General features: G+C 34.2%; 58 protein-coding genes and 2 tRNA genes (1 of these 60 running past the window's edge). 29 read left to right on the forward strand and 31 right to left on the reverse strand.

Annotation, left to right across the window (positions count from 1 at the left end; all coding sequences use genetic code 11):
* Positions 1 to 252 precede the first annotated feature (252 nt).
* The 6 genes from thrS (at position 253) to ACFQ1K_RS06860 (ending at position 6,326) form a co-directional block, all read left to right on the forward strand.
* Positions 253 to 2,196, forward strand: a complete 1,944-nt coding sequence (gene thrS, locus ACFQ1K_RS06835; RefSeq protein ID WP_320555476.1) for a threonine--tRNA ligase — start codon at positions 253 to 255, stop codon at positions 2,194 to 2,196.
* A gap of 29 nt (positions 2,197 to 2,225) precedes the next feature.
* Positions 2,226 to 2,771 carry a translation initiation factor IF-3 gene (gene infC, locus ACFQ1K_RS06840; protein WP_320555639.1) on the forward strand — a complete coding sequence of 182 codons (546 nt, stop codon included), beginning with the start codon at positions 2,226 to 2,228 and terminating at the stop codon, positions 2,769 to 2,771.
* A gap of 70 nt (positions 2,772 to 2,841) precedes the next feature.
* Complete coding sequence (rpmI, locus tag ACFQ1K_RS06845; protein ID WP_224527853.1) at positions 2,842 to 3,039, forward strand: 50S ribosomal protein L35; 198 nt, start codon at positions 2,842 to 2,844, stop codon at positions 3,037 to 3,039.
* A 105-nt stretch (positions 3,040 to 3,144) separates the two neighbouring features.
* Complete coding sequence (gene rplT, locus ACFQ1K_RS06850) at positions 3,145 to 3,489, forward strand: 50S ribosomal protein L20 (RefSeq protein ID WP_073081329.1); 345 nt, start codon at positions 3,145 to 3,147, stop codon at positions 3,487 to 3,489.
* Between the two features lie 95 nt (positions 3,490 to 3,584).
* Entirely contained in the window at positions 3,585 to 4,898 is a 1,314-nt protein-coding gene (locus tag ACFQ1K_RS06855) for a CoF synthetase (protein WP_320555477.1), read from the forward strand.
* 264 nt (positions 4,899 to 5,162) lie between these two features.
* Positions 5,163 to 6,326, forward strand: coding sequence for a hypothetical protein (locus tag ACFQ1K_RS06860; protein WP_320555478.1), 1,164 nt, complete (start codon positions 5,163 to 5,165; stop codon positions 6,324 to 6,326).
* A gap of 65 nt (positions 6,327 to 6,391) precedes the next feature.
* Here the strand turns inward: ACFQ1K_RS06860 and ACFQ1K_RS06865 are convergent, their stop codons facing one another.
* The 10 genes from ACFQ1K_RS06865 to tgt form a co-directional block, all read right to left on the reverse strand.
* Positions 6,392 to 6,814: a secondary thiamine-phosphate synthase enzyme YjbQ gene (locus ACFQ1K_RS06865; RefSeq protein WP_320555479.1), complete on the reverse strand. Its 423-nt coding sequence runs from the start codon at positions 6,812 to 6,814 to the stop codon at positions 6,392 to 6,394.
* A 221-nt stretch (positions 6,815 to 7,035) separates the two neighbouring features.
* Positions 7,036 to 8,220: an asparagine synthetase B gene (locus ACFQ1K_RS06870; RefSeq protein WP_386134044.1), complete on the reverse strand. Its 1,185-nt coding sequence runs from the start codon at positions 8,218 to 8,220 to the stop codon at positions 7,036 to 7,038.
* A 146-nt stretch (positions 8,221 to 8,366) separates the two neighbouring features.
* Complete coding sequence (locus ACFQ1K_RS06875; RefSeq protein ID WP_320555481.1) at positions 8,367 to 9,122, reverse strand: sulfotransferase-like domain-containing protein; 756 nt, start codon at positions 9,120 to 9,122, stop codon at positions 8,367 to 8,369.
* A complete protein-coding gene (locus tag ACFQ1K_RS06880; protein ID WP_320555482.1) occupies positions 9,079 to 10,002 on the reverse strand; it encodes an aminotransferase class IV in 924 nt (307 codons plus the stop codon). Before ACFQ1K_RS06880 ends, ACFQ1K_RS06875 begins: the two co-directional genes overlap by 44 nt.
* A gap of 54 nt (positions 10,003 to 10,056) precedes the next feature.
* Complete coding sequence (locus tag ACFQ1K_RS06885) at positions 10,057 to 11,097, reverse strand: AI-2E family transporter (protein WP_320555483.1); 1,041 nt, start codon at positions 11,095 to 11,097, stop codon at positions 10,057 to 10,059.
* A gap of 72 nt (positions 11,098 to 11,169) precedes the next feature.
* The gene (dnaB, locus tag ACFQ1K_RS06890) at positions 11,170 to 12,699 is read right to left on the reverse strand and encodes a replicative DNA helicase (RefSeq protein WP_320555484.1); all 1,530 of its coding nucleotides are present in this window, start codon (positions 12,697 to 12,699) and stop codon (positions 11,170 to 11,172) included.
* 169 nt (positions 12,700 to 12,868) lie between these two features.
* Entirely contained in the window at positions 12,869 to 13,822 is a 954-nt protein-coding gene (locus tag ACFQ1K_RS06895; RefSeq protein WP_320555485.1) for an acetyl-CoA carboxylase carboxyltransferase subunit alpha, read from the reverse strand.
* A gap of 137 nt (positions 13,823 to 13,959) precedes the next feature.
* Entirely contained in the window at positions 13,960 to 14,868 is a 909-nt protein-coding gene (locus ACFQ1K_RS06900) for a DMT family transporter (RefSeq protein ID WP_320555486.1), read from the reverse strand.
* On the reverse strand, positions 14,855 to 15,931 hold the full coding sequence (locus tag ACFQ1K_RS06905) for an LptF/LptG family permease (RefSeq protein WP_320555487.1): 1,077 nt from the start codon (positions 15,929 to 15,931) through the stop codon (positions 14,855 to 14,857). Before ACFQ1K_RS06905 ends, ACFQ1K_RS06900 begins: the two co-directional genes overlap by 14 nt.
* A 3-nt stretch (positions 15,932 to 15,934) precedes the next feature.
* Positions 15,935 to 17,065, reverse strand: a complete 1,131-nt coding sequence (gene tgt, locus ACFQ1K_RS06910; protein ID WP_320555488.1) for a tRNA guanosine(34) transglycosylase Tgt — start codon at positions 17,063 to 17,065, stop codon at positions 15,935 to 15,937.
* 166 nt (positions 17,066 to 17,231) lie between these two features.
* Here tgt and ACFQ1K_RS06915 point away from each other — a divergent pair, with 166 nt between their 5' ends.
* From ACFQ1K_RS06915 to ACFQ1K_RS06925, 3 genes are all read left to right on the forward strand, one after another.
* A complete protein-coding gene (locus tag ACFQ1K_RS06915) occupies positions 17,232 to 18,077 on the forward strand; it encodes a transketolase (protein WP_320555489.1) in 846 nt (281 codons plus the stop codon).
* Between the two features lie 19 nt (positions 18,078 to 18,096).
* Positions 18,097 to 19,050: a transketolase family protein gene (locus tag ACFQ1K_RS06920; RefSeq protein ID WP_320555490.1), complete on the forward strand. Its 954-nt coding sequence runs from the start codon at positions 18,097 to 18,099 to the stop codon at positions 19,048 to 19,050.
* A gap of 63 nt (positions 19,051 to 19,113) precedes the next feature.
* Positions 19,114 to 19,704, forward strand: coding sequence for an outer membrane beta-barrel protein (locus ACFQ1K_RS06925; RefSeq protein WP_449361583.1), 591 nt, complete (start codon positions 19,114 to 19,116; stop codon positions 19,702 to 19,704).
* Positions 19,705 to 19,779: 75 nt separating this feature from the next.
* Here ACFQ1K_RS06925 and ACFQ1K_RS06930 read toward each other — a convergent pair whose 3' ends face one another.
* Positions 19,780 to 20,817 (reverse strand): FKBP-type peptidyl-prolyl cis-trans isomerase, encoded by a 1,038-nt coding sequence (locus ACFQ1K_RS06930; protein ID WP_320555492.1) that lies wholly within the window; start codon positions 20,815 to 20,817, stop codon positions 19,780 to 19,782.
* 137 nt (positions 20,818 to 20,954) lie between these two features.
* Between ACFQ1K_RS06930 and ACFQ1K_RS06935 the strand changes: the two genes are divergently transcribed.
* The 3 genes from ACFQ1K_RS06935 to ACFQ1K_RS06945 are packed head-to-tail and all read left to right on the forward strand — an operon-like array spanning position 20,955 to position 22,438.
* Complete coding sequence (locus ACFQ1K_RS06935) at positions 20,955 to 21,323, forward strand: RNA-binding S4 domain-containing protein (protein ID WP_320555493.1); 369 nt, start codon at positions 20,955 to 20,957, stop codon at positions 21,321 to 21,323.
* Positions 21,310 to 21,897, forward strand: a complete 588-nt coding sequence (locus tag ACFQ1K_RS06940; RefSeq protein WP_320555494.1) for a methyltransferase domain-containing protein — start codon at positions 21,310 to 21,312, stop codon at positions 21,895 to 21,897. The genes ACFQ1K_RS06935 and ACFQ1K_RS06940 overlap by 14 nt, the downstream gene beginning before the upstream one ends.
* Positions 21,898 to 21,934: 37 nt before the next feature.
* Positions 21,935 to 22,438: a phosphoribosyltransferase family protein gene (locus ACFQ1K_RS06945; protein WP_320555495.1), complete on the forward strand. Its 504-nt coding sequence runs from the start codon at positions 21,935 to 21,937 to the stop codon at positions 22,436 to 22,438.
* Here the strand turns inward: ACFQ1K_RS06945 and ACFQ1K_RS06950 are convergent.
* Positions 22,430 to 22,951 carry a shikimate kinase gene (locus ACFQ1K_RS06950; RefSeq protein ID WP_320555496.1) on the reverse strand — a complete coding sequence of 174 codons (522 nt, stop codon included), beginning with the start codon at positions 22,949 to 22,951 and terminating at the stop codon, positions 22,430 to 22,432. The genes ACFQ1K_RS06945 and ACFQ1K_RS06950 overlap by 9 nt on opposite strands.
* A 129-nt stretch (positions 22,952 to 23,080) precedes the next feature.
* Between ACFQ1K_RS06950 and ACFQ1K_RS06955 the strand changes: the two genes are divergently transcribed.
* From ACFQ1K_RS06955 to ACFQ1K_RS06990, 8 genes are all read left to right on the forward strand, one after another.
* A tRNA-Lys gene (locus tag ACFQ1K_RS06955) sits at positions 23,081 to 23,153 on the forward strand.
* A 52-nt stretch (positions 23,154 to 23,205) separates the two neighbouring features.
* Positions 23,206 to 23,290: transfer RNA gene (locus ACFQ1K_RS06960), tRNA-Leu, on the forward strand.
* A 131-nt stretch (positions 23,291 to 23,421) separates the two neighbouring features.
* Positions 23,422 to 24,327 (forward strand): MerR family transcriptional regulator, encoded by a 906-nt coding sequence (locus tag ACFQ1K_RS06965; RefSeq protein WP_320555497.1) that lies wholly within the window; start codon positions 23,422 to 23,424, stop codon positions 24,325 to 24,327.
* A complete protein-coding gene (locus tag ACFQ1K_RS06970) occupies positions 24,327 to 25,787 on the forward strand; it encodes a phytoene desaturase family protein (RefSeq protein WP_320555640.1) in 1,461 nt (486 codons plus the stop codon). Before ACFQ1K_RS06965 ends, ACFQ1K_RS06970 begins: the two co-directional genes overlap by 1 nt.
* A gap of 25 nt (positions 25,788 to 25,812) precedes the next feature.
* Positions 25,813 to 26,652 (forward strand): phytoene/squalene synthase family protein, encoded by an 840-nt coding sequence (locus ACFQ1K_RS06975; RefSeq protein WP_320555498.1) that lies wholly within the window; start codon positions 25,813 to 25,815, stop codon positions 26,650 to 26,652.
* 18 nt (positions 26,653 to 26,670) lie between these two features.
* Positions 26,671 to 27,117 (forward strand): beta-carotene hydroxylase, encoded by a 447-nt coding sequence (locus ACFQ1K_RS06980; protein WP_320555499.1) that lies wholly within the window; start codon positions 26,671 to 26,673, stop codon positions 27,115 to 27,117.
* A 6-nt stretch (positions 27,118 to 27,123) separates the two neighbouring features.
* Positions 27,124 to 28,593 (forward strand): 1-hydroxycarotenoid 3,4-desaturase CrtD, encoded by a 1,470-nt coding sequence (gene crtD, locus ACFQ1K_RS06985; RefSeq protein WP_320555500.1) that lies wholly within the window; start codon positions 27,124 to 27,126, stop codon positions 28,591 to 28,593.
* Complete coding sequence (locus ACFQ1K_RS06990) at positions 28,594 to 29,235, forward strand: carotenoid biosynthesis protein (protein ID WP_320555501.1); 642 nt, start codon at positions 28,594 to 28,596, stop codon at positions 29,233 to 29,235.
* On the opposite strand, the gene ACFQ1K_RS06995 is transcribed toward ACFQ1K_RS06990, so the two are convergent.
* The 8 genes from ACFQ1K_RS06995 to ACFQ1K_RS07030 form a co-directional block, all read right to left on the reverse strand.
* A complete protein-coding gene (locus tag ACFQ1K_RS06995; RefSeq protein ID WP_320555502.1) occupies positions 29,232 to 29,930 on the reverse strand; it encodes a DUF3291 domain-containing protein in 699 nt (232 codons plus the stop codon). The genes ACFQ1K_RS06990 and ACFQ1K_RS06995 overlap by 4 nt on opposite strands.
* 146 nt (positions 29,931 to 30,076) lie before the next feature.
* Entirely contained in the window at positions 30,077 to 30,640 is a 564-nt protein-coding gene (locus ACFQ1K_RS07000; RefSeq protein WP_320555503.1) for a TlpA family protein disulfide reductase, read from the reverse strand.
* Between the two features lie 10 nt (positions 30,641 to 30,650).
* Positions 30,651 to 31,322, reverse strand: coding sequence for a Crp/Fnr family transcriptional regulator (locus ACFQ1K_RS07005; protein WP_320555504.1), 672 nt, complete (start codon positions 31,320 to 31,322; stop codon positions 30,651 to 30,653).
* A gap of 123 nt (positions 31,323 to 31,445) precedes the next feature.
* A complete protein-coding gene (locus tag ACFQ1K_RS07010) occupies positions 31,446 to 33,716 on the reverse strand; it encodes an aconitate hydratase (protein WP_320555505.1) in 2,271 nt (756 codons plus the stop codon).
* Positions 33,717 to 33,961: 245 nt separating this feature from the next.
* A complete protein-coding gene (locus ACFQ1K_RS07015; protein WP_320555506.1) occupies positions 33,962 to 34,915 on the reverse strand; it encodes an AAA family ATPase in 954 nt (317 codons plus the stop codon).
* A 3-nt stretch (positions 34,916 to 34,918) separates the two neighbouring features.
* Complete coding sequence (locus ACFQ1K_RS07020; RefSeq protein WP_386134007.1) at positions 34,919 to 36,376, reverse strand: peptidylprolyl isomerase; 1,458 nt, start codon at positions 36,374 to 36,376, stop codon at positions 34,919 to 34,921.
* Positions 36,324 to 37,175 carry a peptidyl-prolyl cis-trans isomerase gene (locus ACFQ1K_RS07025; protein WP_320555508.1) on the reverse strand — a complete coding sequence of 284 codons (852 nt, stop codon included), beginning with the start codon at positions 37,173 to 37,175 and terminating at the stop codon, positions 36,324 to 36,326. Before ACFQ1K_RS07025 ends, ACFQ1K_RS07020 begins: the two co-directional genes overlap by 53 nt.
* A gap of 6 nt (positions 37,176 to 37,181) precedes the next feature.
* A complete protein-coding gene (locus tag ACFQ1K_RS07030) occupies positions 37,182 to 39,128 on the reverse strand; it encodes a peptidylprolyl isomerase (protein ID WP_320555509.1) in 1,947 nt (648 codons plus the stop codon).
* 236 nt (positions 39,129 to 39,364) lie between these two features.
* On the opposite strand from ACFQ1K_RS07030, the gene ACFQ1K_RS07035 reads away from it, so the two are divergent.
* Both ACFQ1K_RS07035 and ACFQ1K_RS07040 read left to right on the forward strand, forming a co-directional pair.
* Positions 39,365 to 39,820, forward strand: a complete 456-nt coding sequence (locus tag ACFQ1K_RS07035) for an SRPBCC family protein (RefSeq protein ID WP_320555510.1) — start codon at positions 39,365 to 39,367, stop codon at positions 39,818 to 39,820.
* Positions 39,813 to 40,052 (forward strand): hypothetical protein, encoded by a 240-nt coding sequence (locus ACFQ1K_RS07040; protein WP_320555511.1) that lies wholly within the window; start codon positions 39,813 to 39,815, stop codon positions 40,050 to 40,052. Before ACFQ1K_RS07035 ends, ACFQ1K_RS07040 begins: the two co-directional genes overlap by 8 nt.
* Here the strand turns inward: ACFQ1K_RS07040 and ACFQ1K_RS07045 are convergent.
* The 3 genes from ACFQ1K_RS07045 to ACFQ1K_RS07055 form a co-directional block, all read right to left on the reverse strand.
* The gene (locus ACFQ1K_RS07045) at positions 40,049 to 41,188 is read right to left on the reverse strand and encodes a lycopene cyclase family protein (RefSeq protein WP_320555512.1); all 1,140 of its coding nucleotides are present in this window, start codon (positions 41,186 to 41,188) and stop codon (positions 40,049 to 40,051) included. The two genes, ACFQ1K_RS07040 and ACFQ1K_RS07045, sit on opposite strands and share 4 nt — an antisense overlap.
* A 66-nt stretch (positions 41,189 to 41,254) precedes the next feature.
* Positions 41,255 to 41,950 (reverse strand): tetratricopeptide repeat protein, encoded by a 696-nt coding sequence (locus ACFQ1K_RS07050; RefSeq protein WP_320555513.1) that lies wholly within the window; start codon positions 41,948 to 41,950, stop codon positions 41,255 to 41,257.
* Between the two features lie 116 nt (positions 41,951 to 42,066).
* Complete coding sequence (locus tag ACFQ1K_RS07055) at positions 42,067 to 42,999, reverse strand: peptidylprolyl isomerase (RefSeq protein ID WP_320555514.1); 933 nt, start codon at positions 42,997 to 42,999, stop codon at positions 42,067 to 42,069.
* Between the two features lie 107 nt (positions 43,000 to 43,106).
* Between ACFQ1K_RS07055 and ACFQ1K_RS07060 the strand changes: the two genes are divergently transcribed.
* The gene (locus tag ACFQ1K_RS07060) at positions 43,107 to 43,529 is read left to right on the forward strand and encodes a hypothetical protein (protein WP_320555515.1); all 423 of its coding nucleotides are present in this window, start codon (positions 43,107 to 43,109) and stop codon (positions 43,527 to 43,529) included.
* A 48-nt stretch (positions 43,530 to 43,577) separates the two neighbouring features.
* Here the strand turns inward: ACFQ1K_RS07060 and ACFQ1K_RS07065 are convergent, their stop codons facing one another.
* The 3 genes from ACFQ1K_RS07065 to recQ form a co-directional block, all read right to left on the reverse strand.
* Positions 43,578 to 43,982 carry a putative quinol monooxygenase gene (locus tag ACFQ1K_RS07065; RefSeq protein WP_320555516.1) on the reverse strand — a complete coding sequence of 135 codons (405 nt, stop codon included), beginning with the start codon at positions 43,980 to 43,982 and terminating at the stop codon, positions 43,578 to 43,580.
* 150 nt (positions 43,983 to 44,132) lie between these two features.
* Positions 44,133 to 45,311, reverse strand: coding sequence for an aspartyl protease family protein (locus tag ACFQ1K_RS07070; RefSeq protein ID WP_320555517.1), 1,179 nt, complete (start codon positions 45,309 to 45,311; stop codon positions 44,133 to 44,135).
* A gap of 188 nt (positions 45,312 to 45,499) precedes the next feature.
* Positions 45,500 to 47,701, reverse strand: coding sequence for a DNA helicase RecQ (recQ, locus tag ACFQ1K_RS07075; protein WP_320555518.1), 2,202 nt, complete (start codon positions 47,699 to 47,701; stop codon positions 45,500 to 45,502).
* Between the two features lie 87 nt (positions 47,702 to 47,788).
* On the opposite strand from recQ, the gene ACFQ1K_RS07080 reads away from it, so the two are divergent.
* The 4 genes from ACFQ1K_RS07080 (at position 47,789) to lptB (ending at position 50,732) form a co-directional block, all read left to right on the forward strand.
* Positions 47,789 to 48,754 (forward strand): KpsF/GutQ family sugar-phosphate isomerase, encoded by a 966-nt coding sequence (locus ACFQ1K_RS07080; protein WP_320555519.1) that lies wholly within the window; start codon positions 47,789 to 47,791, stop codon positions 48,752 to 48,754.
* Positions 48,754 to 49,578: a twin-arginine translocase subunit TatC gene (gene tatC, locus ACFQ1K_RS07085; RefSeq protein ID WP_320555520.1), complete on the forward strand. Its 825-nt coding sequence runs from the start codon at positions 48,754 to 48,756 to the stop codon at positions 49,576 to 49,578. The genes ACFQ1K_RS07080 and tatC overlap by 1 nt, the downstream gene beginning before the upstream one ends.
* Positions 49,571 to 49,918, forward strand: coding sequence for a carboxymuconolactone decarboxylase family protein (locus ACFQ1K_RS07090; RefSeq protein ID WP_320555521.1), 348 nt, complete (start codon positions 49,571 to 49,573; stop codon positions 49,916 to 49,918). The genes tatC and ACFQ1K_RS07090 overlap by 8 nt, the downstream gene beginning before the upstream one ends.
* 73 nt (positions 49,919 to 49,991) lie before the next feature.
* The gene (gene lptB / locus ACFQ1K_RS07095) at positions 49,992 to 50,732 is read left to right on the forward strand and encodes an LPS export ABC transporter ATP-binding protein (protein WP_320555522.1); all 741 of its coding nucleotides are present in this window, start codon (positions 49,992 to 49,994) and stop codon (positions 50,730 to 50,732) included.
* A 309-nt stretch (positions 50,733 to 51,041) separates the two neighbouring features.
* Here lptB and ACFQ1K_RS07100 read toward each other — a convergent pair whose 3' ends face one another.
* Positions 51,042 to 51,845, reverse strand: coding sequence for a TerC family protein (locus tag ACFQ1K_RS07100; protein WP_320555523.1), 804 nt, complete (start codon positions 51,843 to 51,845; stop codon positions 51,042 to 51,044).
* A gap of 18 nt (positions 51,846 to 51,863) precedes the next feature.
* Positions 51,864 to 52,622, reverse strand: coding sequence for a CDP-alcohol phosphatidyltransferase family protein (locus ACFQ1K_RS07105; protein WP_320555524.1), 759 nt, complete (start codon positions 52,620 to 52,622; stop codon positions 51,864 to 51,866).
* A gap of 142 nt (positions 52,623 to 52,764) precedes the next feature.
* On the opposite strand from ACFQ1K_RS07105, the gene ACFQ1K_RS07110 reads away from it, so the two are divergent.
* Together ACFQ1K_RS07110 and ACFQ1K_RS07115 are read left to right on the forward strand one after the other, a co-directional pair.
* Positions 52,765 to 53,835, forward strand: coding sequence for a putative type IX sorting system protein PorV2 (locus ACFQ1K_RS07110; protein WP_320555525.1), 1,071 nt, complete (start codon positions 52,765 to 52,767; stop codon positions 53,833 to 53,835).
* A gap of 13 nt (positions 53,836 to 53,848) precedes the next feature.
* On the forward strand, positions 53,849 to 55,009 hold the full coding sequence (locus ACFQ1K_RS07115; protein ID WP_320555526.1) for a lipoprotein N-acyltransferase Lnb domain-containing protein: 1,161 nt from the start codon (positions 53,849 to 53,851) through the stop codon (positions 55,007 to 55,009).
* Positions 55,010 to 55,012: 3 nt separating this feature from the next.
* On the opposite strand, the gene ACFQ1K_RS07120 is transcribed toward ACFQ1K_RS07115, so the two are convergent.
* The 3 genes in view from ACFQ1K_RS07120 to ACFQ1K_RS07130 are tightly spaced (at most 54 nt apart) and all read right to left on the reverse strand, a layout consistent with a single transcriptional unit that may run on beyond the window.
* Positions 55,013 to 56,407, reverse strand: a complete 1,395-nt coding sequence (locus tag ACFQ1K_RS07120; protein ID WP_320555527.1) for a sugar transferase — start codon at positions 56,405 to 56,407, stop codon at positions 55,013 to 55,015.
* A gap of 54 nt (positions 56,408 to 56,461) precedes the next feature.
* Complete coding sequence (locus tag ACFQ1K_RS07125; protein WP_386134014.1) at positions 56,462 to 57,469, reverse strand: glycosyltransferase family 4 protein; 1,008 nt, start codon at positions 57,467 to 57,469, stop codon at positions 56,462 to 56,464.
* A protein-coding gene (locus tag ACFQ1K_RS07130) for an O-antigen ligase family protein (RefSeq protein WP_320555529.1) crosses the window boundary here: on the reverse strand, positions 57,423 to 57,671 show its final stretch. The gene runs 1,107 nt beyond the window's last position; 249 of the gene's 1,356 nt are visible here — the last part of the coding sequence; its start codon lies beyond the right edge, outside the window; the stop codon is at positions 57,423 to 57,425. Before ACFQ1K_RS07130 ends, ACFQ1K_RS07125 begins: the two co-directional genes overlap by 47 nt.

The raw sequence follows: 57,671 nt of genomic DNA on the forward strand, positions 1-57,671 counted from the left end.
ATAATTTTATTTTTTACAGATCCAATATCACGGTATGAACTTCCCCCTCTCGAGGCATAGGCCTCCCGTTTAGGGGCTGCAAATATAAAACCCTTTTAATTACTACCAAATACTTTTAAAGGTTTTATTTAGGGAATGTTTTAGCAGTCTAAATTCCAACACATTACATGAAGTTAAATTTTATTAAATGCTTCACTTTGTCCTTAATATATATACGTATATCTTTGTGGGCTAAATTTATATAAACGACTAATGATTAAAATTACTCTACCTGATGGTTCCGTTAGATCTTTTAATAAAGATGTAACTCCTTATGAAGTGGCTGTAGATATTAGCGAAGGTTTTGCGCGTAATGTTATTTCAGCAAAATTCAATGATACTATTATTGAAACCACCACTCCATTAACCACAGATGGCAGTCTTACATTATATACATGGAGAGATGATGAGGGCAAGAAAGCTTTTTGGCATTCTACTGCTCATGTATTAGCTCAGGCTTTAGAAGAACTTTACCCTAATGTTAAGCTTTGGGTAGGACCAGCAATTGAAAATGGTTTTTATTACGATGTAGATTTAGGTGATAATTCCATTTCTGAGAAAGACTTCAAAACAATTGAAGATAAAATGATGGAAATTGCTCGCGGTAAACATGATTTTATAATGCGAAATGTTTCTAAGTCGGAAGCTCTTTCATATTATAAAGGGAAAAATGAATATAAAGTAGATTTAATTGAGAATCTTGAAGATGGAACAATAAGTTTTTGTGATCATTCTACATTTACGGATTTATGTCGTGGAGGCCACATTCCTAATACGAGTATAATTAAGGCTGTTAAAATACTTAGTGTAGCGGGGGCTTATTATAAAGGTGATGAAAACGAAAAACAACTCACAAGGGTATATGGTATTTCATTTCCTAAACAAAAGGAATTAACGGAATATTTACACTTATTGGAAGAAGCCAAAAAAAGAGACCACAGAAAGCTTGGGAAAGAACTAGAGCTGTTTACTTTTTCTCAAAAAGTTGGACAAGGATTACCGTTATGGTTACCCAAAGGTGCGGCCTTAAGAGAACGGCTTGAGAACTTTCTAAAAGTGGCACAAAAAAAGGCTGGATATGAAATGGTTGTCACTCCTCATATTGGCAATAAGGATTTATACATTACATCGGGACACTTTGCTAAATACGGTGAAGATAGTTTTCAACCTATAAATACACCTGCAGAAGGGGAAGAATTTTTGTTAAAACCAATGAACTGTCCTCATCACTGTGAAATATATAATAACAAGCCGTATTCCTATAAGGAGTTACCAAAACGTTTTGCAGAATTTGGAACGGTATACAGGTATGAACAAAGTGGTGAATTACATGGATTAACTCGTGTTAGAGGTTTTACCCAAGATGATGCTCATATATTTTGCACTCCAGACCAAATTGACACTGAGTTTAAAGAGGTTATTGATCTTGTGCTATATGTTTTTGGTTCTTTAGGTTTTGAAGACTTTACAGCTCAGGTATCTTTAAGAGATCCTGAAAAACCTGAAAAATACATTGGTAGTGACGATAATTGGGAAAAAGCAGAAAAAGCAATACTTAATGCCGCAAAAGACAAAGGTCTCAACTATGTTGTTGAAACTGGAGAGGCAGCGTTTTATGGTCCCAAATTAGACTTTATGGTTAAAGATGCTCTTGGCCGCCAATGGCAACTTGGTACCATTCAAGTAGACTATAATCTTCCCGAGCGTTTTAACTTAACTTATAAGGGAAGTGATAACGAACTACATAGGCCCGTAATGATTCATAGAGCTCCATTTGGTAGTATGGAGCGCTTTGTGGCGATTCTACTCGAGCACACTGGTGGAAATTTCCCACTTTGGCTTATGCCAGAGCAAGTTATTGTGCTCTCTGTGAGTGAGAAATATGAAAAATACGCCGAAAAAGTTTTAAATTTGTTAGAAAATAACGAAATTCGCGCCCTCGTTGATAACAGAAACGAAACTGTAGGGAAAAAAATTAGAGAAGCAGAAATGCAAAAATATCCTTATATTATCGTTGTTGGGGAGCAAGAAGAAAAAGACAATACCATTACTGTAAGACAGCATGGTGGTGAAGACTTAGGAACAGTTAGTGTGAGTGATTTTTCTGAAATGATCAATAAAAAAGTAAAAGAAAGTTTAAAAACTTTTAATAAATAAAGTTTAATTAAAAAGAATAAGCCATAGCAATACGTAGAAACAGAAGGAGTTATAATAGACGAGAAGCCCAAGAGGACAAGCATCGTATAAATTCTAAAATTAGAACTGAAGAAGTTCGAGTAGTAGGTGAAAATGTCGAAGTTGGCATTTACCCAATTAAAAAAGCATTATCCATGGCTGACGAACAAGGATTAGATCTTGTAGAGATTTCGCCAAATGCTAATCCTCCTGTTTGTAAGATTATGGATTATAAAAAGTTTCTTTACGAGCAAAAGAAACGTGAAAAAGCTCTAAAAGCAAAAGCGTCTAAAGTTGTCGTAAAAGAAATTAGATTTGGTCCTCAAACTGATGACCATGATTATGAATTTAAAAAGAAACATGCTATCAAGTTCCTAAAGGATGGAGCAAAACTTAAGGCATTTGTGTTTTTTAAAGGACGATCAATAGTTTTTAAAGAACAAGGGCAAATCTTATTATTAAGATTGGCTCAAGATCTTGAGGAGTATGGCAAAGTAGAACAAATGCCAAAACTTGAAGGTAAGCGAATGATTATGTTCATTGCTCCTAAAAAATAAAATAAATTACGCTATGGTTTAAGATTATAGCGCATAAGATAAGCGAAACGTAAATTAAATCTAGGACAAAATGCCTAAAATGAAAACAAAATCGAGTGCTAAGAAACGTTTCAAACTAACTGGCACTGGTAAGATTAAAAGAAAGCACGCTTTTAAAAGTCATATTTTGACTAAAAAATCAAAAAAGCGTAAACTCGCCTTGACTCATGATACTACCGTACATAAGTCAGATGAGGAAAATGTAAAATTAATGTTGCGTTTAAAGTAATATTAAATTTTACCGGTTAAAATTAATTATAAACCCTGGAGTTAGGCAAAATTATTTAGCAAGTACCAAGATTTGGTCGCCTACTACAAAAAAACAATTTAAGAAATGCCAAGATCAGTAAATTCAGTTGCGAAGAGAGCCAGAAGAAAAAAGGTTCTTAAGCAAGCAAAAGGATACTGGGGAAGACGTAAAAACGTCTGGACAGTAGCAAAAAATGCGGTTGACAAAGCGATGCAATATTCGTATAGAGACCGTAGAAACAAAAAAAGAACATTCCGCGCGTTATGGATTATGCGTATTAACGCAGGTGCAAGACAACACGGGATGAGCTATTCTAAGTTTATGGGCAAACTCAAAGCTAACAATATTGAATTGAACCGCAAGGTTCTTGCAGATTTAGCAATGAATCATCCAGAAGCTTTTGAAGCTATAGTAAACAAAGTTAAATAGGGCTTTTAGCCAAATTAATAACAACATTTCGCTTAGAAAATCCGGTTTTTAACCGGATTTTTTTTTGCTAATAGATTAATTTAATAACTTTAATTATGAGTTATCTAAATCGGTTGAGATATACGTCCTTTTGGGCCTTGGATGCTTTGAAAGGAGGTCCTGTAAGAAAAAATCTTAAGGACGTAAAGACAATTCTAGAAAATCCCTTTGATGATAAATCACGTTATATCAGAGAAAGATATTTGGATCGCCTTTTGAGCCATGCTTATCAAACGACCCCTTTTTATAAGGCTCAAAAAAAATCTCATAATATTGAACAATTCCCTGTAATTGATAAGAATACTATAATTCAAAATTTCTCATTATTTCAATCTCAAAATTATTTAAATCTAAAAAACTATGAAGTTTCTACTAGTGGCTCCACAGGTGTTCCCTTTAATGTGTTCCATAACAAACATAAGCGCTTAAGGAATACGGCTGATGTCCTTTATTTCAGCAATCTGACTGGTTATTTAGTAGGCGATAGTTTATTATTTCTGGAATCATGGAGGCTAATGCCCAAGGCTAACGCAATTTCTTCATTTCTAAAAAATATCGACTATATAGATGTTTCTAAGTTTAATATAGGACAAGTCAACACTTTAATAGGTAAATTATACAAGGGTAATACCTCTAAAGTTTTGGTTGGTCTACCTTCAGCTTTTGAGACCATTCGGGAATATTTCAGGAATAATCACATAAATAAAGAGAAATTATTTAACATAAAATCAATCATAACCGTTTCGGAGTATTTAGATAAAAATTTAAAACATTGGCTAGAAGATTTCTTTGAAACTAATGTTGTTTCGAGATATTCTAATGAAGAAATGGGAATATTGGCACAACAAGGAATTAATACGCAGGAAGACCTATTTGACTTTAATTGGGCTAGCTACCATCTAGAAATTTTGAAATTTGATTGTGATGAACCAGCTGAGCATGGAGAAATTGGTCGAATAGTTATAACTGATCTGTTTAATTATTGTATGCCCTTAATCCGCTATGACACAGGTGATGTTGGTGCATTTGATAATACAAAACATTACAAAAATTATAAATTGAAAAAAATCTATGGAAGAAAAATGGACCAAGTGTATGATACAAAGGGTGCTATCGTTTCACCTCACCTTATTCATACGATCTTCTATCCTTTTTTTAAAAATATTAGACAATATCAATTTGTGCAAACAGGCAAAAAAGACTTTTTAATAAAGCTCAATGTTTATGATAAATTTCAAAAGGAAGATGAGTTAATCCAAATTGTAAAATCTCAATTTGGTCAAAACTCAAATATCAAAATAAAATACGTTAACGAAATACCTCTTTTAGCATCAGGTAAAAGAAAAAAAGTTATGAATACCTATAAGTAAATATATGTGAATCAAATCAATAAGCTAATTTTGTTAATTGAAAATAATATTTGAAATTCAAATAATAATCTTAATAAAAAAGATATGGTTTCATAGCTAAATAAAATAAAAGTTGTTGATAGTAAAGACAATTCATATTTTGAGGTTATTAAACGAATAATTATATCATTACCACGATATAAATATTGATATAGTAAAGTATTCCTTAATTTAGAGATTAATTGATTAATAGCATATGAAACTAATTCATTTAAATCAATTAATATGAAAATTTTTAAATTAAAGAGTTTATTCTACTTGCTTTTGATTTTTGGTCTTGTGTTAAATTACAACTGCAGTAATGAATCAATGGACTCAGAAAGTATTTCAGAAAGGAAAGGAAAAAAACCTATTAAAAAAGGTAATCAAAATCTTTTTGTCATTTCACAAGACTGTGCAGTATCGCAGTCTACCAATTTGTACGCGGGTCAAAATATGTTAGTGGGAGAAGTTACCGTAGAAGTCGTTGAAGATAACTACCTAATTACCTATGGTGTATTTAGTGCTCAATATTGTTTAACTGAAACGCATCTTTCTGTTGTTGAGACGCCGTCTGATTTCCCGATAAATGGAGGTGGAAATCCAAAAATCGGTCAATTTGAATATTCTGATTCACATGACTGTGTTTCATCAGTATCTTATACTGTGCCCGTTTCTAAAGGTACTTATATTGCAGCTCATGCCGTGGTGAATTGTGTTGAAGACAACAGTGCTTCGAATGACTTTGGGTTTAATCTACCTGGTGAAGTTAGTTTTTGTGTAACCAATAAGGCGCCAAATACAGAAAACTCTTATTTTGAAATTACCGTTGCTGAGGGCAATAGTTTAAGTGGTGTCAATCTCGAAGCATGGTGCGTAGACTACGAGTCCAGTCTAAATAATGGGCAATGTGTTGACATAGCACAAGTATACTCAACCTACGATGACATCCCAAATGAAGCGTTCGTAAATAATGGTCCATTTGATGTTCAAGGTATAAACGATGAAATCAATTTTATCCTAAATTATAGTTTTGTTGGTCAGCAATACTTAGAAACAAATGAAACTTATATTATGGGTGATGTTCAGTTGGCTATTTGGAGTTTAATTGAAGGTAATACTGCCGAACAATTATACAATTGGATGACACAACCACAAATATTAGGAGACATAAGCTTGGATCGTGTTGCAGAAATTATAAGCATCGCAACACAAAATGATGGTTATGTACCAAGTTGTGGAGAATACGTTGCTATAATTTTAATTCCTCAAGATGGGAAACAGCCTGTTATAATCCCTAAAGAAGTAATTTGTAACGAAGGTGACTGCGATGAGACTGCTTGGGCAGACGGATGTGATTTCCCTGGAAATAGTTGGGCGACTTACTTCCATTATCAAAGCGCTAATTAAAAATTGATACTAATATTATAAAAAAGCCAATCTATAACGATTGGCTTTTTTTATTTATCTTTTGGTTATTGTCCTATAAGATTTATCACAAGGTTTCTTCCTGAAGCATTATTTCTATGCTCACACAAATAAATACCTTGCCAAATACCTAAATTTAATTTACCATTTGTAATTGGAATTACTACTGAAGCACCCATGAGCGATGCCTTTATATGAGCTGGCATATCATCAGATCCTTCATAGTTATGCTTATAATAAGGTTGGTTTTCTGGAACCATAATGTTCATATGACTTTCAAAATCTAGTCTCACAGTAGGGTCTGCGTTTTCATTAATTGTTAAGCTCGCAGAAGTATGCTTAATAAATACTTGTAATTGACCAACACCTATAGATTTAATTTCTGGTATTGATTCAATAATCACATTAGTTATGAGGTGAAAACCACGTTTATATGGTTTTAATTTTATTTCCTTCTGAAAAAACTTCATAGAATATTAAAGATATAAATCTTCCAAAACTTAAACGATGACAAACTTAAAAGCATTCAAGTTAAACAGTTCGATACCATTTTTTTATCAAAAAAAAGAAAAACTACATCTAAAGTGTTTGAATGATTTATTATCAAATTTTTGTTTTATATAGAATATCTTATTTCCTTCCTTTCATTAAATTTATTTTTGATACTTTAAGATTCAGGAAAATATTCTAATTATGTTTTCTGTTTTTTCTTTTTTGCCGCTGGAAACAAAACATTATTTAATATCAGTCGATACCCTGGTGAGGTAGGATGCAAATCGAGTTCTGTTTTAGGGTCACCTACTCTATGCGTATAGTCTTCCGGATCGTGACCTCCATAAAACGTAAAGAACCCTTTACCTTTAATCCCGTGAATATATTTGGCCTCGCCATTTGTCCTATTCTCTCCCATTACCAAAACATTAGATTTTATTTGATCTCTTGTAAAAGAGGTCGTTTGTCCCATGAATCCCTTAACTAAAAATGTATGGTTTTGGGTTAACATGGTTGGTATAGGGTCCCATTTGGCGGAATATTCCATTAAAGAAAAATAATCGGTTTTAAATGGTATCTGACGCTTTTGCGTCATATCTATAGAAGAAAACTCATAAACATTAGGACTTCGTTCTAGAATAAAGTCTTTGAAGGCAAAAGTTTTTGAATAATCAATTTTATTTTGATATCCAGGATCACTGCCATCACCATCAAACATAGGCTCACATATGTCTACTCCCTCTGCTGACAAAGCAATATCAAAACTGTCTGTTGCAGAGCACATGGCAAACATAAAACCTCCACCTACAACATAATCTCTAATTTTTAATGCTACTGCTAATTTTGCTTCAGAAACTTTATCGTAACCCAACTTTTGAGCTAAGTCTTCAGCAGCTTTCTTTTCCTCAATATACCATGCTGCAGAACGATAGGTTCTGTAAAATTTCCCATATTGTCCAGTAAAGTCCTCGTGATGCAAATGCAACCAATCGTACAGCAGTAGCTCATCATTTAAAACCTCTTCATCATAAATGGTTTCGTATGGAATTTCCGCATATGTTAATACCATCGTAACCGCGTCATCCCAAGGTTGCTTACCATAAGGCGTATAAACAGCTATTTTTGGTGCTTTTTCTAAAACCACAGCTTCCTGATTTACAGCTGGACTACTAATTTCCTTAAGTATTTCCGCTGCTTTAGAGTCTGAAATGACTTCGAAAGAAACCCCTCTAATTTGGCACTCACGCTGAATAATTTCGGCATCTGGCAATAAGAAGGAGCCCCCTCTGTAATTTAATAACCAATTTACTTTTAGTTCGCGCTCTAAAGTCCAGTAGGTCACACCATAAGCTTTTAAATGATTTTCTTGAGATTCTGCATCCATTGGAATTAAAATGTAAGATGCGTAGCCATTAAAACCAAAACAAAGGATAAATAATATGAGGACTAATTTTTTCAAATTCATAGATTTAGATCGAAATATAACCAAATTTTAGTCTTTTTTTGTTCATTTTATCATTCTTTTAAGAGCTAAATAGCATAATCCATTAAGGTATTATAATAGGGCAAACAGTCTTCCAATAGTGGAATTAAATGTTTTGGAAATGGGTCTGTTTTCGGTTTGTATGTTTGGAAACCACTAGATTGATGAACACTGTGATACCAATACTTTGCCCAAATACCGTCTTCTACTCTTTGTTGTGGTTTCCAAGACAGCATATTTTCGTCAAATGCAATACCGGCAAACCTACATAAATCGGTTAAGCAATGTCTAGGATTTTCTAGTACCCTTCTTGCTTCCATAACTATAAATGGAATGGAGTTGCCTTTAAAATAGCTCATCAATTCTAAATGAAGCGCATAACCAACATCATCTATAGTTGGATTTGGAATGACCTTATAAAAGGACGATAACATATCTCTCGGGTCTCTTGTAAGAATAACATTGACGGTGTTCTTCATAAAACCTTTATCCAATCCTAAAAGATGGTGTGTCATATGTTTAAAAAACAAAACCGGTTTTTCGGAATTAGACAGCATCATTGCCACTACTGTATCACCGTCATTTTCCATAGCTTCAATTATGTCCTCTGCACCTGGATGGTATTGACGTGCTTGAGGGTGATGTCTCAAATAATAGGCATACAATGGTTCATCAAATACTTTGGTATCCTTTCGCTGTGCAAAAGAGTACATCAAAGCTGTTGATATATTTCTTGGTCCAGACCATAAACAGATTCGTTTAACCCCTTCCATCATTAATGGTTTTACGGATAAGGTCTTCATACAGATTAGATAATCTTTTGGTCAAAGCACCATAGGCACCTTTTCCTATTATTTTTCCATCTATTTTGGTAACTGGTGTTAAGCCACCAAATGTTCCTGTTACAAAGGCTTCATCAGCTCCATAAACATCAAACAATGAAAAGTCTTTTTCTAAACAATCAATGTTGTTATCATTACAAATTTGAATAACCTTAGACCTTGTGATTCCATTCATACAATACTTGCCTGTCGAAGTCCAAACCTGATTATCTCTAATTATAAAGAAGTTTGTTGCATTACATGTAGCGACAAATCCATTCACATCTAACATAAGCGCTTCATCTGCACCAGCTTCAATAGCTTGAATCAAGGCCTGTACCTCATGTAACTTACTATGACAATTCAATCGTGGATCTAAATAATCTGGAGAGCCTCTTCTGACAGTACTTGTAAATAGGGTTATTCCGTTATCTTTTGAGTCTTTCGAAGCTGTTTTATACTCAGGAATAATAACAATATTCGGACCTGTAATTGTCAATCTTGGGTCTTGTGATGGAGTTTTTTTTATTCCTCTAGTAATCATTACCCTTACATGGACTCCATCAGTCATTTGATTAGCCTTTAAGGTATCCCAGATTTTATCTTCTAATTCCTTTTTAGAGAATGGCAATGCCATTCCAACGACTTTAGCAGATTGCCAAAGGCGATTCAAATGATCTTCTAAAAAGACCAAAACCCCATCATGAAGTCGTAATGCTTCCCAAACTCCATCACCTACCAAATAACCACTATCAAAAACAGATATTTTTGCTTCGGACCTATGGCAAAGTTCATCATTAATTGAAATAAGTATATCTTTATTTCTTGAGTCTTCTATAGCATTGTGTGTTCCATGAACCATAGTTGTGTTTTAAGTAGAAAGATACTTAAAATATATTTCTGAAAAGTGAAAGTCTTAGAGCTTTTCTATTTTGGTTTCTTTACCAGACAACAAACTAGCAATAATCTTAGTGCTTGGGAATTGTTCTAAAATAATCTTTATAAAGACTGTTATTGGGATTGCCATGATTAAACCTGGAATACCCCATAAAAAACCCCAAAACATAAGCATAACCAAAACCGCAATGATATTTATAGAGAAAGATTTACCCATAAAAATTGGCTCCAAAATAGCACCAAAAACTACCTGAACCAGTGTTATGGACAGAATAAAAAAGAATAAAGTACTTGTCGGATCTAACTCGACAAAGGCAAATATTGAAAGTAAAATGACTGAAACAAATGAACCAACCATTTGTACAAAATTGATAGCAAAAGCAAACAAACCCCAAAATATAGGAAAACTGACATCAAAGAACACACACATTAGACCAGTGAACAAACCCGTTAAAGCACTTACTAGAAACTTGACCTTTATAAATTTTATAAGGTCTTTCTCTATTTTCATAAACGTCTTAACAGAGGTATGCTTTTGCTTCAAAATTGTGGTATTCAACAGATTATGAACATTTATTGATTCTGCTAACCAAAGGACCACAAAAAAAGCAGTCATTAATAAAGTGGTCAAAAACGTTCTTAAAAATCCAAAGGTTGAACCAATATTTTCCTTTTCAAAAAATTGAGCTAGAATATTCTGTTCCTTTTCAAATACAATTCCAAAACTATCTGAAAGGTAAACCTTTAAATCAGCCAATTTTTCTTCTGCTTTAGGAAAGAATTCAGACTTTGTTGCTAGAATTTCCTTGCTAGATAACTGAATTAATTCAACACCTAGATAAACACTTGCAGACACCAAAAGCAAGACTACTAGAATACTCAGAAATTTTGGAACTTTTTTTCGTCCAAGTTCACGCATTAGTGGTAAAAACAATAATGCAATAAACATTGAAAAAATCAACGGAATAAAAATAAAAGAGAGGACTTTTAATAAATAAAATATTAAGGGTATAACAACGATTAATAACAGAATATTAGTCGTACGTCTTTGGTCTAACATGAGGCAATTTCTTCTTAAAAAACGAGTCGTAAAGATACGTCAAAAAAGAGGCTCTTAAATTATAAATTGCTGTTAAAAAGGTACACCATCATCATCAGGACCGTCAAAGGCATCTGAAGCAGAAGGGAAACTATCTGGCTTAAAGGTATCATCGTTGGCAGCCGCATTCAATTTAGACTGAAACTCAAGAGGCATATCAAAATCATCTAAATTATCAAACTTCCCTAGATGACCTATAAACTTCAATCTAATATTGTCCAAACCACCATTCCTGTGCTTAGCTACTATAAACTCGCCTTGACCCTCAGTTGGTGAACGTTCTTCATCATCCCACTCGTCTATTTTATAATATTCTGGTCTGTAGATAAAAGAAACTATATCTGCATCTTGTTCAATAGCTCCCGATTCACGTAAATCTGACAATAACGGTCGTTTACTACCACCACGTGTTTCAACAGCACGAGATAATTGGGACAACGCGATTACTGGTACATCCAATTCTTTAGCAAGCGCTTTAAGGTTACGGGATATCATAGAAATTTCCTGCTCACGGTTTCCACCTTTTTGACTTCCACCAGCAGTCATCAATTGTAAATAATCAATCATAATGACCTTAATATCATATTGTGATTTTAATCTCCTGGCTTTAGCGCGTAAATCAAAAATGGAAAGCGAAGGAGTATCATCAATAAACAATGGAGCCTTTTCTAAGGTCTTTACCTTCACATTAAGCTGCTCCCACTCATGCTTTTCTAATTTTCCCGTTCTTAATTTTTCTGAAGACAATCCGGTTTCACTAGAAATTAATCGTGTAATTAACTGAACTGAAGACATCTCTAACGAAAAAAAGGCTACTGCTTGATTGAAATCTACAGTAATATTTCTTGCCATTGTTAATGTCAATGCCGTTTTTCCCATACCAGGTCTTGCGGCCACAATAATTAAATCACTGGGTTGCCAACCAGAAGTTAATTTATCTAATTTTTCAAAGCCTGTAGGTATACCGCTTAAGCCTTCTTTATTTGATATTTCTTCAATTTTCTTTTTAGCCTGTATAACAAGACTTTGTGCTGTTTCCGTTGATTTTTTTACATTGCCTTGGGTAACTTCGTAAAGCTTAGCTTCAGCATTGTCTAAAAGATCAAAAACATCTTGGGTTTCATCGTAAGCGTTTTCAATAATTTCGTTTGAAATCTTAATTAAGCTCCGCTGTATATACTTTTGAAGAATGATACGTGCATGGAACTCAATATGTGCAGAAGATGATACACGTTGTGTTAAGGAAATGAGGTAAAAATCACCACCAACCAAATCTAATTTTTCATCTTTCTTAAGCTGAGCAGAAACGGTTAATAAGTCTATCGGCTCACTATTTTCAAATAATTTGAAAATAGCTTCAAATATATATTTATGCGCATCTTTATAGAATGCATCAGGACTTAAAATATCAATAACCTCATCGACACCTTTTTTGTCAATCATCATCGCTCCAAGCACAACTTCCTCTAAATCAATAGCTTGAGGGGGTATTTTACCTTTCTCTAAACTAATAACAGTGCCTTTATCGACTTTATAACCTTGTATTGGGTTGGGTTGTTTCATAAGTAACAAATGTAATTAAATAGTATCGATGAACTGCATATAAGGTAATTTTCAATCTCAACAGGTCTTCAACAATCTAACTGTTAATAACTTAAATATATTGTTAATAGCGACAAAAAAAACCGAAGTATAAACTTCAGTTTTTTATAGTAGCTTATGTTTGTTGGAATTAGTCCTTGTAGACTCCCATTTCTTCGTATTTAGTCATACGATTTTTGACCAATTCTTTTGGTGATAAGTTTTTTAGCTCTTCATAAGATTTTACAATTGCATCTCTTACAGCCAAAAATGTTTTTTCTCTATCTGTATGTGCTCCACCAAGAGGTTCCTTTATGATTTGATCTACAAGCTTCATTCGCTTCATGTCCTTGGCCGTTAATCTTAACGCCTCGGCAGCCTGTTCTTTGTATTCCCAACTTCTCCATAGAATAGATGAGCAAGATTCTGGAGAAATCACTGAGTACCATGTATTTTCTAACATCATTACTTTATCCCCTACACCTATACCTAAGGCACCGCCAGAAGCACCCTCACCTATAATAATCGTTATTATCGGCACTTTTAAACGCGACATTTCTAAAATGTTTCTAGCTATAGCCTCACCTTGACCTCTTTCTTCAGCTTCAAGACCTGGATATGCACCTGGAGTATCAATTAAAGTTACGACAGGAATTCCAAACTTCTCCGCAGATTTCATAAGACGCAACGCCTTACGGTAGCCTTCCGGATTAGACATTCCGAAATTTCTATATTGTCTGGTTTTGGTATTATAGCCTTTTTGTTGGCCAATGAACATATAGCTTTGATCACCAATCTTTCCTAAACCACCTATCATCGCTTTATCATCTTTTACATTTCTGTCTCCATGTAATTCTAAAAACGAATCACCGCAAAGTGCTCTTATATGGTCTAAAGTATATGGCCTATTTGGATGACGGGATAATTGTACGCGTTGCCATGCCGTAAGGTTCTTGTAGATTTCTTTTTTTGTTTCAGCTAGCTTTTTTTCAATCTGCTTACATGTTTCCGTAACGTCTACATCGCTCTCCTCACCAATAATTTGACACTTTTCTAGCTGCTCTTCTAATTCTTTTATGGGTAATTCAAACTCTAAATATTCCATACAATTTGAAGTTAATGTTTTAGTTAGTTAAGTTTACAAACCTACGTATTCTTATTTATTTTTAATAGAAAAATTTACGAAAGTAGGTTCTCATTGGGTTATCTTCTAAAGTAAAATCATACCATCAGTATACAAACTCAGTTGTTAGCCAATAACTTTTTTCGCCTTTTAGCTTTCCTGTTTTTTAAAATGGCGTCCAGGAGCACCATAACTATAATCAATACAGCACCGATGTAAAATTGCGATGACATTTTTTCAGTTTCAGGAAAAAGGAATAACGCTAAAATAATCCCGTAAATCGGCTCTAAATTGTAAGTTAAAATTACCGTAAATGGGCTGATGTATCTCATAACCTCTACAGCACCTATAAATGCATATGCAGTACAAACCGAAGCTAGAATGAATATAAAAACCCAATCCAATTTTGAAAGTGTAAAGAATTCTTCGTTAAAATGAATTCCTGAAAAATGTATGAATAAACTTAGAAATATAACTCCACTGATGAATTCGTAAAATGATATGACTGTTGCATTATACCGCTCAATAAACCGGCCGTTAATTACGGCAAATAAGGTTGAAAAAAGAGCAGAAAGCAAACCGAGTACTATACCATTGAGATAGTTAAGTTCACTACTAGTTATTAAAAATACTCCTAGTATAACTACTAAGCCAAAAAATATTTCATAAGGTAAAATACGCCTTTTAAAAAAAATAGGTTCTATAAAGGAAGCGAAAAAAGCACCTGAGGAAAACATTGCTAAGGCTATTGAAATATTTGATTGCTTTATAGACTCAAAAAAAGTGATCCAATGCAGTGCAATGATTATACCTGCTGCAGAAAATTGAACAATTGCTTTTTTGCTTACCCTAATATTAAGCTTTATTAGTTTTATGTAAATAAACATAAGTACGGCCGCAATGGCCATTCTATACCAAACAATAGCTGTAGCACCTGCCGATATTTCCTTGCCAAGTATGGCTGTAAAACCAGCTATAAATACTAAAAAATGTAAATGAAGATAATCCTTAAATCTAGCGTTTGGCATTTTGTAAAAGGTATATAGCTAAAATACCAAATATTATATTAGGAAACCATACCGCTATTATGGGTGAAAAATTAGACTGTTCTGCCATTACACCAAATATTTTATCAAAAAAGACATAGATCATTGCTATGGCAATTCCAAATGCAAGATTGACACCCATACCACCTCTTCGTTTTACTGAGGATACTGCGACCGCAATTATAGTTAGTATAAAAATTGAAACCGGCAAACTCCATTTTTTAAGTTTTACTACTTCGTATCTCCCAATATTTGGTGAACCTCTTCTTTTCTCTGCCTCGATAAACTTAAGTAATTCACCATAAGATTTTGTTTCAGCGACATATTCTACAGGTGTTAAGTCTTCAATTTCGAAACGGAAAATAGTATCCTTTCTGCGCTCCTTCACAACGGTTTCAATACCATTCTCAAAAGATCGTTTTATATAAGATGTTAATCTATAGCTGCTATCTTTTTCGATATATCTAATATTATCTGCAAAGATTTTATATTTCAATTCATTACCTTCAAAATGCTCATAGGTAAAATTCTGACCAACTTTTCTTTCAGGAATAAAGCTACTTACATAGATGTAATCATTGTCATTTATTTGCTGATATACATCTCTTGTTTTTTGTATCTTTTTGTTCTTTTTGAGGTATTCGTATTTAAATTCGTTAAACCCTTGGCTAGCAATTGGCGCTAAATACATTCCTAAAACCAATGCTATAATTGCAACAATAGTCGCCCCAATAAGATAAGGTCTTAAAAATCTTGAAAATGATACACCAGAACTTAAAAATGCCACAATCTCGGTATTATTGGCCAGCTTGGATGTAAACCATATGACCGACAAAAACAAGAATAGTGGAAATAATAGATTTGCAAAATATACCGTAAAATCCAAGTAGTATGCCGTTACTTCTCCAAAAGGGGCTTTATTTTCTATAATCTTACCAACCTTTTCAGCAAGATCTACCGTAATACCAATTGGTATAAATAGTAGCAACATCATTAAAAATGTAAGCAAATAACGTTTGAGTATGTACCAATCTAAGATTTTCACCTACTATAGTCTATTGTCCATTTGTTTAACCATTTTTTCTTTCCAAGTTCTAAAATCCCCTTCAATAATATGCTTTCTTGCTTCTCTTACCAACCATAAATAAAACCCTAAATTGTGAATCGTAGCAATTTGTTTTCCTAATAATTCATTTACAGTAAATAAATGTTTTAAATAGGCTTTGCTATAATCCGTATCAACAAAGGTGATGCCCATTTCGTCAATTGGAGAAAAATCATCCGCCCATTTTTTGTTCTTTATATTTATTGTCCCATGGGCAGTAAAGAGCATACCGTTCCTTGCATTTCTGGTAGGCATAACACAATCGAACATATCTACACCTAACGCAATATTCTCTAAAATATTTACGGGCGTCCCTACTCCCATTAAATATCTAGGTTTGTCTTCAGGTAAAATATCACAAACGACTTCTGTCATAGCATACATTTCCTCAGCTGGTTCACCAACGGACAAACCACCTATGGCATTACCTTTTGCACCTGCATTTGCAATATATTCGGCAGACTGCATTCTTAAATCCTTATATGTACTTCCTTGAACAATTGGAAAAAAAGTTTGGTCGTAACCATATTTTAATGGCACTTTTTCTAGATGGGCCATACAACGATCTAGCCAACGATGTGTCATATACATTGACCGCTTTGCATAATTATAATCGCATGGATATGGAGTGCACTCATCAAAGGCCATAATAATATCAGCTCCAATACTTCGTTGAACCTCCATTACATTTTCGGGTGTGAATACATGGTAACTACCATCTATGTGGGATCTAAATTTCACACCTTCCTCTTTTATTTTTCTATTTGCAGACAAAGAATAAACTTGATATCCTCCAGAATCTGTTAAAATACTTCGATCCCAGTTCATAAACTTATGCAATCCGCCTGCTTGCTCTAAAATTGGAGTTTGAGGTCGTAGATAGAGATGATAGGTGTTTCCCAAAATGATATCTGGATTAATATCATTTTTTAATTCACGCTGATGAACACCTTTGACTGTGGCAACAGTACCAACAGGCATAAAAATGGGAGTTTCAATAGTGCCATGGTCAGTCGTTATAAGGCCTGCTCTAGCTTTGGTTTCTTTATCTTTTGCTAAGCGTTTAAATTTCATAAAAGTAAGTCTGGAGGCAAATATAATTAACTCAAGGGCATTGACATCTTAATTAAATTCAAAAATTGTTAGCAATTCACTAAAATCGTTAATAAGTGAATGTAATCGGTTTTTGAATACGACCACCAAAAAGCTATTTTTGCATCATTAATTTAAGCTATTTAACATGTCTAATATTAAAAAATTAGAAGATTTAACCACTCAAGTTCGCAGAGACATATTGCGCATGGTTCATAAAGTTAATTCTGGACATCCTGGAGGATCACTAGGTTGTGCAGAATTTTTTGTTTGTCTATACAATGAAATAATGGAAACCAAGGATGGTTTTGATATGGACGGTATTGGAGAGGATTTATTCTTCTTATCAAACGGTCATATCTCACCCGTTTATTATAGTGTTCTCGCTAGAGCTGGTTATTTTCCAGTTGAAGAGCTTAATACCTTTAGGTTAATCAACTCAAGATTACAAGGCCATCCAACCACTCACGAAGGCTTACCAGGTGTAAGAATAGCGTCTGGTTCGCTAGGACAAGGTATGTCTGTAGCTATTGGCGCAGCCCAAACAAAGAAACTGAATAATGATAGCCACCTCATTTACAGTCTTCATGGTGATGGCGAGTTACAAGAAGGGCAAAACTGGGAAGCCATTATGTATGCTGCCGGAAACAATGTAGACAATCTAATAGCAACTGTAGATTTGAATGGTCAGCAAATTGATGGTTCTACTGATAACGTTTTACCAATGGGTAATCTCAGGGCAAAATTTGAAGCTTTTGGTTGGTTAGTTGTTGATATTGACAATGGAAATAATATTGAAGCTATTATAAAGGGAATGGCAGAAGCCAAAGGTCTTACTGGTGCTGGAAAACCAGTTTGTGTGTTGCTAAAAACCGTCATGGGTAATGGTGTAGATTTTATGATGCACACCCATGCTTGGCATGGAAAAGCTCCAAACGATGAGCAATTAGAAATCGGTTTAGCTCAAAATCCAGAAACGTTAGGAGATTATTAATCAGCAATTACATTACAGAATGAAAACATATACAAATACAGGAAATAAAGATACACGCTCTGGTTTCGGGGCCGGCTTAACTGAATTAGGTCAGAAAAATGAAAATGTAGTAGCACTTTGTGCCGACCTAACCGGATCCCTTAAAATGGATGAATTTGAGTCCAATCATCCAGATCGATTCTTTCAAGTAGGTATAGCCGAAGCAAATATGATAGGTATTGCTGCTGGAATGACCATAGGTGGAAAAATTCCTTTTACCGGAACATTTGCAAACTTCTCAACCGGTAGAGTTTATGACCAAATACGCCAAAGTGTAGCCTACTCTCATAAAAATGTAAAAATATGTGCGTCTCATGCTGGTGTAACTTTAGGTGAGGATGGTGCAACACACCAAATATTAGAGGATATTGGTCTTATGAAGATGTTACCCGGAATGACCGTCATTAATACCTGTGACTATAACCAAACTAAAGCAGCCACACTAGCAATTGCTGAGCATCATGGTCCTGTTTACTTAAGATTTGGACGTCCTAAAGTACCAAATTTCACTCCAGAAAATGGCAAATTTGAAATTGGGAAAGCAGTCAAGCTAACCGAGGGAAATGATGTTACAATAGTAGCAACAGGTCATTTGGTTTGGGAAGCACTGGAAGCGGCCAAAGCATTAAATGAAAGTGGAATTAGTGCCGAAGTCATTAATATTCATACCATTAAGCCACTAGACGAAAAGGCAATCTTAGAGTCAATAGCTAAAACGCGTTGTGTGGTGACGGCAGAAGAGCACAATTATTTAGGTGGTCTGGGGGAAAGTGTTGCCAGAGTATTAGCACTTCACCAACCAACACCGCAAGAATTCGTAGCAACTAAAGATACTTTTGGTGAATCGGGTACACCTGCCCAACTTATGGATAAATATGGTTTGAACAGTAATGCTATTGTTGAAGCTGTAAAAAAAGTCTTATCAAGAAAATAACTTCATTTTGGCAACGTTTTTGATTTTAGGTATCTAATCTTAAAAACGAACATTATGAAAAATTTGAAAAAAGTAGTTTTCACTGCTACTGTATGTGCCATTTTTGGCTTAAGTGTAAATGCACAAAAAGGAAGTTCCTTCGGCTTTAAGGGTGGCCTTAACTACAGTGCTAATGGTGATTATTTTGAATCCATCGGCGACAATGCCCAAAACCCTGATAGAAATATTGGTTACCATGTAGGTTTATTTGGAAAAATAGGTGACCAAATTTATTTCCGACCAGAGTTAGTATATACGGCTACAAAAAGTGATTACAACAATGATGGGTTTAATATTAAGAAAATTGATGCACCCTTATTAGTTGGTCTTAAAGTCTTAGGACCCGTTAGCGTTTTTGGAGGTCCTTCATTGCAGTATATTTTAGATACAGAATTTGAAGGAATTAACATTGATAGCGTTGAGAATGAATTCTCTGTAGGTCTTAATTTTGGCATTGGCCTCAACTTAAATAAAATTGGTATCGACTTAAGATATGAGCGGGGTTTTAGCAATAATGAAGCTACATTTATTAATAACAATTTAGGCACAGGTATTGCCAGTAGAATAGATACCAGACCAGATCAATTAATCCTGAGTTTATCAATTGCATTGTAGGTTTACAACTTAATTCCTAGGAAACAAAAAAGCCGCTTTTTCAGCGGCTTTTTTTTTATTCTGTTCTGATAAGGATTAACCTTCTTCCTCATTATAGTTAATTGTAATATCTTCTTGCAAATAGTCTGGAATCCCGTTACTATCCGTATCCATCACAATTACTGTATTAATAGTAATTACACCATTAACTTCAGATCTGCTCACTTCATATTCATTGCTTCCTAAAACAGGTTCTGTACCACCATTATTGGTATCAACAATGTAGGCATTAGGCATTAATTCATCTATAGTATTAACACCGTCACTATCATCATCTACATCTACATAGTTAGGTGCTAAATCTTCATCCGTATCATCATCTAAAACATCTAAATTTGAATCTAAATCTTCAACATAAGAAGGTATTCCATCACTATCATGGTCTACTTCTTCATATTGCAATAGCTCAAACTTAAATATCAAATTAGAATATGAATTTAATATTCCTGATGCTGTACTCGAAAAATATGCTAGACCTGAAGGGAGAAACATCATACCTAAACCATAATTATCGTATTCAACAATTCCGTTATTTAGCATAAAACTACTAGCTGTAGAGAATTGAGGTAGAATCAATTGCCAGCCTCTTATAACCCCTCCTGAAAAACCTACACCTTGCATAAGAAGATCTATAGGTGTGACAACGCCATCAAAAGATTCACCAGTCTCCACTAAAGACCCTTCATATCTTACCCTAACTTGATCTGTAAATCTTGGCGAATCACCTCCTCCTTGATTCAGGCGAAGAATATAGTATTCATAGTCTGTTTCGAAATATGTAGTGGTATGTGTTTCAACAGCGTCAATTAGTAATGTATGCCCTGCAGGAACATCTTCACCTTCAGCCAACTCAGTAATAATTATATCTGTATATTTATGATTAGTACCAGTCATAAAAAATTCCGAATTGTAATAATGACTTGAAAGGTAGTCAATTAAAGAATCGCTATCGGCTTCTTGTTGTTCAGTCCTATCTCTTTCAACTATGGTTGGTGCAGTAACATCGTCATCTTCACAAGAAATTACAACAAATGCTATACAAGCCAAACAGAATAAATATTTTATTAATTTCATAGTAATTAAAGTTGTTTTACGTAAAATTCAACCACTAATTTAACGTAGTGTTCATTATTGCTTTATTATGTGGTGCAAGATACATTAAATTAATATTTTTATGCCAAAAGGATAACGTAGTTTTTAATTAAAAATATATGCGAATTGACAAATATCTTTGGTGTGTACGCTATTACAAAACACGAAACATGGCAACACAAGCATGTAAGAAAGGACAAATAAAGATTAACGGTTCCGTTGCTAAGCCATCGAGGGAAGTTTACCCAACAGATCAAATTGAATTAAGAAAAGACCAAATAACCTATCAGCTAACGGTTAACGATTTACCCCCTAACAGAGTTGGCGCCAAGCTTGTAGATATCTACAGAACCGATACCACACCTAAGGACGCATTTGCCGCTAAAGAACTTTTAAAATTCAGTAAAGATTACTACCGCAAAAAAGGAACGGGACGACCAACCAAAAAAGATAGACGCGATATAGACAGTTTTTATGAAGAAGAATAAATTTGATAAAGCTTATTGGGATAATAGGTACAGAGACAATAAAACCGGTTGGAACATTGGTTATGCATCTACACCCATAAAAGAATACATAGAGCAGCTACATGATAAAACGATTTCTATTTTAATTCCTGGTGCAGGTAACAGTTTTGAGGCTGAATTGCTATGGAACAAAGGCTTCAGAAACACATTTGTTTTAGATATTGCCAAGCAACCTTTAGAAAATTTAAAAAACAGAGTTAAGGATTTTCCTAACGATCACTTGCTGCATCAAGACTTTTTTGAACTCAATAGTTCATTTGACCTTATTATAGAGCAGACATTTTTTTGCGCATTAAGTCCAGATTTAAGAAGTCAATATGTAGATAAAATGTATGAACTCTTAAAGCCTTGTGGTAAGCTTGTAGGTTTGTTGTTTGATTTTCCATTGACCGAATCCGGCCCACCCTTTGGTGGGAGCCGTGATGAATATCTATCACTTTTTGATAAAAAATTTAAGATTAAAACCTTAAAACGATCAATAAATTCCATTAAAGAACGACAAGGTAAGGAACTGTTTTTTATCTTTGAGAAGTAAAAGAGACACAACTGCAATCAAACCAGAAAACAATTACATGGCACTTAATAAAAACACCATTTTAAGCCACAGTGAAATTGAGCATAAAATAAGACGAATAGCCTATCAGATTTACGAAAGTAATGTCAATGAATCTGAAATTGTTATAGCTGGTATTGACAGCAATGGTTATATCTTAGCCAAAAAAATTAAGCATCAGCTTGACAAAATTTCTGAAATCAACGCGATACTCTGTAAGGTCATTATTGATAAGAAAATTCCAACCAATCCTATAGAGACATCGATTAAGAGTGAAGATTATACCAACAAATCCTTGGTTTTAATTGATGATGTTTTAAACTCCGGCAGTACGTTAATTTATGGCATTAAGCATTTTTTAGATGTACCTCTAAAGCAATTTAAAACGGCTGTATTAGTTAACCGTAACCATAAAAAATATCCTGTAAAAGCTGATTTTAAAGGCATTTCACTATCAACCTCTCTATTTGAGCATGTCCATGTTAATCTTTCAAAACAACCTTACGAAGCATTTTTAGATTAAATACATCAAAATAGCTTCCAAAATATCCTGTTGTGATTTGCCATCAATATCTATAATGTGTTTTGCTTGGCTGTAGTATTGACTGCGTTCAAATAGGTGCTTCCCTATAAACTCGGTAAGTGCTTCTTCAGAATCAATATGACTAATAAGAGGTCTATCATTTTTTTCCTTGAAAAGTCTTGAAGATAATAACGGTAGAGAAAGTTTTAGATAAAATGTTGATACTTTGGATTGCTTTAAGAGTAGCTGAAGGTTGTTACCATAGCAAGGTGTACCACCACCCAAAGCCAAAACAACATGATTCTCGGATTTTAAGATCTCATTTAAGTAAAACGCTTCCTTTTTTCTAAAATATATTTCACCTTTTTTTTTAAAAAGGTCAGAAATCGAACTTTTCTCAGCGTCTGAAATGACAGAATCCAAATCTAAAAATTTGTAGTTCAATACAGTAGCCAATTCTTTGCCAATAGTAGACTTACCCGATCCCATATATCCCATTAAAGCTACTATCATTTTATAAAATTTTCTATTAAATAGACACCTTTTTCCTTAGCACAAAAAAACAAAAATTTAAATAAAAAAAGTATTGTTTTATTAATTAAACATTTTATATTTGCACCCTCGTAAAGGTAACACCTTACTGACCGGGTAGCTCAGTTGGTAGAGCATCTCCCTTTTAAGGAGAGGGTCCTGGGTTCGAGCCCCAGCCCGGTCACTAAAGTTAAGCTAAAAGCTTAACTTTTTTTTTATATTTATATCACTTTTATGCGCACGTGGCGGAATTGGTAGACGCGCTGGCTTGAGGGGCCAGTGACCGTTTAGGTCGTGGAAGTTCGAGTCTTCTCGTGCGCACAACTTCCTTCAACATCAAAAGATAAAATCGTTCTCCTTTCTCATTGGATGATATTTTTATTTAAATTTTGTTAATTCTCGTAAAACTATCAGTTAAAATCTTATTTTTGTTTAAACATTTTAATTGAAAGGTGAACAGCATAAAGAATCAGTTTAGTATTAAGGACCTTGAAAATTTAACTGGTATAAAGGCTCATACCATAAGAATTTGGGAAAAACGCTATAATCTATTAGAGCCAAAACGCACGGACACCAATATAAGATATTACGATTTGGCTAGCTTTCAAAAGCTACTAAATGTAAGTTATCTCAATAGTAATGGCTACAAAATTTCTAAAATAGCCAAGCTAGAAGAGCATAAAATTCCGTTATTAGTCAGAGAAATTGCTTCAAAAAGCAACTTAGAAAGCCATGCTATCAATGCTTTCAAATTGGCCATGTTAAACTTTGACCAAGCGTTGTTTTATAACACCTATGAATCCTTGTTAAAAGAGAAGTCATTCGATAGGATTTTCTATGAAATTTTTATTCCCCTGTTAACTGAAATTGGTTTACTATGGCAAACAGGAACTATCACACCTGCTCATGAGCATTTTTTAACCGTGCTCATCCGTCAGAAAATCTTAATAAATACCGAGAAAATCCAAGCAAAGCAAGTTAACTCGAGTAAAAAAACATTTGTTCTCTATCTACCAGAAAATGAAATACATGAGTTGGGACTAATGTTTATTAACCATCAATTGGTAAGCTATGGTTATCAGTCTATATTTTTGGGTAGTAGTGTACCTCTAGAAAGTTTGGAAGATTTAAAAAACTACTATGACGAGCTCATCTTTATTTCATATTTTACGGTTAAGCCTGAAAAAGACGATATTGAAAAATATGTTAAAGACTTTAGCCAATTAATATTGAACGATAGTAAAACCAAATTCTGGGTTTTAGGCCATATGCTGAATTCCTTAGACTTAGAGAAGCTACCAAAAGGCATTACAGCATTTAAAAGTATTCAAGCATTGATGTCCGAACTAAATAAATGATGAGCAAAACAATATCTATCATAGGATCTGGATTTTCCTCTTTATCTGCTTCGTGTTATTTGGCGCAAGCAGGGTATAAAGTTTCAATTTTTGAAAAAAACGAAACTGTTGGTGGCAGAGCGAGACAGCTTGTTAAGGATGGATTTACTTTTGATATTGGCCCAAGCTGGTATTGGATGCCAGATATTTTTGAAAAGTTTTTTAATGATTTTGGAAAAAGTACAAGGGATTTTTACAAACTTGACAAATTGAGTCCAGCCTACAAGATTTTTTTCTCAGATGAAGTTATTACTATTGGTGACCATATGGACCAGATTTGTAAAGAGTTTGAACGGATTGAGTCTGGAAGTTCCAAGCCGCTTAGAAAGTTTATAGCTCAAGCACAAGATCATTACAATATTGCGATTAATAAAGTTGTATTAAAGCCTGGGATTTCTCCGTTTGAACTGGTAACAAAAGACACGGTGACAAGAGTAGATCGTTTTTTCAAAACCATAAGTTCAGAGGTTAGAAAGAATTTTAAGAATCCTAAACTTATTTCCACTCTGGAATTTCCCGTATTGTTCTTAGGTGCTAAACCAAGTCAAACACCGTCGTTTTACAGCTTTATGAATTTTGCAGATTTTGGTCTGGGCACCTGGCATCCTAGAGGGGGCATGTACGAAATCATTAAAGCAATGAAGAGCTTGGCAGAAAGCTTAGGAGTCACTATACATACCAACAGTAGCGTAGAAAAAATACAAGTTGAGAATGGAAAAGCTACTGGTATAAAAGTAAACGGCCAATTCATCCCTTCAGATGTTGTGCTGAGTGGTGCAGATTATCACCACACTGAAACTCTACTTGACAAAACTTACAGACAATATTCAGAAACATATTGGGAAAAACGCACTTTTGCACCCTCTTCTTTACTTTTCTATGTAGGATTTGACAAGAAGCTAAAAAACGTTGAGCACCATAACTTATTTTTCGATACAGACTTTGAAAATCATGCCGAGGATATATATGATGACCCTAAATGGCCTGAAAATCCATTATTTTATGTTAACTTTCCTTCTGTTACAGATAAGAGTATGGCACCAGAGGGCTGCGAAACAGGATTTTTTTTAATACCAATTGCACCCGGTTTAGAAGATACAAAAGAGTTGAGACAACAATATTTTGATATTATAATTAATCGTTTTGAAAATCTTACAAACCAAAAGGTTAGAAATAGTATTCTGTTTAAAGAATCGTTTTGTGTTAATGATTTTATAAATGAATACAACTCATATAAAGGCAATGCCTACGGTATGGCAAACACTTTAAGACAAACAGCATTTTTAAGACCAAAGTTAAAAAGTAAAAAGGTAGATGAATTGTATTTTACGGGACAATTAACCGTTCCTGGTCCAGGTGTACCTCCGTCTTTAATATCAGGAAAATTAGTTTCAGAGCTAATACAAAAAAACAAAGTTTAATCGCTAAGAAAAAGACAGTAATATCATGAAATCAATTTTTGATCACGTATCTAAAGAATGTAGTAAGTTAGTGACCAATGCTTACAGTACGTCATTTTCTATGGCCACTAAGATGCTATCTGAAAGTATTAGACAAGATATCTATAATATTTATGGATTTGTTCGTTTTGCAGACGAGATTGTAGATACCTTTCACGATTATGATAAAGAAAAACTCTTCGTCAATTTTGAAGCCGATTTAGAAGCTGCACTTACAGATAAAATAAGCCTAAACCCAATACTTAATTCTTTTCAAGAAACGTATCACAAATACAATATAGATAAGCATTTAGTAGAAGCCTTTATGAGTAGTATGCGATTAGATCTGCACAAAAAAGACTACCTAACTGAGGAAGAATACAAAGCCTATATTTATGGTTCTGCGGACGTTGTTGGCCTTATGTGCTTGAAGGTTTTTGTAAAGGGTGATGAGGAAAAGTATACAGACCTAAAAGACGCTGCAATGAGCTTGGGCTCGGCATTTCAAAAAGTTAACTTCTTAAGGGACTTAAAAGCAGATTTTGAAGATTTAAGTAGAACATATTTTCCCAATACAGATTTAAACCATCTTGATGAGGTGTCTAAGCAAGCCATTATAAAAGATATTGAAGCGGACTTTTCTAAAGGTTTACAGGGTATAAAGCGTTTACCTTTAGAAGCAAGATTTGGTGTATTTATGGCGTATCGTTATTACAACAAATTGTTACAAAAACTTAAAAAGACACCTGCTTTAGAGATTAAGTCTGCAAGAATCCGTGTACCTAATTACAAAAAAATTGAACTACTCACCCGTAGTTATGTGAAATATCATTTAAATTTACTTTAAAATAAGTACCTAATTATTATGCAAATTGTTTACTGGATTTTAATATTTTTCGGAACATTTTTAACTATGGAATTCATGGCATGGTTTACCCATAAATATATTATGCATGGATTTTTATGGGTATTGCATAAGGATCATCATCATAAAGACCACAATAGTTGGTTTGAGAGAAATGATCTTTTCTTTATTTTTTATGCCATCGTAAGTATGTCTTTATTTTATGCAGGACATGTAGGTTATTGGTATGGTTATCCGCTTGGTTTCGGAATTCTAGCATATGGTATTGCTTATTTTGTAGTTCACGATATTTTTATACACCAACGTTTCAAATTGTTTAGAAATGCCAATCATTGGTACGCCAAGGGTGTGAGACGAGCACATAAAATACACCATAAACATCTTGGAAAAAAGGATGGCGAATGTTTTGGAATGCTTTTCGTTCCTTTTAAATATTTCAAAAGGTAGTTTCATATGCAGAAAGCCTTGGTCATTGGGGCCGGTATAGGCGGAATTGCTACGGCTTTACGTTTAAATAAGAAAGGGTTCGATGTTACCGTCATCGAAAGTAACAGTTATACGGGTGGTAAACTACACAGTATAAGAAAAGATAACTATCGCTTTGACCTTGGTCCTTCCCTATTTACCATGCCACATCTAGTCACGGATTTATTTGAGTTACATGGTAAACCCCCTTCAAATTATTTCAATTACCATAAGAAATCAATAATTTGTAATTATTTCTGGGAAGATGGACATTATTTTTCAGCGCCTGCAGACCTAGACGAATTTATAAAGTTGGCTTCACTAGCTTTTAATGAACCTGAACTCAATTTAAAGAAGTATCTCGAACTTAATAAAAAGAAATACAATTTAACCGCGTCTTTATTTCTAGAAAAGTCCTTGCATAAAGTCAGTACATATATTTCTAAACAAACGCTCAAAGCCCTTCTAAACATCATACATTTAGATTTGGGAGAGTCTCTTAATTCAATAAATCAAAAAAGCTTTAACAATAAAAAATTAGTTCAATTTTTCAATCGTTTTGCCACCTATAACGGTTCGTCACCCTATCAGACACCTGGTATTATGTCTATGATACCTCATTTAGAAATGGGATTCGGAACCTACTTTCCAAAAGGAGGTATGCATGAGATTAGTCAAAGTCTTTATCAATTAGCTCTCGATGTTGGAATTGAATTTAAATTCAATGAAAAGGCTGAAAGAATTCTAATAAACCAAAATAAAGTTGAGGGTGTTTTGACTTCAAAGGGCTCATATAATGCTAATTATGTAATCTCTAATGCCGATGTTTACCCTACTTATAAAACACTATTAAAAGACCAGATACCACCAAAAAAAATATTAAAACAAGAACGTTCTAGTTCTGCCTTAATCTTTTATTGGGGCATTAAAAAGAATTTCAGCCAGCTCGATTTACATAATATATTTTTCAGTGATTCTTATCAAAAGGAATTTGAAGCTATTTTTAAGAAGAAAAGTTTGATTGATGACCCAACGATTTATATTAACATCACATCTAAAGAAAATCCAAGCGATGCACCTGAAGGACATGAAAATTGGTTTGTTATGATAAATGCACCAGGGAACTATAATCAAGACTGGCCTTCTTTAATCGAAAAGTCAAGACAAAACATTATTCAAAAACTCAATCGGATTTTAAATATCGACTTAAATGATTTAATCACGACTGAACACATTTTAGATCCACGAGGTATTGAAAGTTCGACAAGCTCTTACAGAGGAGCATTATATGGAGCCGCCAGCAACAATAAATTTGCTGCTTTTTTGAGACATCCTAACTTTTCTAATAAAATTAAAAACCTTTACTTCTGTGGTGGATCAGTCCATCCTGGTGGTGGAATACCTTTATGCCTTCTATCAGCTAAAATAGTCAGCGATTTAATACCAAATAGCAACTAGATGAATAAACTATTTTATAAATATAAACTGCAATTGAGCATAGGTATCTTATGGCTATTTCATATTTCTGCCATTATAGGAATTGGGCTTGGCTATATGGATTGGTTCATTGAAAAAACACCATTAAATCTATTAGTCTCAATGGTACTATTTTTTTTAATTTACCCTTTAAATAGCTCAAAAAAACTAATCATTTTCTTTGCTTTTGGTAGCATAGGTATGTTTGCTGAATGGTTAGGTGTTAATTATCAGTTATTATTTGGTTCCTATTCTTACGGAAATAATTTTGGAACTAAATTAGATGGTGTTCCTTACTTAATAGGTGTATACTGGGCATTATTAACTTTTGTAACTGCTGCAATTGTTGATTACACAGAATGGTCAACAAAGCCAAAAATTATAGTCGCGGCCTTTCTTATGGTTTTATTGGATTTTCTAATGGAATTTAGTGCACCAATATTTGATTTTTGGGAATTTACAGGAGGAACACCAAAGATTGAAAATTATGTAACTTGGTTCGTCTTAGGTGTAATATTGCAGACTATTCTGAGATTAGTAAACATAAAAGGCAGCAGATTATTTTCCCTACATTTATATTTAGCCGAAGTTACATTTTTTGTGTTCGCCTTTTTTTATTTTTAGAAGGGTAATGTTTCTATTTCCGACCAATTACCTTTAGATTTATAAGGTTGAAATCTTGAAAACAATTCTTCTTTGTACCAATCTAAACGCTTTGTATCTAAAATTGCCTTTTTGTGTTCTTCACTACCATAGGCAAATTTCATCAAACTGTCTTTATCTCTCCAAATACTAAATGTAGCCATTTGCGTAAAAGGTACTTCCCCAATCCCTTTCGTAAAAATCAATCCTTTGTTTCCTTCTAAAGGTTTTTGCGATGTTGGCACATATTTCCAAAATTTAAACAACAATCTTTTTTTTATAGTAGCTCTAGTAATAACTGCAATAAGGGGAATGTCTTCACTCAGCGTATCACTTTTTTTAAAGGGATTTATACCAGCCCAAGACCCATTGGATTTTAAATTTTTTAAATAAAGAGTGTATTGCTCTGATGATTTAGACTTATACTGCTTCATCAATTCTGAATTTTCTAAAAACTTATTAGCAGCATCTTCATTCTCCCATATTTGTAATAATGCATAAACCGACCAATCTGGAAAAGGATTAAATCCATCCTTCCCACTACCCATTAATTTATATGTGGTCTGGCCCTTAACTTTTGATAATGGCGTATGTGCAAATTGCATCATTCCAAAGGCCCAAGCTCTATTTAAGAAGGTGTTATACCTAAAAAATGTTAATGTGGTAATTTGAGACATTCCAACTGTTTTATACCATATAAGCTTAAAAAATTGATTCTTCTCAAATCAATTTTATCAGGCCATTTGAAAATTAAAAAATAGGGACTTTTACTACATTTTTAAAGAAATAATGCATTTAATTTTCATAAAGACAAATAGTTGTTTTATTCTTTAAGTAGCTCATTTAATTGTTGGCGGACGACCTCTCCATTCCAATTCACAGCACCAGATTCGTCTACCACAATTTCACCTTTTTTGTTAATAATGAACGTTCTAGGAATTGAAGCAGTCTCTAATGCACTTGGTACTTGATTGATAGGCCTAAAAACATCAAAAGTATAGTTGCCTTTAGCTTTAAAACTGTTAACCGTTTTAAAATTATCATTGGTAACAAATAGGAAGACCACTTTTTCACTATAATCATTGTACAATGATTGAAGACTCGGCATTTCTGCAATACACGGTGGACACCAAGTGGCCCAAAAATTAATAAACACCACTTTGCCTTTTGTAGTTTTAAAATCCAGCACACTACCATTTTCATTCTGTACCTGCCAATTAATATTAGCAACTTTTACTCTTTCTTCACTATCAATTACTGTCGATTGATTTATATAACTTAAGCCCTTATGAAGCCAAACTTGTATAGGTTGCCTTGTTTGTGGTACAATAAGCAGCACGACGATTAGTAAAAAGATGATATTACTTTTCTTGATTTTTCCTTTCATAATCCTATAGTTAAGCGGAAGAACTCAATATCCTAATTTGTCGGCGATTAAAATCTATAATATCAGCTTCCTTGAGTTCGTTCATTAAAATATTTAATGTAGGTCGTGATATCCCTATCAATGAAGCAATGTCTTTTTGAGTGTATGGATGGTTTATAATCCGATGTCCTGTTTTATCGCAATCGTACCCATAATCATTGCATAATTCTTGAAGAAACTCCAACAATCGTGTTTTAGAATCTTTAAACAACAACAATTGAAGTCTTCGCTCTAATTTTTTAAACTTAAAACCTATGAATTTGTAAATCCTCAAACTAAAGGTTTTATTATCCCTCATTAAATCATGCATGGTATTCACGCTTACAGGACAAATAGAGGTCTTATTATCAATGGATTGAGCAAATTCATCTCGTTTTTCTAAACCTAGAATGGCTTTTTCACCAAACAACTCTCCTTTATTTAAAATAGCCTTAACTACTTCAGTACCATCTTCGTTATAATAGCCAATTTTTACCTTTCCCTTTTCAATGAGATATACTTTATGTGCGGCATCATCTTCAAAATAGATGTAATCATTTTTTTTATAAGCATCAAAATCATGACAAGCCGCATAGGACTTGAACTTATGAGGACATAGTAAATTAAATAAATTCACATCTTCGAAGACCCAAATGGAATTCATGGCTAAAGAGAGATTTAATTGAGTTATAATCAAAGTCGCATTATACAATGAATCCTTTCATTATTAAAACAAAAAACTCTCAGCTTTTAACTGAGAGTTTTATATTAAATTTAAAATCAAAATTTATTTTGCGTTCTGCTTCTTAATCAGATTAAGTGCCGATCCTTCTTTATACCATTTAATTTGTGTGTCATTATAAGTATGGTTTAAAGCGATTACATCTTTAGAGCCATCTGCATGCACAACTTCAACATGAAGCTGTTTATCGGGTGCAAAGGCATCTAAATCCAAGAAATTGAACGTATCATCTTCTTGAATTAAATCATAATCCGATTCGTTCGCAAATGTTAAGCCCAGCATACCTTGCTTTTTAAGGTTGGTTTCGTGGATTCTAGCAAAAGACTTCACGATTACTGCAGCCACACCAAGATGTCTAGGTTGCATTGCAGCATGTTCTCTAGAAGACCCTTCACCATAATTATGGTCACCAATAACCACGGACCAAATACCATGTTTCTTGTAGTCGCGCTGAGTATCTGGTACACCACCATATTCACCAGTCAATTGATTTTTGACAAAGTTAGTTTTGTGGTTAAAAGCATTTACAGCCCCTATTAAGGTATTATTTGCAATGTTATCTAAATGACCTCTAAAACGTAACCAAGGACCAGCCATTGAGATATGATCGGTGGTACATTTACCAAATGCCTTAATAAGTAATTTAGCACCTTTTATAGTATCTCCTATAGGTTCAAAAGGTGTCAACAACTGTAATCTTTCGGAATCAGGATTGACGGTTACTTTAACGCCACTACCATCTTCTAACGGCTCTAGATATCCATTTTCTTTTACCTCAAAACCTTTTGGTGGTAATTCCCATCCTGTTGGCTCATCTAACATAACTTCTTCACCATTCTCATTAATTAGAGTATCTGTCATAGGATTGAAGTCTAATCGTCCTGCAATGGCTATAGCAGCTGTAATTTCTGGTGAAGCCACAAATGCATGCGTATTTGGATTTCCATCAGCGCGTTTAGCAAAGTTTCTGTTAAACGAATGCACAATACTGTTTTTTGGTGCATTCTTTGGATCGCTATATCGAGCCCATTGACCTATACATGGCCCACAAGCGTTGGTAAAAATCTTGGCATCCAATTTTTCAAATACCTGAAGAATTCCATCACGTTCAGCAGTGTATCTTACTTGCTCAGAACCAGGATTAATTCCAAACTCCGCCTTGGTTTTTAAGCCCTTATCTAAAGCCTGTTGTGCTATCGATGATGCTCGTGATAAATCTTCATACGATGAATTGGTACATGACCCTATAAGACCCCATTCAACCTGCATAGGCCAATCGTTAGCTTTTGCCTTTTCGGTCATATCACGACCAACTTCAGTCGAAAGGTCTGGTGTAAAAGGACCATTTAATAAAGGTCCTAATTCTGAAAGGTTAATATCAATTACTTGATCAAAATATTGTTCTGGGTTTTCATAAACTACAGCATCGGCAGTAAGGTATTCTTTGATTTTGTTGGCCTCATCTGCGACATCTGCTCTATCCGTGGCACGTAAGTAACGCTCCATAGAATCATCATATCCAAAAGTAGACGTTGTAGCCCCTATTTCTGCACCCATATTACAAATGGTTCCCTTACCAGTACAAGACATAGATAAAGCACCAGGACCAAAATATTCAACAATAGCACCAGTTCCACCTTTTACAGTTAAAATTTCTGCAACTTTTAAGATAACATCTTTTGGTGCCGTCCAACCAGACAACTTCCCTGTTAGTCTTACACCAATTAATTTTGGAAACTTAAGTTCCCATGCCATACCAGCCATAACATCTACAGCATCAGCCCCACCAACACCAATGGCCACCATTCCAAGACCACCAGCATTAACTGTGTGTGAATCTGTTCCGATCATCATTCCGCCAGGGAAAGCATAATTTTCTAAAACCACTTGGTGTATAATGCCTGCTCCTGGTTTCCAAAAACCTATTCCATATTTGTTAGAAACGGATTCTAAAAAATTAAAGACTTCACTACTCGTATTGTTAGCATGTTTTAAATCGGTTGCTGCACCATCTTTGGCTTGAATTAAGTGATCACAATGAACCGTGGTAGGCACCGCTACTTTTGGCTTACCCGCTTGCATAAACTGCAGTAATGCCATCTGGGCAGTTGCATCTTGACAAGCTACTCTATCTGGTGCAAAATCTACATAATCCTTCCCTCTAGTAAACGCTTTTGTTGGTTTACCATCCCAGAGATGAGCGTATAATATTTTTTCTGAAAGTGTTAGTGGTTTTCCAACAATGGCTCTGGCGTTGTCAACACGCTCAGTCATGTTAGCATAAACCTTTTTTATCATATCAATGTCAAAAGCCATAAAGTATATTTAAAGGTTGATAATTATTTTTTAAAGTGTCACAAAATTACGAAATACAAAGGATTTTTGAAAATATGTAAAGAATTCCTCAAAACACTGAAAATAAATCATGAAAAGTCATTTTTTATAATTTTTATTCTAATTTTTAACACGTTAATTACTGTTTAATTAAAAATTTAACAAATAAATTTATTTAGAACAATTCTGAATTTTAAGGATTGAGGTGTCCATTTAAACCATAATATCTAAAACAGACTTTCAATAATTTTTTCGTCTGAAATTCCTTCAGCTTCAGCTTTGTAATTTTTAATGATCCTGTGCCTTAAAATTCCAGTAGCTACCGCCTGAATATCTTCTATATCTGGTGAAAACTTTCCTACTGTCGCTGCGTGGGTTTTTGCAGCAAGTATTAAATTCTGTGAAGCCCGTGGACCTGCTCCCCAATCTACAAACTCCTTTACAATGTCTGCAGCATTCGCCTCATTAGGTCTTGTTTTAGCAACCAATGAAACCGCATACTCAATAACGTTATCTGCAACTGGAATACGACGTATTACATTTTGAAAATCGATAATTTCTTGGGCAGAAAACAAAGCATCTACTGATGTTTGAATATCGGTTGTTGTGGCTTTAACTACCTCTACCTCTTCCTTAAATGAAGGGTATTTTAATCGTATAGCAAACATAAAACGGTCTAACTGTGCTTCAGGCAGTGGATAGGTTCCTTCTTGCTCTATTGGGTTTTGTGTTGCGAGTACAAAATAGGGCAAACTCAATTTGTATTGGTGCCCTGCTACGGTAACCGCCCGTTCTTGCATTGCCTCTAACAGCGCAGCTTGAGTCTTGGGTGGAGTTCTGTTAATTTCGTCAGCTAAAATGATGTTAGCAAAGATTGGTCCCTTTATAAATTTAAAACGACGATCTTCATCCAAGATTTCACTTCCAAGGATATCACTTGGCATTAAATCTGGCGTAAACTGAATCCGTTTAAAATCTAAACCTAAAGCCTGAGCAATGGTATTGACCATCAACGTTTTAGCTAAACCAGGTACACCTATTAATAGGGAATGACCACCAGAAAAAATTGAGATTAATATTTGGTCAACAACATCCTCCTGCCCAATAATAACTTTAGCTACTTCTTGTTTTAGTGCCTTATATTTTTTAACAAAATTCTCTATTACAGTGACATCAGACATAAATTATTCAACTTTTAACCAATTACTTTGGTAATCACAATCCCTATACTTACCATTTATTTTAATGTAAGTATCTGCGATTACCTCTTTCTGCCATTTTTCAATTGCCCTCACTTGTTTATCCTGAAGTGCTAGTTCCTTAATCTTTAAGTAGTCTCTTGCAAAATCGGCTTCATGATCATCAATACGGTCTGTAACCGTCATTATTTTAAACTTAATGTTATTGATACGGTCTTCGTCTTGGATCACCTCACTGACTTCACCATCTTTAAGACCTTGAATCTGAGTATACATTTCTGTATCCATTTTTGTCAACTCAAAATTAAAATCCTGAGTTGTGGGATTGGTCAGTCGTCCACCTTCATATTTGGTTTCCTCTTCATCACTAAATTCCCTAGCAGCATCAGCAAACGATACTTTACCACTTACAATAAGATCTCTCACCTTATCAATTTTGTCTTTTGCTTTTTGAATGGCTTCTTCAGATAACTCAGGGCGCAGTAAAATGTGTCTTACATCATACTCTTGACCTCTAATTTTTTCTAAATAAATAATATGAAAACCAAAATCAGTTTCAAATGGATCCGAAATTTCACCCTCCTGAAGACTAAAAGCTACTTCTCTAAACTCCTTAACCATTCTTGGCTGCTTTCTGTTCATTGTTGGCAATAAACCACCATTATTCTTTGAACCTGAATCTTCGGAATAAAACAACGCTTTAGTAGCAAACTTACTTCCATTTTCCTCTATATCTCTTTTAAACCCTTTTAACCTTTCAATAACAGCTTGCTTTGCTTCTTCTGTAACTTCTGGAATTACAACAATTTGCGCCACCTTAAGTTCTGTACCAAATGTTGGTCTTTCGTCTTCAGGTATTTCATTGAAAAAGGTTCTCACTTCTTCTGGAGTTACCTCGACACCATCAATGACTTTTTTCTGCATTTCTTGTGCGAGATAGCCATTTTTATTGATTTCGTACATCTCATCTCTTAATGCTTGCTCAGAATCCTTTTTGTAGAAGTTTAAGAGACCTTCCATATCACCTCTGGTTTGTGCCAAAATACCCTGTATTTGCTGATCTACAAGGGACTTGATATATAACTCATTAACAATAATACTATCTTGAATGGCTTGGTGTGCATATAGCTTTTTTTCTAGAAGACTACCAAAAAGCTCACAACGTGTTACTCCACTTAAATCTGCTCCTTGAGCTTCTAATTGAGCAATCTCTCGGTCTAAATCAGATTCTAAAACAATGAAATCTCCCACGACTGCCGCAACACCATCTGCTTTAATCCTCGTGGAATTAACAATAGAATCTTTTACCTGTTTTACCTCCTCTTCATCAGGAATAATCTCTTGGGCATCAATAGTACCAAAAAACATAAGGCAACAAAGACATATTGCCTTAGTTATATATTTGAAATTTATTATTCTTAATCGCATCTTTTGAAATATCATTTTCGAGTTGTTTAATAAGCTCTAGTTTTCGCTTATTAATTACAATTTGTTTTATGGAATTATTGACATACTCCAATGGTGCATAATCGTTCTGCAATCGTATGTCATTTACATGCATCAAATATAGGTTTATTGAATCTTTGAGCTGTAACAAATTAGATTTTTTTAACAGTTGGTCTTTACTTTCTTGCGTAACTACAGGTACTTTATCCACTACTTGACTAAACTTCACCCATATAGAATCGTTTAAAGAGTAGGATTTGAATTGTACAGAAATAGAATCTAAGTAACGTTTATCTTTAGTTTCATAACGAATGAACCTTTTTCTTATGGTATCAAAATTTATAGGATTAAGCGGTAGACTGATATACCTTAATTGTAATAAATCGTCATTGAGTTTAAAGGACTCCTTATTCGCTTCATAAAAGACCTCCGCCTCAGCTTCATTCACGACGGTGTCTATATTTTTTTTAACCAAAGCTTCTAAATAAGCCTTGGTATATAAATCATTTTTATATTGCTCTACCAACCGTGAAAATTCCTCTTGCTTATCTTCAGAAAGATTGAGTAAGGCACCATCCATAAGCAACAATTGTCTAGCCCAACGATTTATGTAGGCATTAATCATGACTAAACTATCTTCTTTACTAGTGCCTTCCGGTACTAGATCTTTAATATCCTCCTGGTAAAGATAATTATCGTTAACTCTTGCCACAGGAATTCTTTCATCTGTTTTTTTGAAAAAATCACAGCTGAGAACGCTTATATAAATAAATAGTATGACTACTGTTTTCTTCAAGAAAACTTATTGGTTTTTAATTTTAGACTTTACCATTTCCAAAACGTCATCATTAACTTCCACTTTGTAACGTTTATAAAGACTATCAATCCAATTCGCCTCTATTTCATTTTGATAATCGTTAATGACACTACCCTTGGCTTCTTCTAGAGTTTTGGTTCCTGCTGGAAGAATAGCATTGATATCTATGACATGATAGGCGTCATTATGTGCATAAATTTTAGATAGACCTTGTTCTATTTCGAGGCCTGAAGGCAGTTTACTATCATTCTGATTAAAAACACCAGTGGTAAAAATGATATTGTTTTTATTATCTGTATTTAATGCTTGTTTTATGTCTTCAACCGACTTCCCTTTCTTCATTAGTTTTAAAGCCTTCTTTGCATAAGCCTCATTAGCTGAAGTTGCCATTACAATGTCTACACGCTCACCCCATTGGTATTTTGATTTGTTCTTTTGGTAATAAGCTTCAAGTCCTACTGTATCCTTTGCGGCTTTATTCCATATTTCCTTTTCCATTAAATCAAACAACAACAATCCATCTCGATATTCCTTAAGGATATTTGCAAACTCTTCGTTTTCTTGTTCTAGATTGTCCTCTCTGTATTTGAGAATAGAATTTTCAAAAAACTTGTCATATTCATTATCAACAACTACTGAAAAATCCCCTTTTTTATTGGCATATAATCGTTGTGCCGATACGAGATGACGACCAAACTCATCATAACTATACGAACGTGAGCCAATAGTAAAGATGATTTCTTCTCCATTCAATTCTTCTGGTAATCGCCAAGAACGCGTAAAATAGTTGTTATCTAATAAGGATGAGAAATGGGCCTTAGCGTCGTTATTGTATGAAATTTCATAGCGTTTTTTTAACTCTTCCACCATAGCTTCATTAATGAGCTTAGACCGCGAATCTCGCTTAACCTTAGACTCCATAAGAGGTTTTAAGTCTTCAAAAGACTTTAGAGGCTCATAACTGATTCGCTTGACAATATGCCAACCATATTCAGACTTAAAAGGCTTACTAATAGCTCCGTCACTATCAAGCGCAAAGGCCTGATCTTCAAAAATTGTTGAGCTCAATTGCCCACTCTTAAACGGTGATAATTTTCCGCCATTTCTTGCAGAACTTTTATCGTCAGAAAACTGTTTAGCCAAAGACTCAAACTTCTCACCTTGTTGCAATTTTTTATAAATATCATTAATGCGTTCTTCTGGATTTAAAAGTGAGTCCTTTTGTTGTAGTGCTACCATAATGTGCGCAGCGGTTACAGTACCTCGCGAAGGACGTTTGTCATTAACTTTAACTACATGATATCCAAATTGGGTTCTAAACGGCATAGAAATTTCGCCTTTTGGTGTATTGTAGGCTGCAGTTTCAAAATCATAAACCATTTTAAAGGCAGAAAAATAACCTAAGTCCTCTAAGAAAATTGTTTTTCCATCATGCACCTCTTCCTTTACGGCATCAAAACCTTCTTTTAGCACACGTTCTCTTAACTGTAAAACCTGATTATATGCGTTTATGGTATCCTTGGCATTAGCATCTAAGCGTACCAAAATATGAGACGCATTAATATCAAAACTATTACGATCGTAGGCCTCTTTTACCAAGGCATCCGTTACCTTATTCTCAGACAAATAATTCTGTGTTAACTGCTTCTTATATCTTAAAAATTCGCGTTGGTATTTTGTATCCTCATCTAGCTTAAGCCGTTTGGCCTCTTTTAATTTTAATTGGTATTCCGTAAATAATTTAAGGTAGCCATCAACATCCTTCTGACTTTCGTCTTTAACCAAATCTAAATTCTTGTTATATACCCTTAAAAATTCAGAGGCCATTACGGGCTGGTCATCTACTTTTAGGAGTACCTCGTCTTTTTGTTGAGCTACAGAAAGGTTTAAAGCTAATAATACTAAGAGCAAGCATTTAAATTTAAGTTTCATATTCATAATGTTTTCTTCGTTAAATCTTAACATTTATGTATTACAGACTCCCTCATTTTAGAGGTTGAGCAAAAATAACATAAATCACCTATTCCACAAGTTGTGGCAGCATCATAATTCCTAGATCAAACGACGTTCAAAAAGATTATTACGTCTTGTAAATAGGTTGAAACGTCGATAAATTGAACTTAGTATTTCTGCTTTTTATAACTTTCTGCACTTTTTAATTTTATTTAATGAAATATACTACAGAAATACTCATTGAAAAACCACTGGAAGAGGTTGCCAAAAAAATGAATTCAGTAGAAAACATGAAGCACTGGCAAGAAGGTTTGGTAAGCTCTGAACATATTTCGGGTACACCAGGTACTTTTGGTGCTAAAATGAAATTAAAATACGACTTTGGAAATCGTAAAATGGAACTGATGGAAACCATTACCATGCAAGACTTCCCAAACGAGTTTCATGCTACATATACCACAAAGGGTGTTAGAAATATTCAGCAAAACTACTTTAATAGCACACCAGAAGGTTTTACGAAATGGACTTGCGTAAATAAATTTGAACCTACTAATTTTATGATGAATGCGATGCTATTTTTAATGCCTAATGCCTTTAAAAAGCAGACTAAAAAATTCATGACTAACTTTAAAAATTTTGCCGAAAAAGGCATTTCTGTTGCCAATGCGTAAATTAAAATTAATATGGGACTTTAGAGGTCCTGCTAGTTTAAAAACAGCAGAGCATCACTTGATACATCTCAAGGAATACATTGCTCTTAATAATTTAGACCTAAACCTTACAGGAATTGAAACATATGGTGAAATGCATAGTATTGCTTATCTCGTTGTTGACGAATCTGAAATGAAGCCTTTAAGAGATGCCTTAAAACCACATCGCGGACAAATCTATTCTGAAAATTAAAACAAGCGCTTTAATAAAGATTGGATAAATCGTTTTGATGGGACGGACAGAATAATCTTTAAGTCTTCTAATAGGTTTGATTCTTCATCTAAAAACTTGAAAATGGTCTTAATATTGGCTTTTTTAAACATAGAAGTAAACAATGCAGCTCCTTCTTTGTTGTGATTGGCTAAAACATCCAAGAATATTAAATCATAATACCAAAATTTTGATTGCTTATGAAATTTTGAAAGGTCCCGTTCAGATTTTAAAAATGTGATGAGTGCCTTTGTTTTTTTTGTAGTATTTATAAACGTATAACCTGTACTTGCCTTTGTCCAGCCACCTGCAGTTCCGATATTTAAGATGTGCTTTGAGTTGAATTTTGAAAACTCAAAAACGGTCATTGGTATTGACCCTTTCTCCTTTTCGACTATTTCAAAATCGTAAATATTCTTTTTAGCTAAATAATCAGTAATTGCCGCCTCATATTCATTGAGTTGGAGCAAGTCCTTAGAAAATAAGGTGTACTCAACTAATGCCGTTTTTTTGTCTGTTGGTAAAACGTACATAAAACGTGTATTTCCATTTTGAGGCACTGTAAAATCCATAAAGGTTGCAACTGAATCGTCAAAAAAATCTTCTTTAGTTTTCACAAACCAACCCACAAAATGTTGTTGCAGTACAGGATACTTTTTTTGAGAATTATAAAGATTTGCCTTGTGTATACTATTAAAAAGCTTAGATGCTGTGTAATTTCCATTTTTGGTTATGACCTGAACATTATCCTTAGACTCTGTAAAATTCACAACCTCATCATTTAAGAATTTTATATTGTGATTTTCATCAATACTTTGCCAAAGTTTATGATAAAAATGTTCGCTTCGTATCATCTTGTATTGATAAGGCAGAATATCAATAGCTTCATCGTAATCCTTACTTCCAAAATAAATTTTAGACCAGGTTTTGGTAAGTATATCATCCCATTCCCCTTCACTATTTTCCCAAAAGCACCAAGTTCTATCGTTACCCTTTTGTTTTTCCTTATCAATAATTAATACTGATTTATCATCAAAAAACGCATCGGAAGCCATACGATAGGCCAACATAAGGCCTGAAGCACCTGCACCTAAAATGATGTAATCGTAATTTGCCATTAATAAAATTAAACTCTAGCGAAGATAAGACTTATAGCGCGTTTACCTTAAAAATGTAATAAAGTTTTAATGTTTAGCCTCATAAGCCTTTATATAGCGATTAGCACGAGAGTTTCTTGGATTTATATCTAAAGCTATTTTGTAATTAGTGTAAGCTTGTAAACTATCGCCACTTCTTAAATACGCATCTGCTAAACTATCATAGACATTACTGCTATCAGGATGTAATTTGGCATTTAACTGAAAAATACCGATCGCTTTTTCGTATTCTTTTTTGTTTAGATACTGATAACCCTTTCGATTAAAGTCCCATTCGTTGATGTAAGAACTTGTGGAATCTTGTTTTTTAATTTCTAAAAATCCTTCAAGAGCTTTATCGTAATTACCCGCCTCTAAATACTGACTTGGTGTTTTATAATCGTCATCTACCTTCAGGTAATCGTAAGTCACCTCATTTGTCTCTTCATTTATTACCGATAAATACCGCTCCTTTGTTTCTGGATGCTTTACAAATTGAAACTTTTTGTACATATCCGGAACAAAAAATTCATTTTCGGCTAATGCCACAGGAACCATGTCGCCACCCTTCCAATTTAGTTTTAAGGTATTGCCGTCATAGTAAACCAAGATCAATTCATCTGGATTGTATAGGTATTTCCCAGATGTTTGTTTTTTGAATTCCTCAGAATATTCAATGGATCTTGAGCAACTCAAACTAAAAAATGCAAGTAAAATTAAAACAGTTATGGCTTTCAGTTTCATTTTGGCAGGATGATTGATTTGTTGAAAATAAAAAAAGTCTCACTAAAAGTGAGACGATTTTATTTGAATTTTGTTACGGAATCTGACTTCAAAAACCTATGTCTGATAATGAAGAGTTATTTCGTATCCATTAATTCTACATCAAAAACTAATGTTGCATTCGGTGGAATAACACCTCCAGCTCCAGCAGCTCCATAGGCTAAATCACTAGGAATTACTAATCGCGCTTTATCGCCAACGTTTAGCAAGCAAATCCCTTCATCCCAACCAGGAATGACCTGACCAACTCCAACCTGAAAATCTAAAGGTGAATTTCTCTTGTAAGAGGAATCGAAAACGGTACCATCTGCTAACTGACCTTTATAGTGCACCGATACCATATTGCCTTTTTCTGCTTTTTTTCCATTCCCTTTTTGAATGATTTTATAGCGCAACCCTGAAGGGGTTTCATCAAAACCAGCAGCTAGTTTATCCAGCTCTGCTCTGGCAGTTTCACGCTCTGCAGCAACACGCTTTTCACGTTCACCCTCAAACGTTCTAAACGCTTCTATGGCATTGAATTTTTGAGCAGCCTCTCCTACTCTAATAATTTCAATTTTCTCAATCTTATCACCTTGCGCAATGGCATCAACAACATCTTGTCCTTCAACCACATTACCAAAAACGGTATGCTTACCATCTAACCACGGTGTTTCTACATGTGTAATAAAGAACTGACTTCCATTAGTACCTGGACCAGCATTTGCCATAGAGAGTTTGCCAGGGGCATCGTGTTTTAAGTCTGGATGAATTTCGTCATCAAATTTATAACCAGGATTTCCTGTACCGGTTCCTAGTGGACAACCACCTTGAATCATAAAATCTGGAATAACTCTATGAAAATTTAATCCGTCATAATAAGGTGTTCCTTGCGGTTTTGCTGAATTTTCTAAATTACCTTCGGCCAAAGCCACGAAGTTACCTACGGTACCTGGGGTTTTTTCGAATTCTAAGTTGACTAAGATCTCCCCTTTTGAGGTGTTGAATTTTGCGTATAATCCGTCTTGCATTGTAATTTCTTTTGTTTAAGGCTGCAAAGATAGTCAATGATTTATGATTTACGAATTTAGATTTGTGAATTGATTTATTAAACTTAGTTTTGTCAAAACTAGATTTTATGGGTTTTTCACTTTCAAAATTTTTTGGTAAAACAGAAACAAGCGAAGATTCTATTGAGGCCATCATCGCTTCCGTAGAACACCAAGCTTATGGTGTTTCAGACAGCAACGTACTTTTTGCAGGGCTCAACGAACTAGGTGGTTATTTCTTTTTTCAGACCATTATTGTGGGCACATTGAATGTGAAATGTAAAAATGGCGCTAAACTTACTTTTAAAGGTGAAAACTTTGAACTCACTCTAAATTCAGATTCGCTTGAATTTGAATCGCATCATACTGAGATAAAAGGACGTTATGTAACTAATATCGATTTTCAGATTGAAGAGAGCGATATTAAAGCGCTTCAAGAGGCTACATTGTCTGAGACCCTTTTAAATATCAAAAAGGAACAACTCTTTTTCACAAAATATATCGCACCATAAAGCAAACCGCAAGCTAACGATTAAAACTATTGAAGTTTAACGGTCTTATTAAAAGGTGTGCTTCACTTCCCAAAAGGTTACTTCCGGAGGTCCTGTTAAAAAATTTACGGAATTGGCCATGAATTCTTTCAAATGGTCAGTATTCATATGCTCGTTATTATAATACGATGCATCTTTCCATTCTTCATAAAGCATAATATTTGTTTCGTCTTTTGGATCAACATGTAGCTTTATAGAAATAAAGTTAGGTTCTTCCTTAACTTTATCAATTAGCTTAACGAACTGGTTAACTGAATACTCACCTTTATCTTTCTGAGTTTTAAATTTTAAAACTACAATGACTTTTTCTTCAGAATCTATCGTTCGTTTTTTAGAGGATGGTAGCCACCCTACCATGGTTAGTGTTAGGGCTGCAAGAAATACAACTACTGTCAACTTTTTAATTGTTCTCATATATAAAGTGTATTTTGGTTAATGTTTGTTTTAAGGTAAGCCCTACAGATATGGGAAGATTTATATAAAAGAAGCTCATTATATAAATTTAAAAGTTATTTGTTTAGCGATAGTTCTCTTGACATTTCAAATGTTTTAAACAAGAAACATTTATAATAATCTTTTTAACTCTATATTTACTTCTTTTCGTTTTCCTTCCCCATCAATAAGAACAAGTTTACAGCTTTGACCTTCTTGTTTTAATAGCTCTCGATATTTTTCTATATCGTCCGTTGTAATGTCATTAACTGAGATTAATTTATCTCCCTTTAACACACCTTTATCATAAGCCATACTATTCTTCTGTACCCTACCTATTACAATGACACCATCCTCTTTTTTTAATTTTATGCCACTTAATGGAAACTCAAATTTTTTGGAAAAGTTATCATTCGGTTTTAGATAGATGTTATAATCGGTATAATCCAATATAATATTAAACCTACTAATAACCTTAGCACCCAAAATACCCAAATAGTCTTTATAACTGCTTACACCTTCTTTATCGTTAGCCAATGAAATTACCATATCCTCTAAGGTAAATGCCCCAATATCTAAAGACTTAATAGCTATATCTTCAGAAATGGATTTTGAACTTAAATTTTCGGTTTCGGAAATTATACTACGCTCTACTTTTTCGTTTAGTTTATATCTTTTATTATATGGCGTATTTATGCTAAGGGTAAGTGCAGCTCCACTATCAAAAAAAATGGTGCCAGTATAATTTTCATTGTTATTTAATGTTAGGGAAATATCAAACTGTGGTATGGGAATACCGCCCTTAAACTGAAACGGAATACGAGAGTAACCTTCTGTTTTTACTTCATTTAATTTTTCAAAAAACTGAATAAGCTTGTAGTCATAATCTATTTTTGTGATGTAATTTCTAAGCAAGCTGTAACCTATTATACCATCAAAATTTCGTTCTAACTTGTTTTTTAATCTGGTAAGGTCTACGAGTATTAGATTACTAATATCAAGACTTATTGTATTTCCCAAATTTAATTTTTGATTTAGAACAATATCTACGGATGTTATTCCCCCAGCACCACTTGCTTCTTGCTTATAATCAGGCTTTAACCCTAAACTTTTAGCAACTTCGGTATCTAGGACATCATAGGACGCCCCTGTATCAAAAACGAAAGTATGATTTTGAGTGTTATCGTTGATATTAACCTCTATAAGGATGATATCATTTTTCAGTTGAAAAGGGATTTCATGAATTTGAGCTTTTAAAACTTGAATGCCCAAAATGAAAAATAAAATAATATATGTGAATTTTATTTTCATATGAAATTGATTAATTTCCAAGAAACATTTAACCTTAAATTATGGATTCAGTATTATTACTTGCTGAAAATATCTCCTTTAAAACCTTACAAAAATTAGTATTTCAATTTTTGAGATTTTCTCATCGGTTTCAGATATGAAAACCATAAAAATATTCATGGATTGCACAATACACAGACGAAGTAAAATTAATTAGCCACTTCGCTAATAAACTTAATGCGATACAGGCGCAATTCTTCATCGTCATAGTCCCCATCAAATTCTTCAATGGCATCAGAGATTTTGTCGCTATCAGAGTCCATGAAGTAATCATGAATTTCTTCTTGCTGGTCTTCGTCCAAAATTTCGTCTATCCAATAATCTATATTCAATTTGGTTCCAGAATAAACAATAGATTCCATTTCGCCAATAAACTCTGGCATCTCCATACCTTTTGCCGAGGCAATATCATCTAAAGGCAATTTTCTATCTACGTTTTGTATAATGTAAAGCTTAAGTGCAGAATTAGAACCTGTAGATTTAACGACCATATCATCTGGCCTAACAATATCGTTTTCTTCAACATAATCTGCAATAAGATCTATAAAGTCCTTACCGTATTTTTTAGCCTTGCTTTCCCCTACACCATGAACATTAGATAGCTCATCTATAGTAATCGGATATTTTAGTGCCATATCTTCTAAAGAAGGATCTTGAAAGATTACAAATGGTGGAACACCAAGCTTCTTTGCATTACGTTTTCGTAAATCTTTAAGCATCGTCATCAATTGCTCGTCCGCAACTGCTCCACCACCTTTAGAGTTAGTGATAATTCCATCGTTTGAATCCTCATCATACACATGGTCTTCTGCCATCATAAATGACTTCGGATTTTTAAGGAAGTCCTTTCCTGTATCACTTAGACGCAGCACTCCATAGGTCTCGATATCTTTCTTTAAAAGCCCAGCTACAATCACCTGGCGTATGAGTGCCATCCAATAACGGTCCTCCTTTGCTTTACCAATACCAAAAAATGGCTGTGCATCAGTCTTGTGCGAGGAAATTAAAGCATTGGATTTTCCAATAATCACTTGCACTAAATCTTTGGCCTTATACTTTTCATTGGTTTTATTGACGGTATCTAAAAGGATTTTGACATCGTTCTTAGCTTCGACCTGCTTTTTAGGGTTGCGAACGTTGTCATCCATATCACCTCCTTCGCCAGTTTCATTATCAAACTCTTCACCAAAATAATGAAGGATGAATTTACGTCGAGACATTGAGGTTTCTGCAAAAGCAACGACTTCTTGGAGTAAAGCATGACCAATCTCTTGTTCTGCCACAGGTTTACCAGACATAAATTTTTCGAGCTTTTCGATGTCTTTATACGCATAAAATGCTAAGCAATGGCCTTCACCTCCGTCGCGACCAGCTCTACCTGTTTCCTGATAATAACTCTCTATACTTTTCGGAATATCGTGATGGATTACAAACCGAACATCTGGTTTGTCAATGCCCATACCAAATGCTATGGTTGCGACAACCACATCTACATCTTCCATTAAGAACATATCTTGATGCTTTACCCTTGTTTTTGCATCTAAACCAGCATGATAGGGCACCGCTTTAATTCCATTAACTTGAAGTACCTGCGCAAGCTCCTCTACACGTTTTCTACTTAAGCAATATACAATACCAGATTTCCCTTCATTTTGCTTTATAAAGCGAATGATATCCGCATCTACATTTTTGGTTTTGGGCCGTACTTCATAAAACAAATTTGGTCTGTTAAAGGAGGCCTTAAAGGTAACCGCATCCGTCATACCTAAGCTTTTTAGAATATCTTCTTGCACCTTAGGTGTCGCTGTTGCAGTCAGCCCTATAATAGGAATATTGTCACCTATTCGTTTTATAATGTGTCTTAAGTTTCTGTATTCGGGTCTAAAATCGTGTCCCCATTCGCTAATGCAATGTGCTTCGTCTACAGCCATAAAAGAGATTTTCTGAGTCTTCAAAAAATCTACATATTCCTCTTTTGTTAACGATTCTGGCGCTACATATAAAAGCTTTGTAATTCCGTTGATAATATCGTCTTTAACACGCTTTACTTCGGTTTTATTTAAAGACGAGTTTAAAACATGTGCTACACCATCATGCTCTGAAACTGCTCTTATGGCATCCACTTGATTTTTCATTAAAGCAATAAGTGGAGATACCACTATGGCAGTACCATCTTTTATCAAAGCTGGTAATTGGTAACAAAGCGATTTTCCACCACCTGTAGGCATAATAACAAAAGTGTTATTACCTTCTACAACATTTTTTATAACTTCTTCTTGTAGACCTTTAAACCCAGAAAAACCAAAGTATTTTTTTAGTGCGGAGTGTAAGTCAATTTCTGCAATACCCATTAATCCCTATTAGTATTTTATATACATTTGCATAACCTTAAAGATAACAATTTCTTTAAATCTAGAAAACACATTAAAAAATTAGTTTTGAACACTGTTTCGTCCATTTTAAATATTGCAAAAAGCACCATTGAACTTGAAAGCAAAGCCATCAGTCATTTATCGGAATTGCTTACGGATGATTTTGCAAATGCCGTGAAACTCATATATGAATCTAAAGGTCGAGTGATTATTACTGGTATTGGTAAAAGCGCTATAATTGCCAATAAAATTGTAGCTACCCTAAACTCTACTGGAACACCAGCTGTTTTTATGCATGCGGCAGATGCTATTCATGGTGATTTAGGATTGATTTTAAAAGATGATGTGGTGATTTGCATTTCTAAAAGTGGAAACACACCAGAGATTAAAGTATTAGTACCTTTAATAAAAAATGCTCAAAATAAAATGATTGCCATAACCGGTAATAAAGAGTCTTTCTTAGGGCAACAAGCCGATTTTGTTTTAAATGCTTATGTTGAACAAGAAGCCTGTCCAAACAATCTAGCACCTACTACGAGCACCACAGCACAATTAGTAATGGGTGATGCGTTAGCGGTTTGTTTATTGGAGTTAAGAGGATTTTCTAGCAACGATTTTGCTAAATACCATCCAGGTGGCGCCTTGGGCAAAAGATTGTATCTAAGGGTCAGTGATCTTTCTTCTCAAAACCAAAAACCACAGGTGAGTTTAAACGCAAGTTTGAAAGAAGTCATTGTTGAAATTACCGAAAAAATGTTGGGTGTAACTGCTGTTGTTGAAGCAGATGAAATTGTTGGTATTATAACCGATGGCGATCTACGTCGTATGCTGAGTAAGAGTGATGACATTACCAACCTTACCGCTAAGGATATAATGAGTAACAACCCGAGACGTATAGCTGAAGATGCCATGGCAGTAGACGCTAAAAAACAGATGGAAGGTTTTGGTATTTCGCAATTATTGGTTGAGCATGAAGGGAAGTATGCTGGCGTTGTTCATTTGCATGATTTAATAAAAGAAGGCATTATATAATGGCAAAAAAGCGTGTAGATGAAATGTCCTTTTTAGACCATCTTGAGGATTTAAGATGGCATTTAATAAGAGCCACCTTAGGTGTTGTTATTGCTGCAACCTTAGCTTTTATCTTTAAAGAGTTTGTTTTCGACGTCATTATTTTTGGACCAACTCATATGAGTTTCCCTACCTATGAAGGCCTATGTAAAATGTCGCAAATCTTAGGTATAGAGGACACCACATTCTGTGCAGATAAATTTCCATTTATTATCCAAAATAGAACAGTTGCCGGACAGTTTTCAGCTCACATCTGGACATCCATATATGCAGGTTTTATTGTGGCTTTTCCTTATGTACTTTATCAATTATGGAGCTTTATAAGTCCTGGGCTAATGCCAAACGAACGAAAAAACTCAAGAGGGTTTTTAATAATAGCTTCGGTTTTGTTTTTCCTTGGAGTGTTGTTTGGATACTACATCATCACACCACTATCCATTAACTTTTTAGCAAACTACCAAATCAGTGAACAGATTTCTAATGAGTTTGACGTTAGTTCTGTCATTGCTATTGTAAGATCCTCTTCATTAGCTTCTGGTTTTGTGTTTGAGCTGCCAATCATCATCTACTTTTTAACCAAAGTTGGCTTGGTAACCCCACAATTTTTAAGAACATACAGAAAGTATGCTTTAGTAATCGTATTAATATTATCGGCAATTATCACGCCACCTGATGTTGCCAGTCAGGTTATTGTAGCCATACCTATTTTAATATTATATCAAGCAAGTATTTACATTTCTACTTTAGTGGTTAGAAAACAAAAAAGAAAACAGAAACATGTCTAATATCGTTGAAGAATTTAACACCTATCGTTCTAAAATGAACGACAAAATCCTCGCTGACAATAATAAAATTGTAAAGCGTATTTTTAATTTGGACACCAATGCATTTGAAGCCGGTGCTTTAGACAAAAAAACTAAAGAATTACTTGGACTAGTTGCTTCGACAGTACTTCGCTGCGACGACTGTGTCAGGTATCACTTGGAAGCCTCTTACAAAGAGGGTTTGAGTAAAGCCGAAGTTAGTGAAGCACTTGGAATTGCTACTTTAATTGGTGGCACTATAGTTATCCCACATTTAAGAAGAGCACACGAATATTGGGAAGCCCTTGAAGATCAAGGTTAAACTTTTTATAAATATAAAGTTAGGATAATAGGTTCTTTATGAATTTGTTATTTTTAGCGCTCATAGCTAAAGTATGAAGTTACGTGCAGAAAATTTGATGAAGTCCTATAGTGGACGTAAAGTAGTAAAAGATGTTTCGCTTGAAGTGAATCAAGGAGAAATTGTGGGTCTACTTGGTCCTAATGGTGCTGGTAAAACCACTTCATTTTATATGATTGTTGGGATCATCAAACCTAATGGTGGAAATATCTATTTAGACAATACCAACATTACTAAATTTCCTATGTATAAGCGCGCACAAAATGGTATTGGTTATTTGGCACAAGAAGCTTCCGTATTTAGAAAACTGAGTATTGAGGATAATATTTTGAGTGTGCTTCAGCTTACCAAATTGAGCAAGAAAGAACAACATGCCAAAATGGAGTCTTTAATAGAGGAGTTTGGTCTAGGTCATATTAGAACCAACCGTGGAGATTTGTTGTCTGGTGGAGAACGTCGTCGTACTGAAATTGCAAGAGCATTAGCAACTGATCCGAACTTTATTTTGTTAGATGAGCCTTTTGCAGGTGTTGACCCAGTCGCAGTAGAGGACATTCAGCGCATTGTTGCAAAACTGACTAAAAAGAATATCGGCATACTCATTACGGACCATAATGTTCAGGAAACCCTTGCTATAACAGACAGAACATATCTAATGTTTGAAGGAGGTATCTTAAAAGCTGGTAAACCAGAGGAACTTGCCAGTGATGAAATGGTGCGCAAAGTCTATTTAGGCCAAAACTTTGAGTTACGAAAAAAGAAATTGGAATTTTAGACTAATCCATTTTCTTTAGCTTTCTTCTTACCCTTTTGAATCCTAGTATTATTAAATACAATAGAGCAGATTGAATAAGTAAATTCACCATCCAAAATATAGCTCTAACGTACAAGCTTTCATTAACATAAAATGGTAATCTTCTGTGAATGACACTTATTGGAAGGCTGAAAATTGAAATTATTGGATTTGTAACTGAAGTTAAATCACTATTACTTTTTGTAAGCTGAACATCCAAAAAGATGATTAAAAATTGCAACACCATAAATATTAAAAAAATGACGAGTACCGGTCTTAGCTTTAGTTTTTTCATTTTTTACTGATTTCTTGTTTTATTAAATTTTTCTGATAGCGTCCCTGAACCACATCAACCACGACCAGTATGGCAATAACAAAATAAAATGTTGTTTTGCTCATTGGTACAATTTCATTTCCAAAGATTCTTAAGTGGGCTAAATGCCCTCCTTCGGTAATTAGCATAATTCCCACAATAAATAAGATAAACAGTCCCAGAACCTCATACATTCTATTTTTAGATAAAAATGTAGAAATCTTATCGGCAAGCAACAACATTAAAAGTCCACTAATAACAATAGCTATGGCCATAACAATAAAAGCTGTTGTAGAGTTGTCTATATCACTTGTTAAACCAATAGCTGCCAAAATAGAGTCAAAAGAAAAGACCAAATTCATGATTACGATACTCACCACAACAGCATTAGCAGATTTAGTGCCCTTTTCTGTTGCCATTTGGTCTACTGTAAGATCTTTAGTTGAAATCATATGCCAAATCTCCTTAATAGCGGTATAAATGATAAATCCACCACCTGCAAGAACTATAAGACTGTGACCATTAAAGGCAAAATCTAAAACATCTTCGATATGACCTGTTAAAAAAGAGAATGGTTCTTGAAAATACCCTATAACAGAAACCAATACAAAAAGTAAAACTATTCTGAGTACAATGGCAATTAATATACCAACCTTTCTTACATGTTTCTGCTTATCTAAAGGCGCCTTTTTAGATTCTAAAGAAATATAAAGTAGGTTATCAAAACCTAGTACTGCTTGAAGCATGACTAGCATTAAGAGTGTAAAAATAACTTCTGCCATGTTTTAGTTTGTTATGTATTAGTGTATGTTTTTTTGGTCTATCAAAGACATTAAAATGTAGAGTAAAATAATCAAGGGTATTGCTGCAAACTGCAACACCACCAAGGTCACCAAGCATAGGAATAAAAAAACATACCTCACTGCATTAGTCTTAAAACTCCAATCCTTAAACTTAAGGGCAAATAATTTAACCTTAGAATTGAGGAGATAACAGCTTAAAAACGTTAATGCAATTAAGAACCATTTATTGATGACTATGCTATTCATAATGTCATTATTCTGATATTCTAAAATCAATGGTAATGCTAATATCAATAAGGTATTCGCTGGTACTGGCAATCCTTTAAAGTAAGTCTGTTGGTCTTCATCTAAGTTAAATTTTGCCAATCTATAGGCTGATGCTAACGGAATAAATAAACCTACTAATGGCAACAAAGACATTTTAAATCCCTGCCAATGAAAAACGGAATTCCAGCTTTCGGTGTAGGACCCATAATCTGGACTATCAATTGTTAATGAGATAAGCTTAAACATAATGATACCTGGCACTACTCCGCTCGTCACTAAATCTGCTAAAGAATCCAGCTGTATACCCAAAGGACTCTGCACCTTGAGTTGTCGAGCGAGCAAACCATCAAAAAAGTCTAAGAAGATACCCAAGAATACAAAAAAAGCAGCAACGATAAAATTACCATATACTGCAAATATCACAGCGATACAGCCCGAAAATAAATTTAGAAGTGTAACTAAATTAGGTATATGACGCTTTAAGCCCATAACTCTATTTTTTGTAAAAATATAAAAGTATTTGGGCTTAGACTGTTATTTTTTCATTTTGTAGTTCCCAATAAACAATAAGAAGGTGTTTTTGAAGTTAAATAGATAGAAAAATTGTGCATCTTTGTAAAAAATTTTGCTGTTGAAAAATTACATTGTAATTCTCTTAGCACTTATAACCTATGTAGCTACGGCACAAACCACAAGGAAATATTCTAACGAATTTATGAATATTGGTGTAGATGCTGCTGCTTTGGGTATGAGCAATGCTGTGGTATCTCAAACTGCCGATGTGAACTCTGGATACTGGAATCCAGCGGGATTGGTACATCTTGAGGATAATCAGCTTGCTCTTATGCACTCAAGTTATTTTGCCAATATTGCCAATTATAATTATATCGCCTATGCCATGCCATTAGATGATCGAAGTGCCGTTGGCCTCTCACTTATAAGATTTGGTGTAGACGATATTTTGGACACTACACAATTGATAGACGATCAAGGTAATATTAACTATGACAGAATCAGCACCTTTTCAACTGCAGATTATGGGCTAACATTTTCATATGCCAGGAAACTACCGCTAGACGGTCTTAATTTTGGTGTTAACGCCAAAATTATACGACGTATTATTGGAGATTTTGCATCCTCTTGGGGATTTGGTCTTGATGCTGGCATTCAATTTGAAAACAACTCTGGCTGGAAATTTGGGTTAATGGCAAGAGATATTACAACAACTTACAATGCCTGGTCTATTGACGAAGAAAAGTTTGAACAGATTAGTGGAGCTGTTGAAGGACAAAATCAGGAACTACCCGAAACTACAGAAATAACCATTCCTAAATTAGAGTTGGGCATGTCTAAAAAATGGATTTTTAATTATGACTATTCATTATTAGCTGCTGCAAACCTTAATATCCGGTTTGAAGAAAATAATGATGTACTTTCTACATCATTTGCAAGTATCAATCCTGCTTTGGGCTTTGAGTTTGGATATACGGATTTGGTTTTCCTAAGAGGTGGCTTAGGAAATTTTCAGAATGAAAGACAAATTGATAATTCTGAGGATTTAACTTTTCAACCTAACTTTGGAGTGGGCTTTAAATACAAAGGCATACAAATTGATTATGCCTTCACCGATATCGGAGACCAAAGTGCTGCATTGTATTCTAATGTATTTTCTTTGAAGATAGATTTTAGTATTTTTAGATAGTTAACAATTATATATGAAATTAAAACTATCGCTCTTAACCTTTTTCTTTGTTTCATTATCCTTTGCATTTCAATTTCAATTATCTGAAGATTCTGAGGTCTCGATTTTGACCTTTGGACCAGGATCATCTCTAAACGATGCTTTTGGCCACAATGCCTTTAGGATAAAAGACAATACCAAAGGCATTGATCTCGTTTATGGCTACGGTCAATACGATTTTGATGCACCCAACTTTTATTTAAAATTTGCAAGGGGTAAATTAAACTATCTTATCAGCAGACATTACTATTCGGATATTCTTAATTACTATTCAAGCGTAGACAGAACAATTAAAGAACAGGTTTTAAACTTTTCTAAACTTGAAAAGCAAAGACTTTTCAATTTTTTAGAGAATAATTATAAACCTGAGAACAGAAAGTACCTTTATGACTTTTTTTATGATAATTGTGCTACCAAAATAAGAGATGTCTCCAATAGCGTAACTGACAATTCAATACTTTACAATACGCCACCAAACTTTGAACCGAAGACGTTTAGACAGCTTATTTACGAACATGTAGATAAAAATTCATGGGGAAGCTTTGGAATTGATTTAGCTTTAGGTTCTGTTGTGGATAGAACAGCTACAGCCAATGAGTATATGTTTTTACCTAAATATATTTATTCCTTCTTTGAAGTTTCAAAGCGTAAAGACAATAGTGAATTGGTGAAATCCTCGAAGGTTATCTATGAGAAAAGAGAAGAAAATTCATCCAACTTTTTATACAGTCCATTATTAATTTTTGGTCTGGTCTCATTAGTTATACTTTTTATAACTTATAAAGACTTCAAAAACACCAAGCGCACTAAATGGTTAGATACCATTTTATTTTCTATTACAGCATTAGTAGGTATTGTACTTCTGTTTTTATGGTTTGGGACCAACCATACGGCGACATGGCAGAATTATAATTTACTTTGGGCCTTCCCATTGAATATTCTTATTACTGTGCAATTAATGAAAAAAGAGCCCAAGAAATGGTTAAGGAGTTACCTTAAGTTTTTAGTTATTATGCTTTCTCTTTTAACGCTGCATTGGATTATTGGTGTACAGATTTTTGCAATTGCTCTAATACCTATACTTGTTGCTTTAGTGGTAAGATATTATTTTCTAATTTACCATCTTAAAAATTAAAGCTTATTGACCTCTGTAGTATAAAATTGTGCTTAGGGTTTTTATTGAGATACTAAAATCAAGAAATACACTGCGGTGTTTTATGTAATACAGGTCGTACTGCAGTTTGGTTAAACTATCATCGATTGAGCCTCCATATCGTGTATTAACTTGTGCCCATCCTGTTAAACCTGGCTTAATGATATGCCTTGTTTCATAAAATGGAATAATACGAGCTAATTCATTAACAAAGAATGGGCGTTCTGGTCTTGGCCCAATGATACTCATATCCCCTTTAAGGACGTTAAAAAATTGAGGGATTTCATCCAACCTTGACCGTCTCAAAAATTTCCCAAATGCCGTAACTCTTTTATCATTTTTCTTTGCCCATTTCACTCCGTCAATCTCAGCATTGACGATCATTGTTCTTAGCTTTATGATTCTAAATGGTTTTCCATTTCGTCCAATACGCTCTTGTGTATAAAATAAAGGGCCTTTATTTCCTACTAAATTACCAATTAAAATTAAAGGCAGAATCAATATGCCCAGAACAAGACCAACAACTGAAATGATAATATCAAAGGTACGCTGAAAAAAAATATACAGCTTATTTTCATTGCTTCTGCTAAAAGGGAAATATTTGTAGAAGTCCTTTCCCACAAACTGAATAGGCACTCTGTGCAACAACTCCTCATAAACCTGAGTATACTCCCTTATCTTAAACCCACGCTCTAATAGTAACATAAGATCATGATAAACCTCGGCTATTATTGCTTCGGAATTAAAACTTGCAACTAACACCTCTGAGATACGCTCTCTTTCTATGACATCTAGGAAATCTTGAGCACTGAACTCTTTTAAGCCCTTAAATTTAACCGAGTCTGGTGTAGAAACTTCACTATTAATAAAACCAACAATCTTGTAATTAGGATCTTTTGCATTAAGCGCTTTAACCAAACCATCTATATTGGATATCTCACCGACAATCAAAACACGTTTGTAAAACCTCGGAGATTCAATAAGGTTAATATAAAATAAACGCCATAATAAGATAGAAATAATAATAGCTAGATAGAAGTACACAATTTGAATACGCTCTTCCGGAAGATAAGGAGATAGAACAGGAGTCAAAAGATAAAACAGTACCACTGTAGAAGTTGTGATAACAATATTCCTGAAAGTCGTATCTAGTTTACTAGCCTTTTGTAAATCATAAAGTTCAAAAATGGTTCCGAAAATTAAAATGTATATTCCAAGTAGGACTAAAGACACTATATTCTCACTATCAAAGCCTAAATATTCAAACTTTGGGTAGAGATTTAAACCATAAATTGCTAAAAAAACCATGGCCAAATCCATGATTCGCAAAAGAATCTTTCGTTCAGAGACTTCAAAGTGAATACCCTTTTTTTTTGTCATAGTTGGTTTAGCAATAGTGTAAATATACTAACATCCTTTGATTTTTAAGATGATTTAGGATAAAAGCGCTTTCCATTTGGCCTTTACGTTATTCCAATCAAATTGTTCTACTTTATTGCGGGCGTTAAGTACTATTTTATGCTTTAAGTTAGAGTCATCTTTTAATGAAAGGATTGCGTTGGTCATGGCATTTACGTCATCCGGAGGAACTAAAAGCCCATCTTCATTATGGGAAATTAAAAAAGGTAAACCACCTACATTGGTAGAAACCACTGGTAAACCCAGTGCCATGGCTTCAATAACACTCACAGGAGCATTGTCAAAATTGGTCGTGTTTATGAAAACATTACTCTCTTTTGATAAATCTATCCATTCTTTTTTTGATAGTTTACCAGTGAAATTTACATCCAATTGTTGGGTCATGGCCATAGTTTGGGCTTCTGAAAAAGACTCATCGCTTTTAGGTCCTACCATTGTAAGTTTAACTTTTTCATTTCTATTGATTAATTCCTTTACCACATGAATGGCTAAAGTTGGGTTGTATATTTTATTAAAAGACCGAACCCATAATAAATTAATATCTGAAATTGGTCTATTAACAAAATCATAATTGTTTATCTCTATGATATTAGGAATATATTGGATGTTATTATAACCGTAATCAATAAAATTATTCTTAAGAAAATATGAAGGTGACACTAGTCTATACGCATTCTCAAAAAGCATTTTACTCATTATAGGATTTTTGAGTAAACGACGCTCCAGATTCCCTCCATGCAAAATGGGTATATATTTTATTTTAAGGAGTCTTGAGAGTTGACTTATTATGAATGCATAATAGAAGTTTGTTGTACTATAGGTATCAATCAGTAAAAAATCTGCCTGTTTGCTATTTTTTATAACCATCAACAACATGTCAAGTAACCGTAAGATTTTATTTTGTTTACTAGAGGCAGTTGTTACCCTACAAAATTGTTTTAAGTGAGTACTTAAAATTTCAATAGAAGTTAGGTTTTTACCTCTTTGTGACAAGGCGTTTCCTACGTAAAGGACGTTTTTCATATCTAATATTTAAAAGTGCTAAAGCATAGATAAAGCCTGGTGCTGCAATTCGCATAGCCGAATGGTTAATTGTAGCAAACCAAAAAATTAAAAATGCATAAAAAAAGTAATTATATCTATTCGCTGTCCTCATATCAAATGGTTTAAATATTAAAATCAAAAGAATAATAACTCCTAAAATTCCATGTTCTGAAAGCAACCT

It is taken from the genome of Winogradskyella aquimaris (assembly GCF_042676105.1).
GTDB classification, from domain to species: Bacteria; Bacteroidota; Bacteroidia; order Flavobacteriales; family Flavobacteriaceae; genus Winogradskyella; species Winogradskyella aquimaris.

Bases quoted from the DNA above. Each gene is read 5' to 3' on its own strand.
- ACFQ1K_RS07055 (WP_320555514.1), bottom strand. From the start codon at position 42,999: ATGCAAGACGGATTATACGCAAAATTCAACACCTCAAAAGGGGAGATC.
- ACFQ1K_RS07045 (WP_320555512.1), bottom strand. From the start codon at position 41,188: ATGGCAAATTACGATTACATCATTTTAGGTGCAGGTGCTTCAGGCCTT.
- crtD (WP_320555500.1), top strand. From the start codon at position 27,124: ATGCAGAAAGCCTTGGTCATTGGGGCCGGTATAGGCGGAATTGCTACG.
- ACFQ1K_RS06870 (WP_386134044.1), bottom strand. From the start codon at position 8,220: ATGGATGCAGAATCTCAAGAAAATCATTTAAAAGCTTATGGTGTGACC.
- ACFQ1K_RS07100 (WP_320555523.1), bottom strand. From the start codon at position 51,845: ATGGCAGAAGTTATTTTTACACTCTTAATGCTAGTCATGCTTCAAGCA.
- rpmI (WP_224527853.1), top strand. From the start codon at position 2,842: ATGCCTAAAATGAAAACAAAATCGAGTGCTAAGAAACGTTTCAAACTA.
- ACFQ1K_RS07005 (WP_320555504.1), bottom strand. From the start codon at position 31,322: ATGAATTCCATTTGGGTCTTCGAAGATGTGAATTTATTTAATTTACTA.
- ACFQ1K_RS06940 (WP_320555494.1), top strand. From the start codon at position 21,310: ATGAAGAAGAATAAATTTGATAAAGCTTATTGGGATAATAGGTACAGA.
- ACFQ1K_RS06945 (WP_320555495.1), top strand. From the start codon at position 21,935: ATGGCACTTAATAAAAACACCATTTTAAGCCACAGTGAAATTGAGCAT.
- ACFQ1K_RS06935 (WP_320555493.1), top strand. From the start codon at position 20,955: ATGCGAATTGACAAATATCTTTGGTGTGTACGCTATTACAAAACACGA.
- ACFQ1K_RS07020 (WP_386134007.1), bottom strand. From the start codon at position 36,376: ATGATATTTCAAAAGATGCGATTAAGAATAATAAATTTCAAATATATA.
- ACFQ1K_RS07000 (WP_320555503.1), bottom strand. From the start codon at position 30,640: ATGAAAGGAAAAATCAAGAAAAGTAATATCATCTTTTTACTAATCGTC.
- ACFQ1K_RS06855 (WP_320555477.1), top strand. From the start codon at position 3,585: ATGAGTTATCTAAATCGGTTGAGATATACGTCCTTTTGGGCCTTGGAT.
- ACFQ1K_RS06950 (WP_320555496.1), bottom strand. From the start codon at position 22,951: ATGATAGTAGCTTTAATGGGATATATGGGATCGGGTAAGTCTACTATT.
- ACFQ1K_RS07015 (WP_320555506.1), bottom strand. From the start codon at position 34,915: ATGTCTGATGTCACTGTAATAGAGAATTTTGTTAAAAAATATAAGGCA.
- ACFQ1K_RS06900 (WP_320555486.1), bottom strand. From the start codon at position 14,868: ATGCCAAACGCTAGATTTAAGGATTATCTTCATTTACATTTTTTAGTA.
- ACFQ1K_RS07120 (WP_320555527.1), bottom strand. From the start codon at position 56,407: ATGACAAAAAAAAAGGGTATTCACTTTGAAGTCTCTGAACGAAAGATT.
- ACFQ1K_RS07010 (WP_320555505.1), bottom strand. From the start codon at position 33,716: ATGGCTTTTGACATTGATATGATAAAAAAGGTTTATGCTAACATGACT.
- ACFQ1K_RS07105 (WP_320555524.1), bottom strand. From the start codon at position 52,622: ATGGGCTTAAAGCGTCATATACCTAATTTAGTTACACTTCTAAATTTA.
- ACFQ1K_RS06880 (WP_320555482.1), bottom strand. From the start codon at position 10,002: ATGGTTCATGGAACACACAATGCTATAGAAGACTCAAGAAATAAAGAT.
- ACFQ1K_RS06865 (WP_320555479.1), bottom strand. From the start codon at position 6,814: ATGAAGTTTTTTCAGAAGGAAATAAAATTAAAACCATATAAACGTGGT.
- ACFQ1K_RS07065 (WP_320555516.1), bottom strand. From the start codon at position 43,982: ATGAGAACAATTAAAAAGTTGACAGTAGTTGTATTTCTTGCAGCCCTA.
- ACFQ1K_RS06920 (WP_320555490.1), top strand. From the start codon at position 18,097: ATGAAAACATATACAAATACAGGAAATAAAGATACACGCTCTGGTTTC.
- dnaB (WP_320555484.1), bottom strand. From the start codon at position 12,699: ATGAAACAACCCAACCCAATACAAGGTTATAAAGTCGATAAAGGCACT.
- ACFQ1K_RS06915 (WP_320555489.1), top strand. From the start codon at position 17,232: ATGTCTAATATTAAAAAATTAGAAGATTTAACCACTCAAGTTCGCAGA.
- lptB (WP_320555522.1), top strand. From the start codon at position 49,992: ATGAAGTTACGTGCAGAAAATTTGATGAAGTCCTATAGTGGACGTAAA.
- ACFQ1K_RS06930 (WP_320555492.1), bottom strand. From the start codon at position 20,817: ATGAAATTAATAAAATATTTATTCTGTTTGGCTTGTATAGCATTTGTT.
- ACFQ1K_RS07125 (WP_386134014.1), bottom strand. From the start codon at position 57,469: ATGAAAAACGTCCTTTACGTAGGAAACGCCTTGTCACAAAGAGGTAAA.
- thrS (WP_320555476.1), top strand. From the start codon at position 253: ATGATTAAAATTACTCTACCTGATGGTTCCGTTAGATCTTTTAATAAA.
- ACFQ1K_RS07030 (WP_320555509.1), bottom strand. From the start codon at position 39,128: ATGAAACTTAAATTTAAATGCTTGCTCTTAGTATTATTAGCTTTAAAC.
- ACFQ1K_RS06895 (WP_320555485.1), bottom strand. From the start codon at position 13,822: ATGGAATATTTAGAGTTTGAATTACCCATAAAAGAATTAGAAGAGCAG.
- recQ (WP_320555518.1), bottom strand. From the start codon at position 47,701: ATGGGTATTGCAGAAATTGACTTACACTCCGCACTAAAAAAATACTTT.
- ACFQ1K_RS07090 (WP_320555521.1), top strand. From the start codon at position 49,571: ATGTCTAATATCGTTGAAGAATTTAACACCTATCGTTCTAAAATGAAC.
- ACFQ1K_RS06885 (WP_320555483.1), bottom strand. From the start codon at position 11,097: ATGTTAGACCAAAGACGTACGACTAATATTCTGTTATTAATCGTTGTT.
- ACFQ1K_RS07040 (WP_320555511.1), top strand. From the start codon at position 39,813: ATGCGTAAATTAAAATTAATATGGGACTTTAGAGGTCCTGCTAGTTTA.
- ACFQ1K_RS06990 (WP_320555501.1), top strand. From the start codon at position 28,594: ATGAATAAACTATTTTATAAATATAAACTGCAATTGAGCATAGGTATC.
- ACFQ1K_RS07060 (WP_320555515.1), top strand. From the start codon at position 43,107: ATGGGTTTTTCACTTTCAAAATTTTTTGGTAAAACAGAAACAAGCGAA.
- ACFQ1K_RS06970 (WP_320555640.1), top strand. From the start codon at position 24,327: ATGAGCAAAACAATATCTATCATAGGATCTGGATTTTCCTCTTTATCT.
- ACFQ1K_RS06860 (WP_320555478.1), top strand. From the start codon at position 5,163: ATGAAAATTTTTAAATTAAAGAGTTTATTCTACTTGCTTTTGATTTTT.
- ACFQ1K_RS06875 (WP_320555481.1), bottom strand. From the start codon at position 9,122: ATGAAGACCTTATCCGTAAAACCATTAATGATGGAAGGGGTTAAACGA.
- ACFQ1K_RS06980 (WP_320555499.1), top strand. From the start codon at position 26,671: ATGCAAATTGTTTACTGGATTTTAATATTTTTCGGAACATTTTTAACT.
- ACFQ1K_RS06975 (WP_320555498.1), top strand. From the start codon at position 25,813: ATGAAATCAATTTTTGATCACGTATCTAAAGAATGTAGTAAGTTAGTG.
- ACFQ1K_RS06995 (WP_320555502.1), bottom strand. From the start codon at position 29,930: ATGTCTCAAATTACCACATTAACATTTTTTAGGTATAACACCTTCTTA.
- ACFQ1K_RS07070 (WP_320555517.1), bottom strand. From the start codon at position 45,311: ATGAAAATAAAATTCACATATATTATTTTATTTTTCATTTTGGGCATT.
- ACFQ1K_RS07035 (WP_320555510.1), top strand. From the start codon at position 39,365: ATGAAATATACTACAGAAATACTCATTGAAAAACCACTGGAAGAGGTT.
- tatC (WP_320555520.1), top strand. From the start codon at position 48,754: ATGGCAAAAAAGCGTGTAGATGAAATGTCCTTTTTAGACCATCTTGAG.
- tgt (WP_320555488.1), bottom strand. From the start codon at position 17,065: ATGAAATTTAAACGCTTAGCAAAAGATAAAGAAACCAAAGCTAGAGCA.
- ACFQ1K_RS07050 (WP_320555513.1), bottom strand. From the start codon at position 41,950: ATGAAACTGAAAGCCATAACTGTTTTAATTTTACTTGCATTTTTTAGT.
- rplT (WP_073081329.1), top strand. From the start codon at position 3,145: ATGCCAAGATCAGTAAATTCAGTTGCGAAGAGAGCCAGAAGAAAAAAG.
- ACFQ1K_RS07115 (WP_320555526.1), top strand. From the start codon at position 53,849: ATGAAATTAAAACTATCGCTCTTAACCTTTTTCTTTGTTTCATTATCC.